Origin of the sequence: Vagococcus luciliae, from assembly GCF_024637875.1 — a bacterium.
GTDB classification, from domain to species: Bacteria; Bacillota; Bacilli; order Lactobacillales; family Vagococcaceae; genus Vagococcus; species Vagococcus luciliae.
Genome location: NZ_CP102451.1, coordinates 1,240,073 through 1,297,743 on the forward strand (window position 1 = coordinate 1,240,073; position 57,671 = coordinate 1,297,743).

General features: G+C 34.3%; 48 protein-coding genes and 2 pseudogenes (1 of these 50 cut by a window edge). 45 read left to right on the forward strand and 5 right to left on the reverse strand.

The features are described from left to right. The 8 genes from G314FT_RS06085 to G314FT_RS06120 all read left to right on the forward strand — a co-directional run. Positions 1-259, forward strand: the end of a protein-coding gene (locus G314FT_RS06085; protein ID WP_257699493.1) for a phosphatidate cytidylyltransferase. The gene continues 530 nt to the left of window position 1, outside the view; the window shows 259 of its 789 coding nt (coding positions 531-789); its start codon lies beyond the left edge, outside the window; it ends in the stop codon at positions 257-259. A 34-nt stretch (positions 260-293) separates the two neighbouring features. Next, positions 294-1,574: an RIP metalloprotease RseP gene (gene rseP / locus G314FT_RS06090; RefSeq protein ID WP_257699495.1), complete on the forward strand. Its 1,281-nt coding sequence runs from the start codon at positions 294-296 to the stop codon at positions 1,572-1,574. Positions 1,575-1,598: 24 nt separating this feature from the next. Further along, positions 1,599-3,299, forward strand: a complete 1,701-nt coding sequence (locus tag G314FT_RS06095) for a proline--tRNA ligase (protein ID WP_257699496.1) — start codon at positions 1,599-1,601, stop codon at positions 3,297-3,299. 78 nt (positions 3,300-3,377) lie between these two features. After that, the gene (locus G314FT_RS06100) at positions 3,378-7,709 is read left to right on the forward strand and encodes a PolC-type DNA polymerase III (RefSeq protein WP_257699498.1); all 4,332 of its coding nucleotides are present in this window, start codon (positions 3,378-3,380) and stop codon (positions 7,707-7,709) included. Positions 7,710-7,729: 20 nt separating this feature from the next. Beyond that, positions 7,730-8,722 carry a UDP-glucose 4-epimerase GalE gene (gene galE / locus G314FT_RS06105; RefSeq protein ID WP_257699499.1) on the forward strand — a complete coding sequence of 331 codons (993 nt, stop codon included), beginning with the start codon at positions 7,730-7,732 and terminating at the stop codon, positions 8,720-8,722. A 91-nt stretch (positions 8,723-8,813) separates the two neighbouring features. Further along, positions 8,814-10,427 (forward strand): type I restriction-modification system subunit M, encoded by a 1,614-nt coding sequence (locus tag G314FT_RS06110; RefSeq protein WP_257699501.1) that lies wholly within the window; start codon positions 8,814-8,816, stop codon positions 10,425-10,427. Then, a complete protein-coding gene (locus G314FT_RS06115; protein ID WP_257699502.1) occupies positions 10,417-11,661 on the forward strand; it encodes a restriction endonuclease subunit S in 1,245 nt (414 codons plus the stop codon). Before G314FT_RS06110 ends, G314FT_RS06115 begins: the two co-directional genes overlap by 11 nt. Positions 11,662-11,750: 89 nt before the next feature. Beyond that, positions 11,751-12,671 (forward strand): site-specific integrase, encoded by a 921-nt coding sequence (locus tag G314FT_RS06120; protein WP_257699503.1) that lies wholly within the window; start codon positions 11,751-11,753, stop codon positions 12,669-12,671. Here the strand turns inward: G314FT_RS06120 and G314FT_RS06125 are convergent. Next, a complete protein-coding gene (locus G314FT_RS06125) occupies positions 12,668-13,180 on the reverse strand; it encodes a restriction endonuclease subunit S (RefSeq protein ID WP_257699505.1) in 513 nt (170 codons plus the stop codon). The two genes, G314FT_RS06120 and G314FT_RS06125, sit on opposite strands and share 4 nt — an antisense overlap. Positions 13,181-13,262: 82 nt before the next feature. Here G314FT_RS06125 and G314FT_RS06130 point away from each other — a divergent pair, with 82 nt between their 5' ends. Beyond that, on the forward strand, positions 13,263-16,328 hold the full coding sequence (locus G314FT_RS06130; protein ID WP_257699507.1) for a type I restriction endonuclease subunit R: 3,066 nt from the start codon (positions 13,263-13,265) through the stop codon (positions 16,326-16,328). A gap of 74 nt (positions 16,329-16,402) precedes the next feature. Here G314FT_RS06130 and G314FT_RS06135 read toward each other — a convergent pair whose 3' ends face one another. Continuing rightward, positions 16,403-17,221: a metallophosphoesterase gene (locus G314FT_RS06135; RefSeq protein ID WP_257699508.1), complete on the reverse strand. Its 819-nt coding sequence runs from the start codon at positions 17,219-17,221 to the stop codon at positions 16,403-16,405. 241 nt (positions 17,222-17,462) lie between these two features. Here G314FT_RS06135 and rimP point away from each other — a divergent pair, with 241 nt between their 5' ends. The 18 genes and pseudogenes from rimP (at position 17,463) to gndA (ending at position 35,424) form a co-directional block, all read left to right on the forward strand. Then, positions 17,463-17,936, forward strand: coding sequence for a ribosome maturation factor RimP (rimP, locus tag G314FT_RS06140; RefSeq protein ID WP_257699509.1), 474 nt, complete (start codon positions 17,463-17,465; stop codon positions 17,934-17,936). 20 nt (positions 17,937-17,956) lie between these two features. Further along, positions 17,957-19,171: a transcription termination factor NusA gene (gene nusA, locus G314FT_RS06145; protein ID WP_257699511.1), complete on the forward strand. Its 1,215-nt coding sequence runs from the start codon at positions 17,957-17,959 to the stop codon at positions 19,169-19,171. Between the two features lie 25 nt (positions 19,172-19,196). Continuing rightward, on the forward strand, positions 19,197-19,496 hold the full coding sequence (gene rnpM, locus G314FT_RS06150; protein WP_117973025.1) for an RNase P modulator RnpM: 300 nt from the start codon (positions 19,197-19,199) through the stop codon (positions 19,494-19,496). Beyond that, positions 19,486-19,791 carry a L7Ae/L30e/S12e/Gadd45 family ribosomal protein gene (locus G314FT_RS06155; protein WP_257702526.1) on the forward strand — a complete coding sequence of 102 codons (306 nt, stop codon included), beginning with the start codon at positions 19,486-19,488 and terminating at the stop codon, positions 19,789-19,791. Before rnpM ends, G314FT_RS06155 begins: the two co-directional genes overlap by 11 nt. A 12-nt stretch (positions 19,792-19,803) precedes the next feature. Next, positions 19,804-19,912, forward strand: a pseudogene (locus G314FT_RS10545) (translation initiation factor IF-2 N-terminal domain-containing protein); the annotation flags it as partial. Positions 19,913-20,154: 242 nt separating this feature from the next. Further along, positions 20,155-22,128: pseudogene (infB, locus tag G314FT_RS06160) on the forward strand (translation initiation factor IF-2); the annotation flags it as partial. A 31-nt stretch (positions 22,129-22,159) separates the two neighbouring features. Continuing rightward, a complete protein-coding gene (gene rbfA, locus G314FT_RS06165; protein ID WP_241699157.1) occupies positions 22,160-22,507 on the forward strand; it encodes a 30S ribosome-binding factor RbfA in 348 nt (115 codons plus the stop codon). Positions 22,508-22,632: 125 nt separating this feature from the next. Continuing rightward, positions 22,633-23,598, forward strand: coding sequence for a Gfo/Idh/MocA family protein (locus G314FT_RS06170; protein ID WP_257699515.1), 966 nt, complete (start codon positions 22,633-22,635; stop codon positions 23,596-23,598). 118 nt (positions 23,599-23,716) lie between these two features. Next, positions 23,717-24,634, forward strand: coding sequence for a tRNA pseudouridine(55) synthase TruB (truB, locus tag G314FT_RS06175; RefSeq protein ID WP_257699516.1), 918 nt, complete (start codon positions 23,717-23,719; stop codon positions 24,632-24,634). A 13-nt stretch (positions 24,635-24,647) separates the two neighbouring features. Beyond that, entirely contained in the window at positions 24,648-25,601 is a 954-nt protein-coding gene (gene ribF, locus G314FT_RS06180) for a riboflavin biosynthesis protein RibF (protein ID WP_257699517.1), read from the forward strand. Continuing rightward, the gene (hemW, locus tag G314FT_RS06185; RefSeq protein ID WP_257699518.1) at positions 25,598-26,734 is read left to right on the forward strand and encodes a radical SAM family heme chaperone HemW; all 1,137 of its coding nucleotides are present in this window, start codon (positions 25,598-25,600) and stop codon (positions 26,732-26,734) included. Before ribF ends, hemW begins: the two co-directional genes overlap by 4 nt. A gap of 289 nt (positions 26,735-27,023) precedes the next feature. Next, entirely contained in the window at positions 27,024-28,070 is a 1,047-nt protein-coding gene (hrcA, locus tag G314FT_RS06190; RefSeq protein ID WP_257699519.1) for a heat-inducible transcriptional repressor HrcA, read from the forward strand. A gap of 16 nt (positions 28,071-28,086) precedes the next feature. Then, entirely contained in the window at positions 28,087-28,659 is a 573-nt protein-coding gene (gene grpE / locus G314FT_RS06195; RefSeq protein WP_257699521.1) for a nucleotide exchange factor GrpE, read from the forward strand. Between the two features lie 48 nt (positions 28,660-28,707). Beyond that, complete coding sequence (dnaK, locus tag G314FT_RS06200) at positions 28,708-30,537, forward strand: molecular chaperone DnaK (protein ID WP_257699522.1); 1,830 nt, start codon at positions 28,708-28,710, stop codon at positions 30,535-30,537. Between the two features lie 143 nt (positions 30,538-30,680). Continuing rightward, the gene (gene dnaJ, locus G314FT_RS06205) at positions 30,681-31,844 is read left to right on the forward strand and encodes a molecular chaperone DnaJ (protein WP_257699523.1); all 1,164 of its coding nucleotides are present in this window, start codon (positions 30,681-30,683) and stop codon (positions 31,842-31,844) included. Positions 31,845-31,969: 125 nt separating this feature from the next. Next, on the forward strand, positions 31,970-32,902 hold the full coding sequence (locus G314FT_RS06210) for a metal ABC transporter substrate-binding protein (protein ID WP_423837529.1): 933 nt from the start codon (positions 31,970-31,972) through the stop codon (positions 32,900-32,902). Between the two features lie 86 nt (positions 32,903-32,988). Then, positions 32,989-33,888 (forward strand): DMT family transporter, encoded by a 900-nt coding sequence (locus tag G314FT_RS06215; RefSeq protein WP_257699525.1) that lies wholly within the window; start codon positions 32,989-32,991, stop codon positions 33,886-33,888. Between the two features lie 108 nt (positions 33,889-33,996). Beyond that, positions 33,997-35,424, forward strand: coding sequence for an NADP-dependent phosphogluconate dehydrogenase (gene gndA / locus G314FT_RS06220; RefSeq protein WP_257699526.1), 1,428 nt, complete (start codon positions 33,997-33,999; stop codon positions 35,422-35,424). Positions 35,425-35,469: 45 nt separating this feature from the next. Here the strand turns inward: gndA and yidA are convergent, their stop codons facing one another. From yidA to G314FT_RS06235, 3 genes are read right to left on the reverse strand one after another with little or no spacing between them, the layout of a single operon-like run. Continuing rightward, complete coding sequence (gene yidA, locus G314FT_RS06225; protein WP_257699528.1) at positions 35,470-36,288, reverse strand: sugar-phosphatase; 819 nt, start codon at positions 36,286-36,288, stop codon at positions 35,470-35,472. A 3-nt stretch (positions 36,289-36,291) separates the two neighbouring features. Then, entirely contained in the window at positions 36,292-37,629 is a 1,338-nt protein-coding gene (locus tag G314FT_RS06230) for an HD domain-containing protein (RefSeq protein WP_257699529.1), read from the reverse strand. Next, positions 37,630-38,484 (reverse strand): lipoate--protein ligase family protein, encoded by an 855-nt coding sequence (locus G314FT_RS06235; protein ID WP_257699530.1) that lies wholly within the window; start codon positions 38,482-38,484, stop codon positions 37,630-37,632. Positions 38,485-38,621: 137 nt separating this feature from the next. Here G314FT_RS06235 and G314FT_RS06240 point away from each other — a divergent pair, with 137 nt between their 5' ends. The 18 genes from G314FT_RS06240 to rplS all read left to right on the forward strand — a co-directional run bounded on the left by G314FT_RS06240 (position 38,622) and on the right by rplS (position 57,438). Further along, complete coding sequence (locus G314FT_RS06240; RefSeq protein WP_257699532.1) at positions 38,622-39,068, forward strand: YwiB family protein; 447 nt, start codon at positions 38,622-38,624, stop codon at positions 39,066-39,068. A gap of 75 nt (positions 39,069-39,143) precedes the next feature. Then, positions 39,144-39,749 (forward strand): DNA-directed RNA polymerase subunit delta, encoded by a 606-nt coding sequence (gene rpoE, locus G314FT_RS06245; protein ID WP_257699533.1) that lies wholly within the window; start codon positions 39,144-39,146, stop codon positions 39,747-39,749. 57 nt (positions 39,750-39,806) lie between these two features. Continuing rightward, the gene (locus G314FT_RS06250; RefSeq protein WP_257699534.1) at positions 39,807-40,148 is read left to right on the forward strand and encodes a DUF1622 domain-containing protein; all 342 of its coding nucleotides are present in this window, start codon (positions 39,807-39,809) and stop codon (positions 40,146-40,148) included. Between the two features lie 103 nt (positions 40,149-40,251). After that, positions 40,252-41,730, forward strand: a complete 1,479-nt coding sequence (locus G314FT_RS06255; RefSeq protein WP_257699535.1) for an aldehyde dehydrogenase family protein — start codon at positions 40,252-40,254, stop codon at positions 41,728-41,730. 146 nt (positions 41,731-41,876) lie between these two features. After that, positions 41,877-42,743 carry a class II fructose-bisphosphate aldolase gene (locus tag G314FT_RS06260; protein WP_257699536.1) on the forward strand — a complete coding sequence of 289 codons (867 nt, stop codon included), beginning with the start codon at positions 41,877-41,879 and terminating at the stop codon, positions 42,741-42,743. Positions 42,744-42,933: 190 nt separating this feature from the next. Beyond that, positions 42,934-44,211, forward strand: a complete 1,278-nt coding sequence (locus tag G314FT_RS06265) for a UDP-N-acetylglucosamine 1-carboxyvinyltransferase (RefSeq protein ID WP_257699538.1) — start codon at positions 42,934-42,936, stop codon at positions 44,209-44,211. 1 nt (position 44,212) lies between these two features. Continuing rightward, positions 44,213-45,484, forward strand: a complete 1,272-nt coding sequence (gene rho / locus G314FT_RS06270) for a transcription termination factor Rho (RefSeq protein ID WP_257699540.1) — start codon at positions 44,213-44,215, stop codon at positions 45,482-45,484. A 90-nt stretch (positions 45,485-45,574) separates the two neighbouring features. Continuing rightward, a complete protein-coding gene (locus G314FT_RS06275) occupies positions 45,575-45,838 on the forward strand; it encodes a type B 50S ribosomal protein L31 (protein ID WP_125956599.1) in 264 nt (87 codons plus the stop codon). A 67-nt stretch (positions 45,839-45,905) separates the two neighbouring features. Continuing rightward, positions 45,906-46,301, forward strand: a complete 396-nt coding sequence (locus G314FT_RS06280; RefSeq protein ID WP_257699544.1) for an NUDIX hydrolase — start codon at positions 45,906-45,908, stop codon at positions 46,299-46,301. 58 nt (positions 46,302-46,359) lie between these two features. Continuing rightward, a complete protein-coding gene (gene nadE / locus G314FT_RS06285) occupies positions 46,360-47,193 on the forward strand; it encodes an ammonia-dependent NAD(+) synthetase (protein ID WP_257699545.1) in 834 nt (277 codons plus the stop codon). Between the two features lie 71 nt (positions 47,194-47,264). Continuing rightward, entirely contained in the window at positions 47,265-49,034 is a 1,770-nt protein-coding gene (locus G314FT_RS06290; protein WP_423837530.1) for an LTA synthase family protein, read from the forward strand. Between the two features lie 242 nt (positions 49,035-49,276). Beyond that, a complete protein-coding gene (locus G314FT_RS06295; protein WP_257699546.1) occupies positions 49,277-51,949 on the forward strand; it encodes a cation-translocating P-type ATPase in 2,673 nt (890 codons plus the stop codon). Positions 51,950-52,127: 178 nt separating this feature from the next. Next, positions 52,128-52,571, forward strand: a complete 444-nt coding sequence (locus G314FT_RS06300) for a hypothetical protein (RefSeq protein ID WP_257699548.1) — start codon at positions 52,128-52,130, stop codon at positions 52,569-52,571. A gap of 130 nt (positions 52,572-52,701) precedes the next feature. Next, complete coding sequence (locus tag G314FT_RS06305) at positions 52,702-55,038, forward strand: HAD-IC family P-type ATPase (protein ID WP_257699550.1); 2,337 nt, start codon at positions 52,702-52,704, stop codon at positions 55,036-55,038. A 96-nt stretch (positions 55,039-55,134) separates the two neighbouring features. Further along, entirely contained in the window at positions 55,135-55,596 is a 462-nt protein-coding gene (locus G314FT_RS06310; protein WP_257699551.1) for a hypothetical protein, read from the forward strand. A 115-nt stretch (positions 55,597-55,711) separates the two neighbouring features. After that, positions 55,712-56,242, forward strand: a complete 531-nt coding sequence (rimM, locus tag G314FT_RS06315; RefSeq protein ID WP_257699553.1) for a ribosome maturation factor RimM — start codon at positions 55,712-55,714, stop codon at positions 56,240-56,242. Next, positions 56,232-56,972 (forward strand): tRNA (guanosine(37)-N1)-methyltransferase TrmD, encoded by a 741-nt coding sequence (gene trmD, locus G314FT_RS06320; RefSeq protein ID WP_257702528.1) that lies wholly within the window; start codon positions 56,232-56,234, stop codon positions 56,970-56,972. Before rimM ends, trmD begins: the two co-directional genes overlap by 11 nt. A gap of 118 nt (positions 56,973-57,090) precedes the next feature. Further along, on the forward strand, positions 57,091-57,438 hold the full coding sequence (gene rplS, locus G314FT_RS06325; protein ID WP_257699555.1) for a 50S ribosomal protein L19: 348 nt from the start codon (positions 57,091-57,093) through the stop codon (positions 57,436-57,438). Positions 57,439-57,671 lie beyond the last annotated feature (233 nt).

Here is a 57,671-nt window from a genome sequence, read left to right on the forward strand (position 1 = left end):
TGGTATTTTATGTGCAGTGGTTGTGTCACTTGTTTTTACTTTAATATGGCCATTAACTTATAATGTGTTTGTGATGCTATTACTAGCTGTCATTTTTTCAGCTGTCGGACAATTGGGTGATTTGGTTGAATCATCTTATAAACGTTACTATGGTGTGAAAGACTCTGGAAATATTTTACCAGGACATGGTGGCATATTAGATCGATTTGATAGCTTATTATTTGTCTTTCCATTGATGCATTTAGTCGGATTATTTTAAATAGATTGATACAATAAGTAGAAAGGATGTTCTGATGAAAACATTTTTAACATTTATTTTTGTGTTTGGTTTGATTGTTCTAGTTCATGAATTTGGTCATTTTATTTTTGCTAAACGTGGTGGCATATTGGTTCGTGAGTTTTCAATTGGAATGGGACCAAAATTATTTTATCATCGTCATAATGGCACAACGTATACTATCCGTTTACTACCAATTGGTGGCTATGTTCGTATGGCAGGAGAAGGTGAGGATGAAGGAGAACTATCTCCTGGAATGCACCTGTCACTTGTTATAGATGAAAATGGTATCGTGACGAAAATCAACCCAACAAAAAAAGTACAATTACCTAATAGTATACCAATTGAATTGATTGCATATGATTTAGAAGATGAATTATTTATTAAAGGATATGAAAATGGGGATGAATCTGAGGAAAAGGTTTTTCCAGTATCTCATGACGCAACGATTATTGAAGAAGATGGTATTGAAACGCAAATTGCACCACGTGATGTACAATTTCAATCAGCTTCTTTAGGTCGTCGAATTATGACAAATTTTGCGGGTCCAATGAATAACTTCATCTTAGCCGCAGTTCTATTTATTCTTGTAGCCTTTATGCAAGGTGGAAAATATGTTGAAGACCCATCAAACACGATTGGTGGTGTTATCCAAAATAGTGTAGCGGATAAAGCAGGCATTAAACCGGGCGATAAAATTATTCAAGTAAATAGTAATGAAACGCCCAAATTTACGGATATTTCAGCAGAAATTTCTTCTAATGCTGGAAAAAAAGTGTCTTTAGTTTTAGAAAATGATAAAAATGAAAAAAGAACGGTTGAAGTAGTGCCGGAAAAAAGCGAACAAAATCCTAGTATTGGACTGATTGGGATTCAGATTAGCAATAAATTCACGCCATTATCATTTTTTGGTAAAATCCAATATGGAGTGACACAAATGGCAGCTAATTCACTCACTATTTTTAAAGCATTGGGTGATTTGATTACTGGATTTAGTATTAATAAACTAGGTGGACCTGTCATGATTTTTAAACTATCTGAATCTGTGTCAAAAAGTGGCATCATTGCTATTTTATCCTTTACAGCGATATTGTCAGTCAACTTAGGAATTATGAACTTAATTCCATTACCAGGTCTTGATGGTGGAAAGTTAATGCTGAATTTATTTGAAGGTGTTCGCGGTAAACCATTAAGTCAAGAAAAAGAAGTGATGATTACTATGGCTGGAGTGGTGATTCTAGTTGTATTAATGGTTGCCGTTACTTGGAATGATATTCAACGATTTTTTATTCAATAATATGATTAGGGGAGTTTAATAATAATGAAACAATCAAAATTTTTTATGCCAACTTTGCGTGAGGTACCAAGTGAAGCCGAGGCAATGAGTCATAAAGTTTTACTTCGTGGGGGATACATTAGACAGGTATCAAGTGGTTATTATATTTATTTACCACTTGCTTATAAAGTGATTCAAAAAATTGAAAACATCATGCGAGAAGAATTTGCTAAAATTAATGCTAATGAGATGCTTTTACCAGCCGTTATACCAGCTGATTTATGGCGAGAAAGTGGTCGTTACGCAACATATGGCGATGCACTAATGACGTTTACTGCAGATGGTGATAAAGAGTATCTTTTAGGACCAACACATGAAGAAACATTTACAGATTTAATTCGTAAAGATGTGAATTCTTATAAAAAATTACCACTTTATCTATACCAAATTCAATCAAAATACCGTGGGGAAAAACGTCCACGTTTTGGTCTACTACGTGGACGCGAATTTATTATGAAAGATGCGTATTCTTTCCATGCCTCAACAGAGAGTTTAGATGAAGGCTTTAATGACTTTGAAGAAGCCTATAAAAAAATATTTGACCGTTGTGGCTTAAACTACCGCATTATCATTGGTGATGGCGGTGCAATGGGAAGTAATGATTCAAAAGAATTTATGGCCATTGCTGAGATTGGTGAAGATACGATTGTTTATTCAAATGAAAGTGATTATGCGGCTAATTTAGAGATGGCGACTAGTTTTTATGCCTCTAAAAAATCTCATGAAACACCACTTGAAATGGAAAAAATTGAAACCCCAGGTGTTGGAACGATTGCAGAATTATCTGACTTTCTATCTATTTCAGAAGATAAAACAGTGAAATCTTTGTTTTATATGGCTGATGGAAACCCTGTGATGATTTTACTTCGCGGTGATCACGAATTAAATGACGTAAAATTAAAAAATTATTTAAACGCTGTTAATTTAGAACCAGCAACAGATGATGAGGTAAAAGAAGTCTTAGGAGTAGAATTTGGTTCTTTAGGTCCTGTAGGATTACCTGATACGGTTGAATTACTAGCTGATTTATATGTACAAGATTTATCTAATACAGTAGTTGGAGCAAATGAAACAGGGTATCATATCAAAAATGTGAATCCAGGTCGTGACTTTGAACCGAAAGAATACCTAGATTTACGATTAGTCAAAGAAGGAGAAATTTCTCCTGATGGTCGTGGGAAATTACAATTTACACGAGGTATTGAGCTAGGACATATCTTTAAACTTGGTACATTTTATTCTGAAAAAATGAAAGCAGAAGTGTTAGATGAAAATGGAAAAGCTATTCCAGTTCAAATGGGGTGTTATGGTATTGGTGTGAGTCGTTTACTTTCAGCTATTACCGAACAAATGTCTGACGAGGATGGCATCAACTGGCCAGCTGAAATTGCGCCATTTGATGTACATATCATCCCAATTAATCCAAAAGATGAGCATCAATGGAACTTAGCCTTAGATATTGAAAAAGAATTAGAAAGCTATGGCTTAGATGTGTTACTAGATGATAGAAAAGAACGTCCAGGAGTGAAATTTAAAGATGCTGACTTAGTTGGTGCCCCATTTAGAATCACTGTTGGTAAAAAAGCAGAAGAAGAAATTATTGAAGTGAAAATCAAGAAAACACAAGACGAGTTAGAAATTCGTCGCGACGAGTTATATGCAACGTTAAATATCTTGAATAAGTAACAATACCTTTAAGGTTCTTAGTCTTATTTACTAAGAACCTTTTTCATGTATAATGTAAAAAGGAAAGTAGGGATGACCATGAGCTTATCACCAGTAGAATTATATGCTCAATTAATAAAACAAATTGCTTTAGATGACCAATTATCCAACTATCCTCTTTTAGAAACAGGTGAAGTGAAAAAAGTCACTGTACATAAAAAAAGTCGACTATGGGAGTTTAATTTAGGGTTTCATCATATTTTACCAATGTCACATTATCAGTTGTTATCTACTCATTTAGAGACTGCTTTTAATGATATTGCGCGTACTTCATTGGTTGTATCGAGTCAAAATAAAGACTTAAATGATGATTTATTAGCAGATTATTGGTATCACGTATTAAAAGCCAATGAAGAGATGACAAATGTTGTTAAAAATTCATTGTTGCAAACACCACCATTTGTTGAAGACCAACAGGTTATTTTATTGGTTGAAAATGAAGGGGTCGAAAAATATTTAAGTCAAAAACATTTAGGACACCTTAGTGAATTATACAAACGCTACGGATTTCCTGAGTTTAAATTTGTTGTTCGAATTGATGATACAAAAGAGTCAGATATTCAGAAAGCTTTTGAACAACGCCAACAAGAACAAGCTGAAGAGTTAATGAAACAAACTGCAGCAGCCATTGAAAAAAATCAACAACAAAAGAAAAAACAAGAAACACTTGAACACGAAGGCCCAATTCAACTTGGAAGAACCATTCCAAGTGATGAGGTGATCACACGTATGGAAGACATCATTGAAGAAGAACGTCGTGTGACTATCGAAGGGTTTGTGTTTGATAAAGAAATTAGAGAATTGCGTTCAGGCAGAAAGTTATTAATTGTCAAAATCACAGATTATTCATCGTCATTTGCTGTGAAGAAATTTTCTAATAATGAAAAAGACGTCGCTATATTTGAAGCAATTAAAACCGGAAGTTGGTTAAGAGCGCGAGGTAGTATCCAGGAAGACACGTTTATGCGTGATTTAGTGATGAATTGTCAAGACTTAGTTGAGGTAAAAAAAGAATTAAGAAAAGATACAGCTCCTGAAGATGAAAAACGTGTTGAGCTTCACGTTCATACAAATATGAGTACTATGGATGCAACGAATAGTGCCACAGATTTAGTGGCTCAAGCAGGAAAATGGGGCATGCCAGGAATCGCCATTACGGATCATAGTGGTGCGCAGGCTTATCCCGATGCTTATTTTGCCGGACAAAAACATGGTGTGAAAGTGTTATTTGGTGTGGAAGCAAACATTGTTGATGATGGTGTACCGATTGCGTACAATCCAGAACATATTAGTTTAACAGATGCCACTTATGTTGTCTTTGACGTTGAAACGACGGGACTATCAGCTGTTTACGATACCATTATCGAGTTAGCAGCAGTTAAAATGCATAAGGGAAATATTATTGATACCTTTGAACAATTTATCGATCCAGGTCATCCGTTATCTCAAACAACAATCCATTTAACAGGGATTACAGATGATATGGTGAAAGGATCAAAATCGGAAAAAGAAGTTTTAACGCTATTTGAAGAGTTCTGCCGTGATAGTATTCTGGTTGCCCACAATGCTAGTTTTGATATGGGATTCTTGAATACTAGTTATGAAAAATACGATATGCCAGAAGCTCCCAATCCAGTCATTGATACGTTGGAATTATCACGACTACTTCATCCTGAATTGAAGTCACATCGTTTAAACCGTTTGACAAAAAAATATAACATCAACTTAGAGCAACATCACCGTGCCATTTACGACTCGGAAGCGACGGGTCACTTGTGTTGGATATTTATCAAAAAAGCACAAGAAGAATATGGCGTGCATTTTCATGATGAGTTTAACCAACACATTGGGGAAGGAGATGCGTACAAACGAGCACGCCCATTTCATGCGACGATACTTGCCCAAACACAGACAGGATTAAAAAACTTGTTTAAGTTAATCTCGATGTCAAATGTCAATTATTTTTACCGTGTGCCACGTATTCCACGCTCTAAATTATCTGAATTACGTGAAGGTCTACTAGTTGGATCGGCATGTAGTAACGGTGAAATTTTCGAAGCGATGATGCAAAAGGGTGTTGAGGAAGCGAAAAAGCGTGCAAAATTTTATGACTATATCGAAGTCATGCCAAAACAAGTTTATGCTCCATTAATCGAGGCAGAGTTAGTAAAAAATGATGAGGATTTAGAAGATATCATGACCAATCTTGTGTCGATTGGAGATGATTTAGGTAAAATAGTTGTGGCAACAGGAAATGTTCACTATTTAAATAAAGAGGACGCCATTTATCGTAAAATTTTAATTAATTCGATGGGTGGAGCCAATCCTCTAAATCGCTATGAGTTACCAGACGTTCATTTTTTGACAACCAATGAAATGTTGGATGCGTTTAGCTTTTTAGGAGAAGAAAAGGCCAAAGAAATCGTGGTAGACAACACACGAAAAATCATGGATATGTGTGAAGACGTTGTGCCTGTCAAACAAGAGTTATATACCCCAAAAATTGAAGGGTCAGAAGATGAAATTACTAAATTAAGTTATGATGAAGCACATCGACTTTATGGAGAAGAGTTGCCTGAGATTGTTGAGAAACGAATTGAAAAAGAGTTAAAAAGTATTAATGGAAATGGGTTCTCCGTTATTTATTTAATCTCTCAAAAATTGGTTCATAAGAGTTTAGAAGATGGATACTTGGTTGGATCTCGTGGTTCAGTTGGTTCAAGTTTTGTCGCAACCATGACAGGTATTACAGAGGTCAACCCACTTCCACCACACTATTTGTGTCCTGAATGTCAGTATTCAGAGTTCTTTGAAGATGGTAGTTATGGGTCAGGGTTCGACTTACCTGAAAAAGATTGTCCTAAATGTGGGGCGAAACTGTCAAAAGATGGTCACGATATTCCATTTGAGACATTCTTAGGATTCCATGGGGATAAAGTACCCGATATTGATTTGAACTTCTCAGGAACTTACCAACCAGAAGCGCATAATTACACGAAAGTGTTGTTTGGGGAAGATTATGTTTTCCGTGCTGGAACAATCGGTACGGTAGCCGATAAAACAGCTTATGGGTTTGTAAAAGGATACGAGCGAGACAATGATTTGAGTTTTCGTGGCGCTGAAATTGACCGTCTAGCAAAAGGCTCAACAGGTGTGAAACGAACCACTGGACAGCATCCGGGGGGGATTATTGTTATTCCTGATTATATGGATGTGTATGACTTTACTCCAATCCAATACCCAGCTGACGATCAAGATTCTGAATGGCGTACGACTCACTTTGATTTCCATTCGATTCATGATAACGTGTTGAAACTTGATATACTGGGACATGATGATCCGACTGTGATTCGTATGTTACAGGATTTATCAGGGATTGATCCAAAAACCATTCCAGCTGATGATCCAGAAGTCATGAAGATTTTCTCTGGACCACAAGTTTTAGGTGTAGAGCCTGATCAAATTTATTCTAAAACGGGTACACTTGGTATACCAGAGTTTGGGACAAAATTTGTTCGTGGTATGTTAGAACAAACAAAGCCAACCACTTTTGCCGAGTTACTACAAATATCTGGACTCTCACATGGTACAGACGTTTGGTTAGGTAATGCGGAAGAATTAATTCGTCAAGGAACCACCACACTGGCTGATGTGATTGGGTGTCGTGATGATATCATGGTGTACTTGATGCATGCAGGTTTAGAAGATGGCTTAGCCTTTAAAATTATGGAAAGCGTCCGTAAAGGAAAAGGGATTCCAGATGAGTGGCAAGCAGAGATGCGTGCAAACAATGTGCCAGAGTGGTACATTGAATCTTGTTTGAAAATCAAGTATATGTTCCCTAAAGCCCATGCCGCAGCATACGTGTTGATGGCATTACGTGTGGCCTATTTTAAAGTTCATCACCCAATTTTTTATTATGCAGCGTATTTCTCAGTTCGTGCTAATGACTTTGATATTGTGGCAATGTCACAAGGGAAAGACGCGGTCAAAGCACGCATGAAAGAAATCACTGATAAGGGAATGGATGCCTCAACAAAAGAGAAAAACTTATTAACAGTGTTGGAGATTGCTAACGAAATGTTAGAGCGAGGCTTTAAATTCCAAATGATTGACTTGTATAAATCAGATGCAGAAAACTTTGTAATTGATGGTGACACATTGATTGCACCATTTCGTTCTGTCCCAAGTTTGGGGTTAAACGTGGCAAAACAAATTGTGGCAGCTCGTGAAGAACAAGACTTTTTATCTAAAGAAGACTTGTCTAATCGAGGAAAAGTATCTAAAACATTGATTGAATATATGACAGACAATGGTGTGTTAAAAGACTTACCAGATGAAAATCAATTATCATTGTTTGATATGTTATAAAAAATAGCAGGAGGATGAAAATGGCAGAAGTGTTAGTACTAGGGGGAGCAGGTTACATCGGCTCTCATGCGGTGAAAAGATTATTGGATAGTGGCAAAGAAGTGATTGTGGTTGATAATTTATTGACTGGACATAAAGAAGCAGTGGACGAACGTGCGACATTTTATGAAGGAGATATTCGTGATAAAGACTTTTTAACAGAAGTCTTTAAGAAAGAAGACATTTCGCAAGTGGTTCATTTTGCCGCAAGTTCACTTGTTGGAGAATCAGTTGAAAATCCACTAAAATATTTTAATAATAATGTTTACGGCATGCAAACGTTACTTGAAGTGATGAATGAATTTGATGTGAAAGAAATTGTCTTTTCTTCAACAGCTGCCACTTATGGTGAACCTGATGTAACACCTATTACGGAAGACACGCTAACGAATCCAACCAACCCTTACGGTGAAAGTAAACTCATGATGGAGAAAATGATGAAATGGTGTGATAACGCATATGGCATTAAATATGTATCATTGCGTTATTTCAATGTGGCAGGTGCAATGCTTGATGCGTCAATCGGTGAAGACCATACCCCTGAAACCCATTTGTTGCCCATCATTTTACAAGTTGCACTAAATCAACGGGAAAAATTAATGATTTTTGGTGATGATTATCCAACGCCAGATGGCACATGCATTCGTGATTATGTACATGTCGTTGACTTAGTTGACGCTCATATCTTAGCATTGAATTATTTATCGAAACATGATGAAAGCCAAATCATTAACCTTGGAAGTAGCAATGGTTTTTCAGTGAAAGAGTTGCTGACTGAAGCCATCAACGTAACTGGAAAAGATATTCCTTCTGAGATTGCACCAAGACGTGCGGGTGATCCGTCAATGTTAGTTGCTTCAAATGAAAAAGCGAAGACTATTTTAGGGTGGAATCCCCAATATACTGATGTGGAAACAATCATATCTAGTGCATGGCAATGGCATCAAAGTCACCCACATGGATACGAAAAATAGTGAGTAAAAGTTAAGCCAAGGACGGTCATCGTTCTTGGCTTTTTTCTATGCTATAATAAGGAAAAAAGATGAACTTATAAGGAGACACACAATGAGTAAGCAAGAATCAAAAACGTTATACCAAGCTTTATGGAATAGTGCGGATATTCTACGTTCTAAAATGGACGCGGCAGATTATAAGGACTATTTATTAGGCTTGGTTTTTTATAAATATTTATCAGATAGAATGTTGTATAGTGCCGCTGATTTGTTGGAACAACCTGCTCACAGTCTAAAAGAAGCTCAAGCAATTTACGAAGAAGCATTTAAAGATGGTGAGTTAAGAGATGATTTGATTTCTGAATTGAAATACATGTATTCCTATGCCTTAGAACCAGGTTTAACGTTTACTTCTTTAGTTGATAAAATACATATGGGACAATTTCAATTAGAAGATTTGGCTCAAGGGTTTAGAAATATTGAGCAAAGTAGTGAGTTGTTTGTTAATTTGTTTGAAGACATTGATTTGTATTCAAAACGTTTGGGAACTACACCACAAAAACAAAATAAAACCATTTCTGAAGTGATGGTGGAGCTTGATTCATTAGATATTGCCCACGAAGGAGATGCGCTTGGAGATGCCTATGAGTATTTGATTGGTCAGTTTGCTTCTGATTCAGGAAAAAAAGCTGGGGAATTTTATACACCACAAGCTGTTTCTACCTTAATGACTCAAATTGTTTTAAGTGGTAAAGAGGATAAACGAGGATTTAGTGTGTATGATGCAGCAATGGGGTCAGGTTCTTTATTATTAAATGTCCAAAAGTTTTCGAATGAACCTGGCACGATCAATTATTTTGGACAGGAATTAAAAACCTCCACCTATAATTTAGCTCGTATGAATATGATTTTACACGGTGTTGATGTGGCAAATCAGCATTTACATAATAGTGACACATTGGATGCGGACTGGCCGACAGAAGAGCCAACGAACTTTGATGCCGTACTAATGAATCCACCGTACAGTGCTAAATGGACAGCAGATAAAGGCTTTTTAGATGATCCAAGATTTGCTCCTTATGGTGTATTAGCCCCTAAATCAAAAGCAGATTTTGCCTTTTTATTACATGGTTATTATCATTTGAAAGACACAGGTGTGATGGCGATTGTATTACCTCATGGTGTGCTATTTCGTGGTGCAGCAGAAGGAAAAATTCGTAAAATATTGTTAGAACATGGTGCAATAGACACAGTGATTGGCTTACCGGCAAATATTTTCTTCAACACAAGCATTCCAACGACTGTCATTGTATTGAAGAAAAATCGTAAAAATCGTGATGTCTTCTTTATTGATGCATCAAAAGATTTTGAAAAAGGAAAAAATCAAAATGTGTTAACCAATGATGCCATAGATAACATCCTTCAAACTTATTTGGCACGTGAAAACGTGGATAAATATGCACAGCTTGCAACATTTGATGAAATTACAGAAAATGATTTTAACTTAAATATCCCACGCTATGTTGATACGTTTGAAGAAGAAGAACCTATCTCACTAAAACATGTCGCGACTGAATTGACCGCTGTTCAAAAAGATATTGCAGAAGCTCATCAAGTACTTGCGACATTTTTAGATGACTTAGTTGCGACAACTGATGATGCAAAAGATGAATTAGATGCCTTTAAATCCATATTGACACGTGGTGGTGATAACCATGACAAGTAATCATCTTGCACCAGTGATTCGTTTTAAAGGTTTTACTGACGCTTGGGAACAGCGTAAGTTGGGGGATATTACTAAAAAAATTGGAAGCGGAAAAACACCTAAAGGAGGAAACTCTACTTATCTAGATGTAGGGATTCCATTAATTCGGTCTCAAAACATTTTTGGTAATAGATTAGATTTTACCGATATTGCTTATATTTCTAAAGATACGGATAATGAAATGAAAAATAGTCGAGTAAACGAGAATGATGTACTCTTAAATATTACTGGAGCGTCTATTGGACGCAGTGCTGTGTATAGAGAGAAATTTACAGCAAATGTTAATCAACATGTATGTATTATTAGACCTGAGAAACACTATTCATCCAATTTTATTCAATTAAATCTAAGTTCATACAAAGGGCAAAAGGAAGTGGAATTAAATCAAGCTGGTGGTGGACGAGAAGGTTTAAATTTTAAACAAATTAGTAAAATGTCTTTTTATTATCCAAATTATAACGAACAAACAAAAATAGGGAACTTTTTCAAACAACTTGATGGTACTATCGCACTTCATCAGCGTGAGTTAGATTTATTGAAAGAACAGAAAAAAGGCTTTTTACAAAAAATGTTCCCTAAAAAAGATGAAGTAGTACCTGAAATTCGTTTTGCAGGATTTACTGACGCTTGGGAACAGCGTAAGGTATCAGATATTACCCTATTTCATAAGCAAGGATATTATACTAAGGAAGAGTATTCAGATACGAAAAAATATTATCTTTTGAGAGGTACAGAATTAACTTCAAATAGCTTAAGGTTAGATGACACTCCTAAAATAAATGCAACTGAAAAAGATTATGAAGATTTTAGAGTTAAAAAAAATGATTTTTTAATTGTTAGAAGTGGTACAGTAGGTACGTATAGCATTATTTATGAAGATATTCCAGCTATATTCGGTTCTTATCTCATAAATTTCAGATTTAATCTTTCTATTGTCACGAATGAATTTTTTGGATATTTTTATCAATCAGAACTGTTTAAAAGTCAGTTGCTAAAGATTGTACAACAATCATCAAACATAAATATTAACGCTGAAAATATAAAATCAACACTAATTATGCTTCCTAGTATTGAAGAACAAACCAAAATCGGTAACTTCTTCAAGCAACTTGACGACACTATCGCACTTCATCAGTGTGAGTTAGAAAAATTACAAGAAATGAAAAAAGCATTCCTACAAAAAATGTTTGTTTAATAAATAGTTAAAAGTAGATATGCGACAAATTTTAAAATTTGTCGTATGTCTACTTTTGTTTTTTTATAAATATTTAAGGAGGAAAGAGAATGAGTAATAGAAAAGGGTTGTTATTTCATGAGTATTTCTTAGAGTGGATAGAGTTATACAAGGTTGGGGCAGTAAGAGAAGTGACTTTATCGAAGTATCAAATGTCTTATACGAGGCTAAAAGAATTAGCACCTGATGTTTTATTAAAAAATATTGATAGGAGAGAGTATCAGCGAATTTTAAATAAATATGCTGAAACACATGAGAAACAGACTACAATGGATTTTCACCATCAGTTAAAAGGGGCGTTACTAGACGCAATGGACGAAAATCTCATTCCAACTAATCCAACTCGTAAAGTGGTCATAAAAGGTAAGATTCCCAGAAAGAAGAAAACAAAATACATTAGTCAGTTTGATTTACAGAAATTATTGGATGAATTATTTTTACCAACATTTTTTAATCATGATTGGTTAATATTATTAATCGCTAAAACTGGATTACGATTTTCAGAAGCATTAGCTGTTACTCCTAGTGATTTTAACTTTGCTTATCAAACACTCTCTATTTCTAAAACTTGGAATTATAAAGAAGTAAATGGTCACTTTCAAGAAACAAAAAATCATTCCTCAAAACGTCATATCCAATTAGATTGGAAAACAACCATGCAATTTGCTCAGATGGTTGAAGGATTACCTAGTCATCATCCTATTTTTATTAATGGACGTGTTTTTAATTCCACAGTTAATCACCGTTTAAAAAGGTTATGTGAAAAAGCAGACGTTCCTGTGATTTCTATCCATGGTTTAAGGCATACACATGCCTCATTATTGTTATTTGCAGGTGTTTCTATTGCCAGTGTAGCAAGACGTTTAGGTCATGCTAATATGACAACAACTCAACAGATTTATTTACATATCATTCAAGAATTAGAAAATCAAGACAACGATAAAATAATGAGATATTTATCCAACTTTTAAACCTTACGCTGATGAAGTGCGATAGTACCATCAAGTTGTTTGAAAAAGTTCCCTATTTTTGTTTGTTCGTTATAATTTGGATAATAAAAAGACATTTTACTAATTTGTTTAAAATTTAAACCTTCTCGTCCACCACCAGCTTGATTTAATTCCACTTCCTTTTGCCCTTTGTATGAACTTAGATTTAATTGAATAAAATTGGATGAATAGTGTTTCTCAGGTCTAATAATACATACATGTTGATTAACATTTGCTGTAAATTTCTCTCTATACACAGCACTGCGTCCAATAGACGCTCCAGTAATATTTAAGAGTACATCATTCTCGTTTACTCGACTATTTTTCATTTCATTATCCGTATCTTTAGAAATATAAGCAATATCGGTAAAATCTAATCTATTACCAAAAATGTTTTGAGACCGAATTAATGGAATCCCTACATCTAGATAAGTAGAGTTTCCTCCTTTAGGTGTTTTTCCGCTTCCAATTTTTTTAGTAATATCCCCCAACTTACGCTGTTCCCAAGCGTGTGTAGAAAGAGGGAAAATGATGTATAATAAAATTACGTAAAAAGAGAGAAAGTGGGAAAAAATGTTGGGTAAGTTTACTTCAGAGTTAGATTTAGAAAAACAATTAATCGAACAGTTAATTTCCGGTGAATCACAATGGACTTATCGACCAGATTTAAAAACAGAAGATGATTTATGGGATAATTTTAAAGATAAATTAGAAATGAATAATTTAGATATACTAGGGGAAACACTTTTAACAGAACAAGAATTTCGCCAAATAAAAAATCAGTTAAGTTTTCCAAATTTTTATGAAGCTGCTAAGTGGTTAGCAGGTGAAAATGGTGTCGCAAAGGTCCAGGTACAGCGTGAAGATGCTAAGTTAGGAACTATTAGGCTACGTGTGTTGAATCGTGAGGATGTCGCAGGTGGCATATCATCTTATGAGGTCATCAATCAATATGTCTCAACTAAAAAAGAATACATGGATAATGATCGACGATTTGATGTCACGTTATTGATTAATGGGTTACCAATGATTCATATTGAATTAAAAAATAAGAATAATGCATATATGGATGCGTTTCGTCAAATTTCAAAATATTTGAAAGAAGGCAAATTTACTGGCATTTTTTCTAGTGTTCAGATGTTTGTGGTCACAAATGGATCAGACACACGTTACATTGCTTCAGCACAAGATACTAAGCTTAATGCCCAATTTTTAACAAAATGGGTGGATGAAGACAACAAAGCAGTGGATAATTATTTAGATTTTTCAAAACATGTGCTGTCTATTCCAATGGCACATAAAATGGTGACACAATATACTGTGATTGATAATGATAAAAAAGCATTGATTTTACTTCGTCCTTATCAAATTCATGCGATTGAAGCAGTTAAGCAAGCGTCTAAGCAATCAAAGTCAGGTTATGTTTGGCACACGACGGGTTCTGGAAAAACTTTGACGTCATATAAAGTAGCTAGAAATTTATTACAAATTTCATCTATTGATAAAACCATATTTATTGTGGATAGAGTGGATTTGGACCAACAAACAACCACGTCATTTACATCATATGCTGAAAATGATGTGATAGATATTGATGAGACTAAAAATGTATCCGAGTTAATTACAAAACTATTATCAGATGAACGCTCGGTGGTAGTGACGACGATACAAAAATTAAATTATGTCATGCGTCGAGTTGAAGAAAATCCAGAAAATAAAAAATATCAAAAACTACGTCGTCTTAAGCTGGCGTTTGTTGTCGATGAATGTCACCGAGCTGTTAGTCCAGAGAAAAAAAGAGAATTAGAAACCTTTTTTATTGAATCTCTTTGGTATGGCTTTACAGGTACTCCTATTTTTGTTGAAAATGCTAAAAAGGTACAAGGCAATCTACCCAGAACAACAAAACAACAATACGGTGAGTGTTTACATGAGTACACTGTAAAAGAAGCAATACATGACAAAGCGGTTTTAGGGTTTCAAGTGGAGTACAAGACCACTTTTTCAGAAGAACAGCTGGATGATATTGTGGAAAGTTCAGATAAAAAATCTGAGTTGGCAATCTATGAGATGAGTTTGATGGAAAAAGAATATTATGTTCCAAATGAAGTGTATTTAGATGAGGCACATATGTTAGAAGTGATAGACTCTATCATTAATAAATCTCGCAAAAAATTAGGGTTTAACTTAGGGGTAGGTCAGACATATGATGCTATTTTAACAACGACGTCTATCTCACAGGCACAAAAATATTATGATTTGATTAAAGAAGTGAAGGCTGGGCAATCTAGTGTGAGTGTGTCAGAGGCAACTAAAAAAGTACTACCAGACTTTCCTAAGGTGGCTATAACATATTCTATTTCTGAAAATGAGGCATCTTCTTCAAGTAATCAAGATAAGATGAAAGAAGCATTGGAAGATTATAATGAAGAGTACGGCACACACTATACGCTTGAAACGATGCGCGCATATAATCGAAATGTTAATGACCGATTGGCACGAAAAAAAGATCAGTATAAAGCACGAAGCGAACAGCTTGATTTAGTGATTGTGGTAGATAGGTTGCTAACAGGATTTGACGCACCTTGTTTATCGACGTTGTTTATTGATAGACCACCGATGAAAGAACATAATTTAATTCAAGCATTCTCACGGACAAATCGTTTATTTGACAAATACAAACGTTACGGTCAAATTGTGACATTTCAAGATCCAGCAACCTTTGAACAAGCGGTGACCAATGCGTTGATTTTATATTCAAATGGTGGAGAAAATGAGGTGTTAGCTCCAACGTGGGAAGAAACGAGAGATCGATTTATTGAGGCAATCGAGGAGTTAAAATTGGTAGAACCAAATCCACATGCAATCGATATTGGGTCATCGAGTATAGTCCAATTAAAAAAATTCGCTAGGTCGTTTCAACAAGTGGATAAATATTATGCTTCATCGCAAGTCTATACAGAATTTTCTGAAGAACAAATGGGCAGTTTATTTCCTATTACGGAAAAAGAGTTTGAAGAGTACACAGGAAAATACAAAAACGCGTTAGAAAAAATTAAAGAATTATCTGATGCCCCTGAAGAAAAAGAAATTGATATTGATATTTTCTATGAGTTAGAGTCAGTTAAAACAGAAAATATTAATTATGATTATATTTTGATGTTGATTCAACGATATGTTCCGGTAGGAGATGATGAGTATGAGCTGATAGGAAGACAAGATGACAAATCAGCCAAAGAAATTGATAAGTACCTAGATGAATTGTCTCAATCTAATCAAAAACTGTCAGCGTTAATCAAAACGTTATGGGAAGATATTCGTCAAAATCCTGAACATTATCGTGATAAAGATATATCTATCTTATTAAATCGTTTAATACAAGATAAAAAGCTAAATGAAACCTCTCAGCTTGCTGAAAAATGGTCAGTTAACGAAGGTGATTTGCGATATGTTGTTAACAACTATAATCCTAAAAAAGAAAAACAAGTTGGTGAACAGGAGTTAAGAGATTCATCAAATTATGAGCAGTATAAAGAATCTAACGATGCCCCTGTCAGTAAGTTAAGATATTGGAAAAGTTTTAAAAAAGAGTTAGTACAAGTTATGGAGGAAGAATTATTACCTCTTGAACGTGATTAAAAAGAAGAGATATGTTGTATGGCACATCATACTAATAAAAAAAGCTTTGGTACATGATGTTCCAAAGCTTTTTTCTATGCCTGTTTAATAGTGGTAAAAATGAGGTGTGGATAGTTATTTAGTCTAATTGGAAATTTACTATTAGCTAGGCCACGACTGACAATAAGATTTGAGTCATTTTTAATGTATAAGCCATTTGTTAGTTTTGGTAACACCCCTTGATCAGGTGATAAAAGACCATCTGTTTTAGGTAAACGCCATTGTCCACCATGAGCATGACCGCTAAAAATAGCGAGAGGGCTATTAAAAGAGTTAATGTATTCATCAAATAGTTCAGGATGATGTGCTAACACTAATGTATCTTGATTAGTATTAATTTTCGCCATATCTTGACCTGAAAGTGAAGTGTGTCGATTACTTAGTCCAACGAGGTTAAATGTATTATTATTGATGGCCAAATTAGTGACATCATTTTCTAAATAAATCGCATCACTGGATTTGATTTTTTGTCTCCATAAAGAATAATTTGGGTTTGTTTCTTCGTGATTGCCATTGATAACATAAGTTTTGTAGCGAGAGGTTAAAGTAGTTAAAAAGTCAAAAAATTCGGTTGTTTCTACAGACTCAGTGCGATCAATTGTGTCACCAGTTAAAAACACGACATCAGGTTGTTCTTTTTCTAATTCGTTGAATAATTGTGTTTGACTAACTCTTAATCTTGGAAATTGTAAATCGGATAAGTGAGCAATTTTTATAGGATCACCATTAACTCGATTACTTGTGATGATGATGGATTCTGTATCTAACTGTCTGTTTTCACGAATCCCTTCAGCAATAATCAGTAGGGGGATAGTTAGGAGTAATCCGGTAACAATTTTTTTTACTTGTGTCATAAAGACGCCTCCTTATTTTAAAAATTATCTTTAGTTAAATTAACAAAAAATAAGAAATATAGAACTAAAATCGAAAAACTTAGAAAAATCTTAACCATATTTTCAAAAAAAAGTTAGTAACATTGAATAGTAGTTGAAAATATGCTAACATATCATTGTGTGATATGAGTGGAAAGAGTGAGCGTGTTGACGCTCACTCTTTTTGATGAATTTCTCGAAAATGTATAGGGAGGCGAAAATATTGGCAAATGTAGTCGAAATAGTCACTGACTTAGTTAATCCAATTTTGGAAGGCTATCAATTTGACTTAGTAGATGTTGAATATGTTAAAGAAGGAAAAAATTGGTTTTTAAGAGTATTTATTGATAAAGATGGCGGTATTGATATCAATGAATGTGCACTAGTCAGTGAGGCGTTAGGTGAAAAACTTGACACAATCGATCCAGATCCGATTCCACAAGCCTATTTCTTAGAGGTGTCTTCACCAGGGGCAGAAAGACCTTTGAAAAAAGAAGAAGATTATGTCAATGCTATTGGAGAGTATGTAAATATCTCTTTTTATCAAGCTATTGAAGGAGAAAAGCAGTATCAAGGTTTCTTAAAAGAAGTAACCCCAGAGACGCTCACCCTATTAGTAAAAATTAAAACGCAAGAAAAAGAAATGACATTTGATAGAAAAAATATTGCCAAAGCGAGATTGGCTATTCAATTTTAAAATGGAGGTTAAGGAAATACATGAACAAGGAAATGTTAGGAGCACTAGATGCTCTTGAACGCGAAAAAGGTATTTCAAAAAGTATCGTAATTGAAGCACTAGAAGCAGCAATGGTTTCAGCGTATAAACGTCACTATGGACAAGCACAAAATGTAGATGTTGAGTTTGATGAGAAAAAGGGGGATGTGCATATTTTTTCTGTTAAAGAAGTAACAGAAGAAGTCATGGATTCTCAATTAGAAGTTAGCTTGAAAGAAGCGTTAAAAATTAATGGTGCTTATGAAATTGGTGATATGATTCGTTTTGAGGTAACACCAAAAGACTTTGGCCGTATTGCAGCACAAACAGCTAAACAAGTTATCTTACAACGTGTACGTGAAGCAGAACGCTCAATTATTTATAATGAATTTAGTGCTTACGAAAATGAAATTATGCAAGGAATTGTGGAACGTCAAGATAATCGCTATATTTATGTTAATTTAGGTAAAATTGAAGCCGTATTATCTAAACAAGATCAAATCCCAAATGAAGTTTATCAACCACACGATCGCATCAAGGTTTATATTTCAAAAGTAGAAAATACATCAAAAGGTCCTCAAGTTTACGTTAGTCGTAGCCATCCAGATTTATTAAAACGGTTATTTGAACAAGAGATACCAGAAGTGTATGATGGTGAAGTAGAGATTATTAGCATTGCAAGAGAAGCTGGAGATAGAGCAAAAGTTGCAGTGACAGCTGCTAACAAAGACATTGATCCAGTTGGAACGTGTGTCGGACCAAAAGGACAACGTGTTCAAGTCATTGTTAATGAATTAAAAGGCGAAAACATGGATATTGTGGAATGGAATGAAGATCCTGCTGTCTTTATCTCTAACGCTTTAAATCCTGCTCAAGTATTAGATGTTATTTTTGAGCCAAATCAACGTGCTTGTACAGTCGTTGTGCCAGATTTCCAATTATCATTAGCTATTGGTAAACGTGGACAAAATGCGAGATTAGCGGCTAAATTAACTGGCTATAAAATTGATATTAAACCTGAATCGGAATGGGAAAAAATAGCTGCAGAAAATGAAGAAGAGTTACTTGAAGAAGTACTTGAAGCAAATGAAGAATTAGTCGTTGAAGATGTATTAGATGAAGCTGTGGAAGAAATATCAGAAGAAACTACATCAGAAGAATCAACAGAGAACGCTACAGAAGAAATTGTCGTAACTGTTGAAGAAGATGAAGAATAATACCACTTTTTGGGAGGCGAAATAGATGAAACAAAGAAAAATTCCAATGCGTAAATGTGTTGTATCAAATGAAATGAAACCCAAAAAAGAAATGATTCGTATTGTTCGTTCTAAAGAAGGCGAGATTTCGATTGATCCAACTGGAAAAATGCCAGGTCGTGGTGCTTATCTATCTATGGAACCAGATGTTGTCCAAAAAAGTTGGGATCAAAAGATTTTAGACAGAGTATTAAACGATACATTAACAGATGACTTCTATCAAGAGTTGCTAGACTATGTGTCACATCAAAAAGCAAGGAGAGAATTATTCGGAAATGGAAAATAAACAACGATTTCTTAATCTCCTAGGTTTAGCAATGAAAGCCGGTAAACTTGTGACTGGTGAAGAAACAACCTTACAGTCAGTGAGAAAAAATACGATAAATTTGGTGATTTTAGCAAGTGACGCAAGTGAAAATACCGAAAAAAAAATGAGAGACAAGTGTCATAGTTATCATACAAAATTGATTTCGCCATGCACCTCAGCCGAACTGAGTTCTGCTATTGGCAAAAATCGTATGATTGTCGGGGTATGTGACACCGGATTTTCTCGAAAGATGTGTGAACTAATGACAGAATAGGACGGTGAGAGAATGAGTAAAAAACGCGTATATGAATTAGCAAAAGAACTTAATGTTCCAAGTAAAGATATCGTAGAAAAAGCTCAGTCCGCAGGTGTTGATGTGAAAAATCATATGAGTACATTAAATGACTCAGATATTGATAAAGTCAAACACCTATTAGCACCTTCAAAAGCTAAGGGACAAGATAATAAAAAATCTGGTCAAGCACCAGCTAAAAAAAATAATCATTCTAACAAAAAGTTAGAAAATAATGATAACAGTAAGGGTAATCGAGTGAATAATCAGAATCAAAACAAACAACAACCAACGAATAAACAAAATAATCACCAAAAATCTTCAGCAAATGGAACAAAAAAACCAGCTGGAAATACATCTAATCAAGCAAATAGAAGCAATAATTCAACAGGTAATAACAATAACCAAAATAAAGGTGGAAACCGTAATAACAATGGTAATCGACCTTATCAAGGAAACCAAAACAATCGCTATAACAAAAATAATAAGCGACGTAACAATAAAAAAGGCAAACAGCAAACATCTAATAAGCCAGCTGTACCACCACGTAAATTTAAAGAATTACCAGAAGTGTTAGTTTACACTGAAGGCATGAATGTAGCAGATATTGCTAAGAAAATTTACCGTGAACCAGCAGAAATTATTAAAAAATTATTCCTTTTAGGTGTGATGGTTAACCAAAACCAAGCCTTAGATAAAGATACAATTGAATTATTAGCAACAGATTACGGTATTGAAGCGGAAGAAAAAGTTCAAGAAGATGTGGCTGATATTGACAAATTCTTTGAAGCAGATGTTGTTGATCCTGATAAATTAGTCAGTCGTCCTCCTGTTGTGACTGTTATGGGACACGTTGACCATGGTAAAACAACCTTATTAGATACATTAAGAAATGCAAAAGTAACATCTGGTGAAGCAGGCGGGATTACACAACATATCGGTGCTTATCAAATTGATATTAATGGCAAACCAATTACATTCTTAGATACACCAGGACATGCGGCGTTTACTAGTATGCGTGCTCGTGGAGCAAGTATCACAGATATTACTATTTTGGTTGTAGCAGCAGATGATGGTGTCATGCCTCAAACAGTTGAAGCCATTAACCATGCTAAAGCAGCAGAAGTCCCAATTATTGTGGCGGTCAATAAAATTGATAAACCAAGTGCCAATCCAGATCGCGTGATGCAAGAATTAAGTGAATATGGCTTGATTCCAGAATCATGGGGTGGAGACACAATTTTTGTTCCAATCTCTGCAAAATTTGGGGATAATATTGAAGAATTATTAGAAATGATTTTACTTGTTTCTGAAGTAGAAGATTTAAAAGCTGATCCAACACAACGTGCCATTGGAACAGTTATTGAAGCTCGCTTAGATAAAAGTAAAGGACCTGTTGTAACATTATTAGTACAACAAGGAACACTACATGTTCAAGACCCAATCGTTGTTGGTAACACCCACGGACGTGTTCGTGTGATGACAAACGATATTGGTCGTCGTGATAAAACAGCTGGACCAGCAACACCAGTTGAAATTACCGGGTTAAATGATGTGCCACAAGCTGGTGACAGATTTGTAACTTTCGAAGACGAAAAAACAGCTCGTGCAGCTGGAGAAGAAAGAGCAAAACGTGCTTTATTAGAACAACGTCAAGTGAGTCAACGTGTGACATTAGATAACTTATTCGAAAGTCTGAAAGATGGCGAAATGAAAGAAGTTAATGTTATTATCAAAGCGGACGTTCAAGGTTCAGCTGAAGCATTAGCCGCAAGTTTAACAAAAATTGATGTAGAAGGCGTTCGCGTGAAAATTGTCCATTCAGCAGTTGGGGCAATTAACGAAAGTGATATTACATTAGCTTCTGCAAGTAATGCGATTATCGTCGGTTTTAATGTTCGTCCAACAGCACAAGCTCGTACACAAGCAGAACAAGAACAAGTCGATATTCGTTTACACAGAATCATCTATAAAGTTATCGAAGAAATTGAAACAGCGATGAAAGGAATGCTTGATCCTGAATTTGTTGAAAAAATTACAGGACAAATGCAAGTTCGTGAAACTTACAATGTGTCTAAAGTTGGGACAATTGCAGGATGTTACGTAACAGAAGGTTTCATTCGTCGTGATTGTGGTATTCGTTTAATTCGTGATGGTATTGTTATCCATGAAGGTAACCTAGCTAGTTTGAAACGATTTAAAGATGATGCAAAAGAAGTAAAAATGGGATTTGAATGTGGTGCCACTCTTGAAAATTACAATGACGTAAAAGTTGATGATGTCATTGAAGGGTTCATCATGGAAGAAGTGAAAAAATAATTCAGCTCATTTATATGAGGAGGATAAGCATATGGCAAATTACCGAGATCGTCGTGTCGCTCAAGAAATATTAAAAGAAGTGAATGATATTTTACATAAAAAAGTGCGTGATCCACGTGTACAAGATGTAAGTATCACTGACGTAAAAGTAACTGGTGATTTACAAGAAGCAACTATTTTTTATAGCTTGTTGAGTGATAAAGCGTCTGATAAGCAAAAAGCTCAAGAAGGATTGGATAAAGCGACAGGATTAGTTCGTCGTGAATTAGGTCATAGATTAAGTATCTATAAAACACCTGAAATTACCTTTGCAAGAGATGAGTCAGTCGAATATGGAAATCATATTGATGAACTATTAAGAGGATTGCATAAAGATTAATTAAAAAAAGACTAGAGGATAATTTATTTCTTCTGGTCTTTTTAATTTTTCATAAAATAGGAATTATTAACGCATAATAATGAAGTATGATAAACTAAGAGTAGATTAATTAGGAGGCGATTCGATTGGTAAAAAATATCGGAATAGTTGGGACAGGTGTGATTGCAACAGAATTTGTAACGCAAGTAGATACGTCAAAATACACGGTCCATTCAGTGTATAATCGTAACCCAAGATCTCTTGAAACGTTTAAAGAAGCCCATCAATTACATAATGGCTACACAGATTATGATGAGTTTTTAAATGATGATACCCTTGAGTGTGTCTATATTGCAACACCAAATCAAACGCATTATGACTATGCCAAAAAAGCAATCGAAAAAGGTAAACATGTATTATGTGAAAAAGTGATGGTATTAAATGCTGACCAAGCACGTGAGTTATTTGAATTAGCGAAAAAGCATCACGTGGTTATACTGGAAGCTGTAACATTGTTCTTCATGCCAATGTATCATGAAGTGAGCCATTTATTAGAACAAAATGTGTTAGGTAAAATTAGCGGGGCGAATATCACATTTGGTAGTTGTAAAGAATATGATGTAAATAATCGATTTTTCTCATTAGAAAAAGGTGGTGGGGCATTATTTGATATTGGACCATATGCCTTATCAGCAGCTGTTTATTTATTAGGGACAGACATTGAGTTAGTTTCTTCTGAGGTTGTCATGGCACCAAGTGGCGTTGATGAGAAATCAGTGACTACATTAAAAACAAAAAATAACGAACTAGCTAGTGTGATGTTATCGTTTAGAGGAAGATTACCAAAACAAATTTTAGTCACAGGTGATGAAGGCTATTTAATGATTAATGATTTTCCAAGAGCCACAACAGCTGAGATCTTTTATAATGATGGAACAACAAAAGTCATTGAAGCAGGCGATGGAAAAGATGTATTTACCTATGAGATGGATATGTTAAATCATTTGGCTAGTGAAAAAGAATTAGAGCATGTTCCTGATTGTCGAGAAGTCAGTCAACGAGTGATTGAGTTGATGGACGCTATGAGACATGAGTGGGGATGGAAATTATAATAGATACCTAAAAGGAGGGCGACCTCCTTTTTTTATGTTTACAATCGCTTTTATCCTAATTAGGTCTTTAAGTATGCTATAATATTGTGGAAATGATGAAAAGAGTAGGAGAAGACAAATGGAAGGAATTATCCCTCTATGGAAACCACGTGGCATGACAAGTCATGATTGTGTGTTCCAGTTAAGAAAAATCTTAAAAACAAAAAAAGTTGGACATAGTGGCACACTTGACCCAGATGTTGATGGCGTATTGCCTATTTGTGTCGGTAAAGCAACAAAAGTTGTTGAGTATTTGCAAGAATCCAATAAACTATATGTTGGGGAAATAACCCTTGGATTTTCAACAGAAACAGAAGATGCAAGTGGGGAAATTGTGGCAAAAAGTCCTATTACCAAGCCTTTAACAGAAAAAGAAATTGATGACGCCATGTTATCTTTAACAGGTGATATTCAACAAATTCCTCCTATGTATTCTGCTGTTAAAGTGAATGGTCGACGATTATATGATTATGCGAGAAAAGGCGAATCAGTTGAGCGTCCAGTCAGACAAACAGTTATTCATCGTTATAAACGCATCAGTCAACCAATCTTTTCAGAAGAAACACAGACACAGTCTTGGAAATTTGAAGTGGATTGTGCAAAAGGAACGTATGTTAGAACACTTGCTGTGGATACAGGAAAAAAATTAGGTTATGAGGCACATATGTCAGATTTAACGAGGTTATCAAGTGGAGGGTTTGACGCGAAAGAAGCCATTACATTAGAAAAAGTCAGAGAGCTTGTAGAGGGTAATCGATTATCAGAAATATTTTATCCGCTTGAGAGAGCTGTCGAGACGTTTCCTAAAAAAATACTAACGTCAGATGAATATCAAGTAATCAAAAATGGCTTGGTGATGCCAGACTCTTTTTTTGCAGAATATGATGATACACAGTTGATTGCATTATTTTATCATCAACAACTTGTTAGTCTATATGGTAAACACCCAAGTAAACCTGGTTTATTTAAACCAATTAAAGTGATTCGAAACGATTAAAGGAGTATATGTTATGCAAATTATTAATATCCATCATCCGTATGATCCATGTGACTTACCTAAGGATGATGTCGTGTTAGCTTTAGGTTTTTTTGACGGCGTTCATAGAGGTCATCAAGAAGTAATCCGAACAGCTAAGACTATAGCAAATGAAAAAGGATTAAAATTGGCTGTGATGACATTTAATCATCATCCTGCAGTTGTTTTCCAAAAAGTAAATTACAAGAAAATGAAATACATTACAACAATTGAGCAGAAAGAAGAAAGAATGAGGCAATTGGGTGTCGATTATTTATATATCATTGAGTTTACGTCTTCTTTTGCCAGTCTTTCGCCACAAGATTTCGTCGATGAATACATGGTAGGATTGCATGCTAAAGTTGTCGTAGCAGGATTTGATTATACCTATGGAAAGAAAGATATTGCCAATATGAGTATCTTACCTACCTATGCAAAAGGTCGATTTGAAGTAGTTGAAGTTGAAAAATTAAGTGAACATGATGAAAAAGTTAGTTCAACAGCTATTCGTGAATGCATGAAGATAGGTGATATGTATGCAGCGAACAAACTATTGGGCTATGCTTACGAAACAACGGGCATTGTAGTACATGGAGATAAACGCGGTCGATTATTAGGGTATCCAACTGCTAATATTAAAGTGCCAACATATTCGTTATTACCTACTGGTGGGGTATATGTTGTGAAGATAAAAGTAGCAAACAAATGGTATATGGGTATGGCGCAAATAGGATACAATATCACATTTGAGAGCAATCGTCCGATGACCATCGAAGTCAATATTCTAGATTTTTTAGATGATATTTACGGTGAACAAGTGAGTGTTGAATGGCTACACTTTTTACGTGGAGAGAAAAAATTTGATAATGTGGATGGACTAATTGCTCAATTAAAACAAGATGAACAAAATACAAGGGATTATTTTGATGCAAGAGGGGGACTAATATGACGTCAGCTTACATACATATTCCTTTTTGTGAACATATCTGTTTTTATTGTGACTTCAATAAAGTATTTATTGAAGGACAACCTGTTGATGAATACATTGAGGCTTTGTTGAAAGAAATCAAGTTAACAAAAGAAGCTTATCCATCAGATACAACTGAAACCATTTATATTGGTGGTGGTACACCAACGTCTTTATCTGCTAAACAGCTCGACCGTCTATTAAGTGGTGTAAAAGAATTATTACCGTTTAATCTAAGTGATGAATTTACTGTAGAGGCTAATCCAGGTGATTTGACAAAGGATAAAATAAACGTTCTTCAAACACATGGGGTCAATCGATTGTCTATGGGAGTTCAAACGTTTGATGATAGGTTATTAAAAAAAATTGGTCGAAAACATTCAGCACAAGATGTATTTGATACTATGTCTCTTTTAGAACGTGCTGATTTTTCGAATGTTAGTATTGATTTAATTTATGCTTTACCAAATCAAACAATGGAAAGTTTTGAAGACACGCTGGATAAAGCTTTGGCACTAGATTTACCTCATTATTCTATGTATTCATTGATTTTAGAAAATAAAACCATGTTTTATAATTGGGCAAGGCAAGGTAGATTGCATTTACCAGGGATTGATGTTGAGGGAGATATGTTTGAGCGAGCTATCGAACGCATGACGTTAGCTGGAAAACATCAGTATGAAGTGAGTAATTTTGCTGAAGTGGGAAAAGAGAGCAAGCATAACTTAGTTTATTGGAATAATGATCATTATTATGGATTGGGCGCAGGAGCAAGTGGTTATTTAGGCAATATTCGTTATAAAAATCATGGGCCTATCCAACATTACTTAGAACCTTTAAGACAAAATAAATTACCTACTATTACAACAGAAAATTTAACGATTAAACATCAAATGGAAGAGGAAATGTTTTTAGGATTACGTAAAAAACAAGGTGTTTCTCTACCTAATTTTGAACAAAAATTTGGTCAAACATTTGAATCAATTTATGGAAGTATTGCTGAGAGGTTAATAGAGGAAGAAATGATTCAAATAAGAGATGGCTTTATTTCGTTAACGGATAAAGGGTTAATTTTAGGAAATGATGTTTTTGAGAAGTTTTTATTAGAAAAATAAGTATGAAACAGTCTAAAGAGAAAAAATTAGGCTGTTTTTTTGTTATTCTCGTTTTTTTGACAAAATAAATTGACATATTCTTGTGATTACTCATTTATAAATTTGTCATAATATAGATAAATCCTTTGTTTATTAAGCTTTGTTAACTGGTATCGTTAAAATTAGCACTCTATAACAAAGAGTGCTAAAAAAGAGAGGCTTTTAGTTGACAAAAAAATTAATCCTTGTTATATTGAATAATGTAGTTAGCACTTAGTATAAATGAGTGCTAATAAGGAAGGTGATTCGCATGTTGAGTATGAGACAAGAACACATCTTACAATTATTAGTTCAGCTCTATACTGAAACAGGACAACCTGTTGGATCGAAGACCTTGATGAATAACGGGATTACAGTTAGTTCAGCAACTATTCGAAATGAGCTGTCAAAATTGGAAGATTTTGGTCTTATTCAAAAAATGCACACGTCTTCTGGTAGAATCCCTTCAATGCAAGGGTATCGTTATTATGTGGATCATTTAATGGATCCTAGTAAGATTAGTTCTACCGATGCTCAACGTATCAAGCGATTGTTTGATCGCAAATTTAATGCCACAAATGAAATCATTGAATGGTCTGCTAATATTTTATCCGAGCTAACAAGTTACACAGCCTTTTCGTTAGGGCCAGAGGTAAAAGAACGTCGATTAACTGGGTTTCAAATTGTTCCATTAAATACGCGACAATTAATGGCGATTATCGTGATTGATCAAGGATATGTTGAAAGTCAAGTGTTCTCAATTCCAAGTTCAGTGTCAACTGAAGATATCGAAAAAATGATTCGAATCATCAATGATCGATTGTTGGGAGAAACACTTTTGACAGTTTACCATAAGCTTCGAACAGAGATTCCATTAGTTCTCCAACGTTATTTTAATAATTCAAGTAATATTTTATTCTTATTCGAAGATGTGTTTAATCAAGCTTTTGATGAACAAATTTATGTGGGTGGAGGGATGAATTTATTAAATTCAGCTGCTATTACAAACCCAAATGAGTTTCAGTCAGTGTATTCCTTAATTAGTGATACAGATAAATTGACTGAGCTTCTTATATCGGATAAAGATGAAAAAATTGATATTAAAATTGGAGACGAACTAAACAATGAATTGTTGCAAAACATGAGTTTAGTAACTGGATCATACGATGTTTTTCAACGAGGCAAAGGATTAGTAGCTGTTTTAGGACCTGCTAGCATGTCTTATTCGAAACTGTTAGGAGTTATGGATGTTTTAACAGATGAGTTATCTAGACATCTAGAAACATATTATCGACATTTGGAAAATAGTGGAGAGTGAAAGGAGACTGACTAAAGTGAAGAAAGACGAATCAGTTGATAAAGTTAACGAGGAAGAAAAAAAAGACGAAGAGTCGACAGTTGAAACAAATGAGGCTGTTGAAACCGAAGAAGTGGTAGAAGAAAACGAAACGGAAGAATCGTTAGAACAAACATTACAAGAAGATTTAGATAAGATGGAAGATCAATTTCTAAGAGCTCAAGCTGAGATTGCTAATATGCGCAATCGACATAAAAAAGAGCGTGAGGAAGCTTCTAGATATCGTGCACAAGAATTAGCAAAAGAGTTATTACCAGCTTTGGATAACTTAGATCGTGCGTTAGCGATTGAGGTAAGTGATGAGCATGGTGAAGCGATGAAAAAAGGAATTGAGATGGTGAGAGAAAGCATGTTACATGCTTTTAAAGAATCTGGTATCGAAGAGATAAAAGCTGAAGGTGAAAAATTTGATCCAAATTTACATCAAGCCGTACAAACAGTTCCCGCTGAAGATGGTCAAGAATCAGATGTGATTGTTCAAGTGTTACAAAAAGGTTATATATTGCATGATCGTATTTTACGACCATCAATGGTTATTGTGACACAATAATATAAATTAACATTTAAATAAATTAATTAGATAAAGGAGATTTTTAATATGAGTAAAATAATTGGTATTGACTTAGGAACAACAAACTCTGCAGTAGCTGTATTAGAAGGCGGAGAAGCAAAAATTATTACTAATCCAGAAGGTAACCGTACAACACCATCTGTTGTATCGTTTAAAAATGGTGAAATCCAAGTTGGTGAAGTAGCAAAACGTCAAGCTGTAACCAACCCAAATACAATTTCTTCAATCAAACGTCATATGGGAGAACCTGGATATAAAGTTGAAGTTGAAGGAAAAACTTATACACCACAAGAAATTTCTGCAATGATTTTACAATACATTAAAGGATTTTCTGAAGATTACTTAGGTGAAAAAGTTGATAAAGCTGTTATTACAGTTCCTGCTTACTTTAATGACGCTCAACGTCAAGCAACAAAAGATGCTGGTAAAATTGCTGGTTTAGAAGTTGAACGTATTGTTAACGAACCAACTGCAGCAGCTTTAGCTTATGGTTTAGATAAAACTGACCGTGATGAAAAAGTTTTAGTATTCGACTTAGGTGGTGGTACATTTGACGTATCTATCCTTGAATTAGGTGATGGTGTCTTTGATGTATTATCAACTGCAGGTGACAACAACTTAGGTGGAGATGACTTTGACGAAAAAATCATCGACTACTTAGTTGAAGAATTTAAAAAAGAAAATGGAATTGACTTATCTAAAGATAAAATGGCAGTACAACGTTTGAAAGATGCAGCTGAAAAAGCGAAAAAAGATTTATCAGGTGTAACAAGCACTCAAATCAGCTTACCATTTATCACTGCTGGTGAAGCTGGACCTCTTCACTTAGAGTTAAACTTAACTCGTGCAAAATTTGATGAATTAACATCTGATTTAGTTGAAAGAACTAAAATTCCAGTTCGTCAAGCAATCAAAGATGCTGGTATTTCAACTTCAGAAATTGATGAAGTTATCTTAGTTGGTGGATCTACTCGTATTCCTGCAGTGGTTGAAGCTGTAAGAAAAGAAACTAAAAAAGAACCTAACAAATCAGTTAACCCTGATGAAGTAGTAGCAATGGGTGCTGCTATCCAAGGTGGGGTAATCACTGGTGATGTTAAAGATGTTGTCTTACTTGATGTTACACCATTGTCATTAGGTATTGAAACAATGGGTGGTGTATTTACTAAATTAATCGACCGTAACACAACAATTCCAACAAGTAAATCACAAGTCTTCTCTACTGCAGCAGACAATCAACCAGCCGTTGATATCCATGTATTACAAGGTGAACGTCCAATGGCAGCTGATAATAAAACATTAGGAAGATTCCAATTAACAGATATTCCTGCAGCTCCACGTGGTGTGCCACAAATCGAAGTATCTTTTGATATCGATAAAAACGGTATTGTTAATGTAAGTGCAAAAGACTTAGGTACTCAAAAAGAACAAACTATTACAATTAAATCATCTTCAGGTTTAACAGATGAAGAAATTGAACGTATGGTAAAAGACGCTGAAGCAAATGCTGAAGCAGATAAAGAACGTAAAGAAGAAGTTGATTTACGCAATGACATCGATGCGTTATTATTCTCAGTTGATAAAACTTTAGGTGAATTAGAGGGTAAAGTTGATGCTGATGAAGTGAAGAAAGCAGAAGATGCTCGTGATGAATTAAAAGCAGCTGTTGAAGCTAATAATATTGAAGATATGAAAGCTAAACGTGATGCATTAAATGAAATCGTACAAGCGTTAACTGTTAAATTATATGAACAAGCAGCAGCACAACAAGCACAAGAAAATCCAGAAGCAGCACAAAGTGGCGCGGATGATGTTGTTGATGCAGACTTTGAAGAAATCAACGACGATGAAAAATAATGTTAACTAGAGAAAAAAGCCAAAGCATTGTGCTTTTGGCTTTTTCTCTTGATTATTTACTATAAAGCATTCTAAAATTGGCTAAATTATGGTATGATTTAAACGAATTTAGAGGTTTTAGAAAAATGGAGGGTTAGTTATATATGGCCAAAAGAGATTATTATGAGGTTTTAGGAGTATCTAAAACAGCAACAGATGATGAAATAAAAAAAGCCTATCGTAAACTATCCAAAAAGTATCATCCAGACATAAATAAAGAACCCGATGCAGAAGATAAGTTTAAAGAAGTATCTGAAGCGTTTGAAGTATTAAGTGATGCACAAAAACGTGCGGCTTATGACCAATATGGCCATGCAAGTACTGATCCAAACTTTGGTGCTGGTGGTTTTGGCGGTGGTGGTTTCCAAGATTTTGGTGGTAGTTTCGGAGGGTTTGAAGATATTTTTGAATCATTCTTTGGCGGTGGAGGACGTTCAAGTAATCCTAATGCGCCAAGACAAGGTTCTGATTTGCAGTACACATTAGATTTAACGTTTAATGAAGCAATTTTTGGGCTTGAAAAAAATATTCGTTATAATCGTGAAGACGAATGTGCGACATGTCATGGAACTGGGGCAAAACCAGGAACTCATCCAGAAAACTGTCCTAAATGTCATGGTTCAGGTGTTATTAATGTTGAAAGACAAACGCCACTTGGACGTATGATGAGCCAACAACCATGTGATGAGTGTCAAGGAACAGGTAAAATCATTAAAGAAAAATGTGAAACATGTCATGGTGCTGGACGTATGATTAAGTCCCATTCTGTTAAAGTAACTGTTCCAGCTGGCGTTGAAGATGGTCAACAAATGCGTTTATCTGGACAAGGGGAGGCTGGTTATAATGGCGGACCTTATGGTGATTTATATGTAGTCTTTAGTGTGGAAGAAAGCCCAATCTTTGAAAGAGATGGTTCTGAAATCTATTATGATCACCATATTACATTTGTTCAAGCAGCGCTAGGAGACGAGATTGAAGTGCCAACTGTTCATGGGCGAGTGAAGTTAAGAATACCAGCAGGAACCCAAACAGGTACAACCTTTAGACTTAAAGGAAAAGGTGCACCGAGATTACGTGGTAATGGAAATGGCGATCAACAAGTAACGGTTCATGTTGATACACCAACTAAAATGAATGAAGAACAAAAGAAACTTCTACGCCAATTTGCTGAATTAAATGGTGAAAAAGCAGTAGTTGAACAAGAAGAAGGCTTTTTTGATAAAATGAAAGATGCCTTTTCTTCAGGTCATAAGAAAAAGAAAAAATAAGTAAGACAAAAAAGTAAAACAGTTTATTTGTTTTACTTTTTTATTTTTACTTGAAATAAATTTAAAAACATGTAATATGTATTGTTAGATAGTAATGTTTACGATTTGAGTGAAAGTGAGGATATATTATGAAACGCATAACGAAAATTATTTTAGGTTTAGCATTAATAGGTGTGTTAGCTGCATGTGGAAAAGAAAGTAAAGAAGAACAAAAAGAGGCGGATACTTTACACATAGTAACATCTTTTTATCCTATGTATGACTTTGCTAAAAAAATTACTGGTGACGAGGCTGATGTTACAGTGCTAACTGAAGCGGGTGTGGAGCCGCATGATTATGAACCGAGTGCAAAAGATTTAGCTAAAATTCAAAATGCAGATGTCTTTATTTATAATTCAAATGAGATGGAAACATGGGTAAGAGATGTTTTAGCTTCTATTGATACTAAAAAAGTGAAAGTTATCGAAGCAAGTCAAGGAATTGATTTGATGGAAGCGACGGAAGAAGAACATGAGGGAGAGGACTCACATAATCATGAATTAGATCCACATGTATGGCTTGATCCAGTTTTAGCTAAAAAAGAAGTAGAAACCATTACGAAAGGTTTAGTTGAAGTGGATACACCTAACAAAGATGTTTATGAAAGACAATCTAAAGATTTTATTAAGGAATTAGATAAATTAAATGATGCTTATGTTGAAGCAACAAAAGACGCAACACAAAAAACATTTGTTACACAACACACAGCTTTTTCTTATTTAGCTAAACAGTATGGTTTGACACAAGTTGCCATTTCTGGTATTTCTCCTGATCAAGAACCAACACCAAAAGAATTAAAAAATATTGAAGATTTAGTCAAAAAGGATGATATTAAAGTAATTTATACTGAAAGTAGTGCTTCTTCAAAAGTTGCCGAAACCATTACTAGCGCAACAGGAGCGACGCTATCAGAGCTTAATCCATTAGAAAGTTTAACAAAAAAAGAAATGGATGGTGGAGAAGATTATTTATCTGTTATGTATACCAATTTAGACCATTTAAAATTAACCATAAAATAAACGTTGGAAACCTAGAATATTTCTAGGTTTTTGTTGTTTTTATAGACCTCTAAGCTGTAGAATAAGGCGGTAAGGGGGTAATATAAATGAAAAAAGGAAATAATAAGCTAAGGGGTATGATATTAGCTATTATGGGAGGAGTATTCTGGGGGATTTCTGGAGTGGTCGCTGAATATTTGATGAGAAATGAAAATATTTCGGCAAGTTGGTTAGTAGGGGTCAAAATGATGGTAGCCGGTTGTTTAATTTTGTTATATCAAATGATAAAGGGTAATAAAAATAGTTTATCACCATTTAAATATAAACATGAAATCATTCAATTAATTATTTTCAGCGTGTTGGGTGTATTAGGATTACAGTATTCTTTTTTTAAAGCCATCCAAGTAAGTAATGCAGCAACTGCTACTATTCTACAATATTTGTCACCAATATTATTGGTGGTTTATTTTATTTTTGAAAAAAGGGAGTTACCAAATAAATTAAGTATTGTGAGTATTCTCATTTCGTTAGTGGGAACCTTTTTATTGGTGACAAAAGGAAACATCAATGAATTAGCAATATCCAGTCAAGGTTTATTTTGGGGGTTATTATCAGCTTTTTTAGGAGCGTTTTATATCATTCAACCCAGAAAATTAATGGCTAAATACGGTACAACGTTAATTATCGGATGGGGAATGCTTATTGGGGGTATTGTATTTCAATTATATCAACCTATCTGGAGAAATATGCCAGAGTTTACTCCAAGGATAGTATTAGGTGTCTTAGTGATTACTATTATTGGTACGGTATTTTCTTATATATGTTTATTAACAAGTACAGAGTACATTCCACCACAATTTTCAAGTTTACTAACATCATTTGAACCATTAAGTTCTGCTGTACTTTCTGTTTTATTTTTAGGATTAGTTTTAACACCTATTGAAATAATAAGTATGTTGCTGATTGTTTTAGCTGTTTTTCTTTTGTCTAGATGTGATATCTCATAAGAAAAGTCATGTCTATTTATATTTTAGGTAAAATAAGCTATAATTATTTACAAGATATAAAAAAGATGAAAAGAATCATTTTTTGAAAAATGAATGGGAGGAAAGTCTATGTCTAAACAACAAATTGGTGTTGTCGGTATGGCAGTCATGGGTAAAAATTTAGCACTAAACATTGAGAGTAGAGGTTATACTGTTTCAGTTTTTAACCGGACATCATCAAAAACAGAGGAAGTTATCAAAGAACATCCTGATAAAAATTTAGTTGCAACTTATTCTATCGAAGAATTTGTTAATTCTCTTGAAACACCAAGACGAATTTTATTAATGGTAAAAGCCGGTAAAGCGACTGATTTAACAATTGAAAGTCTATTACCTTATTTAGATGAAGGTGATGTCTTAATTGACGGAGGTAATACTTACTTTAAAGATACCATCCGTCGTAATGAAGCACTGGCAACATCTGGTATCAATTTTATTGGTACTGGTGTATCTGGTGGTGAAGAAGGAGCGTTAAAAGGACCTTCTATGATGCCAGGTGGACAAAAAGAAGCGTATGAATTAGTAGCCCCAATCTTTGAACAAATTGCAGCAAAAGCAGAAGATGGTGAGCCATGTGTGACGTATATTGGGCCAAATGGCGCAGGTCACTATGTAAAAATGGTGCATAACGGTATTGAGTATGGTGATATGCAATTAATCGCTGAGTCATATGATATTTTAACTCGTGTATTAGGTTTATCTGTTGAGGAAGTAGCAGATATCTTTAAGGATTGGAATACAGGAGAGTTGGATAGCTACTTGATTGAAATAACATCAGATATTCTAACTCGTAAAGATGACTTAGGAACAGGGAAACCAATTGTTGACGTTATCTTAGATGCAGCTGGAAACAAAGGAACAGGTAAATGGACAAGTCAAAACGCGCTTGATTTAGGAACCCCATTACCACTTATTACAGAATCTGTATTTGCTCGTTATATTTCAGCTCTTAAATCAGAACGTGTTGCTGCAAGTAAGATTATTCCTGCGCCACCAGTGAAAGAGTTTACTGGAGATAAAAAAGAATTTATTGAAAAAATTCGCCAAGCTCTCTACTTCAGTAAAATTATGAGTTATGCTCAAGGATTTGCTCAAATGCGTATGGCTAGTGAAGAATATGGTTGGGATTTAAACTATGGTAATATAGCGAAAATCTTTAGAGCAGGATGCATTATCCGTGCCCAATTTTTACAAAAGATTACTGATGCTTATGAACGTAATCCAGAAATCAAAAATCTTATTTTAGATGATTATTTCTTAGATATCACAACAAAATATCAACAATCAGTTCGAGATGTTGTTTCTTTAGCTGTTGAAACAGGTGTACCTGTCCCTACATTCTCATCAGCTATTTCTTACTACGATTCTTATCGTACAAAAGATTTACCCGCAAATATTATTCAAGCACAAAGAGATTATTTTGGTGCTCATACATATGAACGTAAAGATCGTGATGGCGTGTTCCATTATGATTGGTATGGTGAAGAAAATAAATAAGCAAATTAAAAATCCAGTTACTAGAAGACTAGTAACTGGATTTTTTTAGTTATCGTTAAGAACCCATTCATTGATGGCGTAAGCGACACCATCTTCATCATTGGTTTTTGTTATTTTGTTTGCAATGCTTTTTACACTGTCTACAGCATTTCCCATCGCAACCCCAATACCTGCATATTCAATCATAGATAAGTCATTTTCATTGTCACCAATTGCCATGACTTCTTCTTGTTTAATGTTTAGATGCGCAGCCAGTTCTTTGACTGATTCTCCTTTAGTTGCTTTAGGATCTAGTATCTCTAAATAGTAAGGAGCACTTTTAACGATGGCAAAGCGTTCATGAAATTCTTGTGGAATTTTTTTAATTGCTGCATCAAGAATATCTTCATGATCAATCATCATTGCTTTTACAAGTTCGATATCTTTTGTCATGTCATTTACCGGTTTATATTGTAGTGGAATACCTGTGATTACTGCTTCGTTAATGGTATAAGGGCTAATATCAGGATTAGCTGTATACATTGTATCAGCATCTTGTACATGGAAATGAACGCCTAGTTTACGTGATAATAGTTCTAAATCTTGATAGTCATCTAATGACAGTGAATGTCGTAAAATAACTTCTTTTGTTCCAGCATTTTGAATCATGCCACCATTATATGTAATAATAAAACTGTGGTCATTTTCTAATTCAAGTTCTTTTACTAAATCAATGACTCCAATAGTTGGTCTTCCTGTTGTTAAAACAATATCAATCCCACTATCAGAAGCTTTTTTAATTGTTTCCTTCACTTTTGGTGTTAATTTTCTTTCTGAATTGACTAAAGTGCCATCAATATCAATCGTGACCATTTTAATTCCCAAATATTACACGTCCTTTTTAATTATTTCTCCATTTTTTATGGAGTTGTTAAAAGTGTTAATAGAGTCTTCAAATAAAGTATAATTGTCTAATGTAGAGGATGCAAGCATTTCATCAGGGAAATAAAAGCGTTGATCCCCCTTAGTTTCTCCTGCAATTGCTCTAACTAACTCACTAGCACTTGCAAGTTCAATTAGTTCTCCATCAGGGTATATAAGCTCGATTTGTGTTTTATTTTGTGATTTTTCTGGTTTGTAAAAATCATAAGGTAAATCAAAACTTGAATTAATTGCAGTATAATAGGTATGATTAAAACCAACTTTTTCAACTAAATCTTGCAAATCTGGTAACATGATAAAACTCTCATTTGAAAAGGCTGCTGATTTAAATGGAACACGATTTAAAAATCGTTTAGATAAATCATTTAAAATAGCATCATCTGAATGGCTCCATAAATGAAATGCTGTAGTTAATACACCATCATCTAACACAAGATAATCGTTTAAATCAAAATTATGTGCAAGGAAAGGAACTAAAAGAGGCGATGTTTTATTAAAATATGGTTTATTATCATGGTATAAATCTTGAGCTCGTTGTAATAAACGATCTAAAACCATTTCCATTCCTCGAGAGACGGGATGAAAATAAATTTGCATGTACATCTGATAGCGGCTAACAATGTAATCTTCAACAGCATGCATGCCACTTATTTTAAAAACAATCCCACTTTTATGAGGTCTGATGACACGTAAAATACGTGTTAAATCAAATGTACCATATTCTGTTCCAGTAAAATAGGCGTCTCGTAACAAATAATCCATTCTATCTGCATCGATTTGACTAGAAATCAGTTGAACGACTTGTTTATTTGGATAGGTTTTAGCAATCACACTCGCTACCTTTTCAGGGAATTCTTCTGACACTTGTCGTAAAATCTGATTAATTTCTGTTTTATTTGATGTGATGATGTCGACTGTAATTTGTTCATGATTTGTTTTAAAAATCGCTTCAAATGTATGTGAAAAAGGTCCGTGACCTAGATCATGTAATAATGCCGCACATAGTGTAACAAGTCGTTCTGAATCATCCCATCCATACTCCCCGTATTCTCTCGCATCATAATTTCGTTTAAAGTAGTTGCAAATTCTGCGAGTAATTTCGTAGACCCCTAAAGAGTGACCAAAACGAGAATGCTCTGCTGTGTGAAAGGTTAATGATGTTGTTCCAAGTTGCTTGATTCGTCTTAGGCGTTGGAATTCTTTGGCATTAATTAATTCTAAAATAATTGGGTGTTCAACTTTAATATCATGGTGTATAGGATCTCTAAATACTTTTTCAATCAATTAATCCACCTCCTTTAAAATAGTATTAATCCTCTCATTTCGCTGTTCCATTCTTTGATAGCCCTTGTCGTAACTTTCTTTAAATTCATCAGAAGTTAAAAAATGGTTAAATTTGACTTGAGCAGTATCATCAATTGTCCAGTTTTGACTAATAGCTTCAATAATGAGCGTTTGCATTTGTTCAACGTTCAGTTTTTGTTGTAGTAAGTCCGATAAATTTCGCATAGAGTTTGGATCAACTGGAGGGAAAGTCTCTTTTCCAAATTTGTCTTTTAAACCTGCTTGATAAAATTGTTGGACTAGGTTTCCTCTTTTTTCTTGGTTACCATTAACACTGATATAAATCATAATGCTTAAGCCTTTTTTTATTCGACGTTGGGCAATACCGGCAAATTTTTTTTCATTAATACTTAAATCGTATTCACCAGGACAGTAGGAATTTACTACCTCGAAAGAGTCTATAATAACATTGAATGAAGATAGAGCGTTTGAAATGATGGCTTTCATTGTTTCATATCCATGATTAATACTGGTTTGATTAGTAAATTCTTGTGGTAAAATCATTGAAAAGTTTAAAATCCCATCATCAGCTACTACAGCTAAACCGCCAGAATTTCGTACAACAGGATGATAGTGATGAAATCTAACCGAAGAGATGGCATCACTTAAGTCTGCGACACGAGTATCTTGCATTCCTAATATTAGTTGATTTGTCATCGTCCAAAAATGAATGATAGGCATTCCATGTTTACCTGAGTAATCAGCCAAAATATCTGTCACGATAAATGGATCATATTTATTTTCATTTGTTAGATGATGTTGTTCAAACAGAACAATTGATTGTTTTAACGACATATATACAACTCCTTTTTATACTTTCCTTATTATACCGATTCTTTTGTGAAACGGAAAGGATTTAAGAATAATCACAAAGGTTTGACAAAGCTTTTAAAAAAGACCAAAATATATAAAAAAGTAAAGAGGTGGAATGAGTGTCGCAAAGAGAAAAAACACCAATTAATATTTTGGTGAAAACTGAGGTTACACAAGAGCAAGAATTTAAAGAATTTTTAGTAGAAGTCAAAGGTAATATGGTAGTGATTAATGATGTCATCTATTTAAGATACGAAGAATTATTGGAAGGAATTGATAAACCTGTTCCTGTTACAATAAAAATTTTACCAGATGGAACGGTAACATTGATTCGCTCAGGTGATGTTAAAATGAAATTAAATTTTTCCTATGAGGAAAAGCGGGAAACAACGTATGCTACTCCTTATGGTATGATGAGTATTTCAACTATGACTAATCATTTACATATTAGTCTAAAAGATAATCCACAATCAGGTGATTTAACAATTGATTATGATTTATTTGCTGGGGAAGAAAAGTTAGGAACATACCATTTGATGATTAATTTTAGTGGAGAGAATAGATGAAATAAAAATTTTGAATTGCAAAGAAACACTAGTTATTGTATGATAAAGAGTAGACTGTGAAAGGACGTGTGTCAGTTGGAAATTAAAGCTTTTGAAGGCGTAAATAAAAATGAATTGTCGATGATTGAAGTTGCACATGCAATTTTAAATCAACGTGGAGACATTATTGATTTTAGTGATTTAGTAAATGAAATCCAAAACTACTTAGAAAAAGCAGATAGTGAAATTCGTGACATCTTGCCACAATTTTATACAGACTTAAATATTGACGGAAGTTTTATTTCTTTAGGAGATAATCGTTGGGGCTTACGTAGCTGGTATCCAATCGATTCAATTGACGAAGAAGTTTCTGGTGTGGATGACGATGAAGAAGAAACACCACGTCGTAAAAAACGTAAAAAAGTTAATGCGTTTATCGCAATGGATGACGATGCCATTGATTATAATGATGATGATCCAGAAGATTTGGACTTAGTCGATCATGATGAAGATGATGATGAGTTGTATGAAGATGAAGAAGATGAAACAAAAGAAATCAAAGAATACACAACTGATTTATCAGAAATCGGTGCTGACAATGACGTTGATGATGACGTGCCAGAAGGTGTAGAAGAAGATCTAACCATCGTTGAAGAAGATGATTTATACGACAATGATGATGAAGAAGACGAAGAATTATAATAAAAAGAGTGTCATTTGATGCTCTTTTTTGTTTATTATAGAATAGGAGAGATAGCAATGATTAGTGAGGTAGTAGATAAAATAATTTTTGTATTAAATGCTTTTTCAGTGATTATTCTCTTAGTGGGTGTGGCAAAAGCCATCGTTGATTTTACTAAAAATGAATTTGGAAGCGGCACAAGGGAAGAAATATCTTTCAGAAATAATAAAATTAAATTATATTTAGGATCTTATATATTACTAAGTTTGGAAGTGCTTATTGCGTCAGATATTATTGAAACTATTTTAAACCCATCAACACAAGATATTGTTATCTTAGGTGGAATTGTCGTGATCAGAACAGCTATCTCTTATTTTTTAGGAAAAGAAATTGAACAAACACATAATGAGGAAGAGTAGAGATACTCTTTCTTTTTTTATAAGCATAACGCTTGATTTTTAAAATGAAAGCAGATACAATCTTAACTATACCAAATGATAAAAAAATAAAAGGAGAATTGTTATGACAGCTGTTAACGATATATACAAAGAATATAATTTGTTTATTAATGGAGAGTGGACAAAAGGCGCTAAGGGAGAGATGTTAGATACTTTTTCGCCTGTAAATGGAGAAAAAATTGGCTCATTTGTTGATGCCGTTGATGCCGACGTTGATGCTGCCGTTGAAGCAGCACAAAATGCTCTGCCTGAATGGCGCGATTGGTCACTTGTTGATAGAAGTAATTTATTATTAAAAATTGCAGATGTCATTGATGAGAATATGGAGCATTTAGCTTACGTAGAGTCTATCGACAATGGAAAACCAATTCGTGAAACAAAAGCGATTGATGTACCACTTAGTGCCGATCATTTTAGATACTTTGCTGGTGTGATACGTAGTGAAGAAGGATCAGCACAATCACTAGATAAAGACACATTAACTTTAATATTAAGAGAACCAATCGGGGTGGTTGGACAAATTATTCCATGGAATTTTCCAATTCTTATGGCAGCGTGGAAATTAGCTCCAGCTCTAGCTGCTGGAAATACTATCGTCATTCATCCATCATCATCCACTTCTTTAAGCTTATTAGAATTAGTTAGGTTGATTGGTCCAATGTTACCAAAGGGTGTGTTAAATTTAATTACAGGTAAAGGATCTAAATCAGGCGATTATATGTTAAAACATGATGGATTTAATAAACTAGCCTTTACAGGATCAACAGAAGTTGGCTATAAAGTTGCTCGAGCTGCAGCAGATAAATTAATTCCTGCAACCCTTGAATTGGGTGGTAAATCAGCGAATATCTTCTTTGATGATATGCCATTTGAAAAAGCAGTTGAAGGAGCGCAACTTGGTATTTTGTTTAATCAAGGACAAGTATGTTGTGCAGGATCAAGAATTTTCGTTCAAGAAGGAATCTACGATAAATTCGTAGCAGAATTAAAAGAAAAATTTGAAGCCGTAGTCGTTGGGGATGCGTTGGATGAAAATGTCCAAATGGGTGCCCAAGTGAATGAAGGACAAGTAAATAAAATTTTAGAAGCGGTAGAAGTGGGACGTAAAGAAGGTGCAACAATTTTAACAGGTGGAAAACGTCTTGATGGTGACTTAGGAAAAGGATGTTATGTGGCACCAACACTTTTAACTGATGTAACAAATGATATGGAAGTTGCCCAAGAAGAAATTTTTGGTCCTGTGGCTGTTGTGATCAAGTTTAAAACAATTGATGAAGTAATTAAAATGGCAAACGATTCTGAATATGGTTTAGGTGGTGGTGTTTGGACTAAAAATATCAACACAGCTCTTAAAGTGAGTCGAGGAATTGAAACAGGACGTGTATGGGTAAATACATATAATCAAATTCCTGCTGGAGCACCATTTGGTGGATACAAAAAATCTGGTATTGGTCGAGAAACACATAAAGCAATTCTTGATGCGTATAGCCAATTTAAAAATATTTACATCGATACAAAGGAAACTGGGTTTAACCTTTATTAAAAAAGGACTTTAATAAAATTTTCTGAAAATAACGTCAAAGATTGTGATTTGACTAGCAAAAAAAACTAAAGAGTGTTAAAATAATGGTGTTAGTTAAGTATCACCTATATAAAATAGAGTGATAACATAATAGGAGGAATTTAATTATGGCATTAGTATCAGCAACAGAAATGTTAAAAAAAGCTAAAGAGGGCAAATATGCAGTTGGTGCATTCAACACAAACAATTTAGAATGGACTAAAGCTATCCTAAAAGGTGCACAAGAATCTAATTCTCCAGTAATGATTCAAACTTCTATGGGTGCTGCAAAATATATGGGTGGCTACCAAGTATGTTACGATTTAGTTAACGACTTAATTGACTCAATGGGAATTACAGTTCCAGTAGCATTACACTTAGACCATGGTGAATACGAAGATGCATTAAAATGTATCGAAATTGGTTACACATCTGTAATGTTTGATGGTTCTCACTTACCATTTGAAGAAAACTTAGAAAAAGCAAAAGATGTTGTTGCTAAAGCTCATGCTAAAGGTGTTTCTGTAGAGTGTGAAGTTGGATCAATTGGTGGAGAAGAAGATGGTGTTATCGGTTCTGGTGAATTAGCAGATCCAGCTGAATGTAAAGCAATGTCTGAAACAGGAATTGATTTCTTAGCTGCAGGTATTGGTAATATTCATGGTTCTTACCCTGAAAACTGGGCTGGTTTAAGCTTTGATCGTTTAGCTGAAATTGCTGCAGTAATCGACGGTAAACCAATGGTATTACATGGTGGTTCTGGTATTCCATTAGATCAAATCCAAAAAGCAATCTCTTTAGGCGTATCAAAAATTAACGTTAATACTGAATGTCAAGAAGTATTTGCAGCTGCAACACGTAAATACATTGAAGAAGGCAAAGACTTAGAAGGTAAAGGATTTGACCCTCGTAAATTATTAGCTCCAGGTACTACTGCAGTAACTGAGTTAGTTAAAGAACGTATCCAATGGTTTGGATCAAACGGTAAAGCATAATTTTAAAGCTTTAATGAAAAAAGAGTGTCTGACTTTGTCAGTCGCTCTTTTTTTACGTATAAATTTACCAAGTGCTTTTTTTCATTTATATTGTGTGATAGAATACAACTATATTATGCATAACGAAACTTATTTGGCTGCTTATTTTAAGCGGCTTTTTTAAAGACTAAAGTGAGGTCATTAAGACAAAATGAAAAAATTAATTATAAATGGTGGAAAAAAATTAAAAGGCACGGTCACAATTAGTGGTGCTAAAAATAGTGCTGTTGCTTTAATCCCTGCAGCTATTTTAGCTGACACTCCTGTTATTTTAGAAGGAGTACCTGATATTAAGGATGTGCACTCTTTAAAAGAAATTTTAGAAATTATGGGTGTGAAAGTAACTTTTGATAATCATACCATGACAATTGATCCAACCAATATGGTATCCATACCAATGCCAAGTGGAAAAATTAATAGCTTACGTGCCTCATATTATTTTATGGGAGCTTTACTAGGTAAATTTGGTGAAGGTGTTGTTGGTCTTCCAGGTGGCTGTTATTTAGGACCAAGGCCTATCGATTTACATATCAAAGGGTTTGAATCACTTGGAGCTGAAGTAACAACTGAACATGGAGCAACTTACTTAAAATCACCAAATGGATTAGAAGGAACTCGCATATACATGGATATGGTCTCTATTGGAGCAACGATTAATGTCATGTTAGCTGCGGTAAAAGCAAAAGGTCGAACAGTTATTGAAAATGCCGCAAGAGAGCCTGAAATTATTGATGTGGCAACATTATTAAATAACATGGGAGCTAAAATTCGTGGCGCTGGTACGAATGAACTTCGGATTGATGGTGTGACAGAATTAAAAGGATGTCGTCATTCAATTATTCCAGATCGTATCGAAGCAGGGACTTATTTATCAATGGCAGCTGCTCATGGTGATGGTGTTGTAGTCCAAAATGTTATTTATGAGCATTTAGAAAGTTTTATCTCAAAATTAGAAGAAATGGGTGTGCCAATGACTGTTCGTGAAGATAGTATTGAAGTACATCCAGCTAAAAACCTAAAACCAATCAACGTTACAACGGTTCCTTATCCAGGATTTGCTACAGATTTGCAACAGCCTATTACCCCCCTATTATTAAAAGCCAATGGAAAAAGTATTGTGACAGATACTATTTATGAACAGCGAGTCAATCATATTCCAGAATTAGTCCGCATGGGAGCAAACGCAAGTATTGAAGGAAAAATGATCGTATTAAATGGTCAAGATGATTTAGAGCTTGTAGGAGCAGACGTTACGGCGAGTGATTTACGTGCAGGTGCTTGTTTGGTAACTGCTGGTATCATGGCAAGCGGAACAACTCGTATTTCTAATGTGGATAATATTTTACGTGGGTATGATAATATCATTGATAAATTAACAAATCTAGGTGCTGATATCCATATGGAAGAAGGCACGGATAAAGAGGGATAATATGCGTGATTATTTAACAATGGGTGAATTAGAACATAAAACCCTAAAAGAAATTTATGCTTATGCAAAAGATTTTAAGATACCTTATTATAGTCAAATGAATAAAAAAGAATTATCATTGGCTGTCATTCGTGCGCAAGCAGAAAAACAAGGCTTTTTTATGGTAGAAGGTGTATTAGATATTGTATCAAATGATGGATATGGCTTTTTACGACCTATTAACTATACACCAAGTAAAGAAGATATCTATATTTCCTCATCACAAATTAGACGATTTGGATTACGAAACGGGGATAAAGTATCAGGAAAAGCAAGACCACCAAAAGAGAGCGAGCGTTATTATGGATTAATGCACGTTGAAACAGTTAATGGAAGAAATCCAGAAGATGCAAAACAACGCCCACACTTTCCTGCATTAACAGCTCTTTATCCGGATAGTCAAATTGTTTTAGAAACCACTAAAACAGATCTTTCTACACGAATGATAGACTTATTCGCACCGGTTGGTTTTGGCCAGAGAGGTCTAATTGTGGCACCACCAAAAGCTGGGAAAACAAGTGTCATTAAGGAAATTGCGAATGGCATTTCTAAAAATTATCCGGATGTTGAATTGATTGTGTTATTAATAGACGAACGACCTGAAGAAGTAACGGACATTGAAAGAAGTGTTGATGGAGAAGTGGTTTCTTCTACTTTTGATCAAATGCCTGAAAATCATACACGTGTCGTTGAGTTAGTCCTTGACAGAGCATTAAGGTTAGTTGAGGATAAACGTGATGTGGTGATTTTAATGGATAGTATTACGCGTTTGGCAAGAGCATACAACTTAGTTATACCACCAAGTGGACGCACACTCAGTGGGGGGATTGATCCTGCAGCATTTTATAAACCAAAACGTTTCTTTGGAGCTGCACGAAATATTGAAGAAGGCGGCAGCTTAACTATTCTAGCGACCGCTTTAGTTGATACAGGAAGTCGAATGGATGATGTTATCTATGAAGAATTCAAAGGAACAGGTAATATGGAGCTTCATCTATCTAGAGAGTTATCTGAAAGACGAGTATTTCCAGCGATTGATATCAAGCGATCTGGTACAAGACGTGAAGAATTGTTAATGTCACCTGAACATTTGGAAGAGATATGGAAATTACGCCGTCATATGAAAGGTGATTCAATTAACGCAACCAACCAGCTATTAAACTTTTTAAAGAAAACAAAGAATAATACGACATTTTTTGAGTCGTTTAAAGACGTTTCTTTTTTAAAAAAATAAATTGCTAAAATAGTTTGAACATGTTACTATAGTATCGTTATAATAATAACTCTGTTTCAGCAAATGAATCAGGGCAAAGGAGAGAGAAATATGAAACAAGGAATTCATCCAGAATATCATCCAGTAGTATTTATGGACTCACAAACAGGGTTCAAATTCTTATCTGGATCAACTAAAACATCTGAAGAAACTGTTGAATGGGAAGATGGTAACACATACCCAGTCATCCGTGTGGAAATCACATCAGATTCACATCCATTCTATACAGGACGTCAAAAATTTACACAAGCAGACGGCCGTGTGGATCGTTTCAACAAAAAATATGGTCTCAAAGACGAAAACGCTGCAGAATAGTCTTCAGTGTCGAAAAGATTTCTGGTATTTTATCAGGAGTCTTTTTTTTATTGAAAGGATTGGTGAAATGAATTATTCAACAGATAATCAACAATTTAGAATAGTAATATGGATTGAACATAACGATCATTGTTTGGTTACCACCAATAAAGATGGTGACAAACATCTTCTTGAAGTACAACCTGAATTTGCAGAAACAACACTTGAAGCAATTGAAAGATATGGTAAAGATATATTAGATTTATCATTTGAAACAATTGAATATGTCGATATTGTTGAGCAAACGACTCATCAACATTTTGAACAAACCGAAACATTATTTTTATATCGTGCTGTGATAAGTGAACAGGAAGTATTACCTAAATTGACCCAAAGTCAAATTATATTTTGGTTGCCTATTGAAAAAGTAAGACAAAACGTTTCTATTAATTTTTTATCAAAATTTACTAAAGTAAAAAAATGATAGTATGTCATTTGTTTTTTTGTGGTAAAATATGGGTTAAATGTAAGGAGAGATGGATATGACAGAGTTACAACAATTGATTATAAGAAATTTACAAGTTAAGCCACATATAAATGCTAAGGAAGAAATTGCCATACGTGTAGCATTTTTAAAAGACTATATGAAAAAACACCCTTTTTTACATACTTATGTATTAGGGATTAGTGGTGGACAAGACTCCACTCTTGCTGGGAAATTAGCACAATTAGCTATGACTGAATTAAGGGATGAAACAGGAAATAGTGCTTATCAATTTATTGCGGTACGATTACCATATGGTATTCAAAATGATGAGGAAGATGCTAAAAAAGCACTAGAATTTATTCAACCTGATAAATCAGTTGTCGTAAATGTGAAACCAAGCGTGGATGCATTAGTGAATGAGTTGAAAGAGCACTCACAAATCAACATTAATGATTTTAATAAAGGAAATATTAAAGCTCGTCAACGTATGGTGGCTCAATATGCCATTGCTTCTCAAGAAAATGGTGCAGTAATTGGAACGGATCATGCAGCAGAAAATTTGACAGGTTTCTTTACCAAATTTGGTGATGGAGCAGCAGACATTTTACCATTATTTGGTTTAAATAAACGTCAAGGTAGAACATTATTAAAAGAATTAAATGCCGATAAGTCCTTATATGAAAAAATTCCAACGGCTGATTTAGAAGAAAATAAACCGATGATTTCTGATGAGGACGCGCTAGGGGTAACTTATGAAGCAATAGATAACTATTTAGAGGGTAAACAAGTAAGCGATGAAGATAGAAAAACGATTGAAACATGGTATAAAAAAGCGGAGCACAAACGTCATTTACCGATTACATTAGGAGACACATTTTGGAAAGAGTAAAACGACATCAAAAAAAACACTGGGCTAAGCGATTTATCACGCACCCTCTTACAAAAATACTGTTAACCTTAATGATTGTTTATGTTAGTAATTTCTATTTACAATTAAGTCAAAATACTTGGAGCCTGTCTTTAGCATGGAAGTTTGCGATGGAGTGGCATGTTGAAAAATTTTTATTAGGCACGTTAGTTTTGTTACTATTAGATATTTTTTTAATCAGTTTAAGTGGCTCATTTTTGGTAGGAAATATCATTTATATCACGAGTATTGGGTTACTTGGTATTGCTAATAGTCAAAAAATGGCATTGAGGATGGAACCTATCTATCCAGATGATTTGAAAATGATTTTTGAGTTTACGATGATGAAGGATATTGTAGGAACACCCTATTTTATTTTGGCTTTAATACTGATTGGATTAGCTCTATTAGGCCTTTTATATGCCATTTATCGATCAATTCGTCTAACAAAACGTCAACAAATTATTCGCCTTTTTTGTTTTTTAATCTCAGTTAGTGGGTTATTTTATGTAAGCTTATTTAATCAACCAAATAATTTATTGCGAAAAGCGTATAATAAAACAGCGCTCTGGATACCATATAGTCAAAAAATGAATTATTATAACACAGGATTTATGGGTGGCTTTTTATATAACTTAAAAGTTGAAGCAATGGACGAGCCAAAAAATTATTCAAAAGAAGAAATAGATAACATTGTTTCTAAATACAACAAACTAGCAAAAAGTAAAAATGCTACCAAAAAATATCAAGACAAACCCAATGTCGTGTTTGTTATGTCTGAAAGTTTTTCTGATCCAGATAAGTTAGATGGTATTAAACTAAATAAAAGCCCCATTACAGACTTTAGAGAGGTAGCGCGTCAGTCTGTATATTCTGGTGACATGTTGTCTCAAAATTATGGTGGTGGGACAGCGAATATTGAATTTGAAGCGTTGACAGGTATTTCGATGGCATTATTAAACCCACAAATGACGACACCTTACACGATGATGCTTCCAAAGAAAACAGAATTTCCATCTATTGTGTCGAGTTTAGAACAACAAGATTATCAAACAGTTGCCATTCACCCATATAATACATCGATGTATAAACGAAAAGATGTTTACAATGTTTTAGGATTTAATCAGTTTTTAGATGAAAATATGATGACGCATAAAGATAAATTATCCGATAATGGCTATATTTCGGATGAGTCAGCTTTTAATGATGTACTAGATATTATAAAAAACTCTGACAAAGCGTCGTTTGTCCATCTTGTGACAATGCAAACGCATATGCCATATAATAATAAATACACGGATTCACCTTATACTTTGACAAACTCAGCATCTAGCGCTTCGATTGATAATTATGCGTTGGATATTTCATACACATCAAAAGCATTGAAACAATTTATCGATGAAGTCAATAAATTGGATAGGCAAACAATTGTTGTATTCTGGGGTGATCATTTACCGTCAATTTACCCAGACGATATTGTAGAAAAAAATAATCCATTTACAACACATTTAACGGAATATTTGATTTATGATACTTTAAATAAAACGATTCATCACCAAGAAGTGATGAGCCCATTTTATTTTTCCAGCTTGATTACTGATTTTTCATCTGTTGAGCAGACAGGATTCAATGCTATGTTATTGGAGTTACAAAAAATTCTTCCGGCATTTGAAAAGCAAATGTATTATGTTAATGGAAAATGGGAAAAAGAAGTTTCTCTCACTAAAGAAGAAAGAGAGTTATATGAAGCCTACCAAATGATTGTTTATGATTTGGTTTCTGGTGAAAAATATGGTCAACAAATTTTTGATGTTCAATCATAATCATGAATTTTTTAAGAAAATAGTGAATTAATTGTAAGTTAAAAATTTTCATGATATAATCAATTTGAATTATTCATAAGGGAGTAACTGGCAGTTCTACATACTGCGGTAATGCCACCAATCGAAATCACTACGTATTTCTGGTGTTACCTTAAATAGTGAGACTTATGTATGTAGTTAAGCATACATAGGTCTTTTTTTATTTGACTTATGTATAGCGACAAATAAAAGGAGGAAAAGAGATGTCAGAGCAAAAAAAGAAGCAGTTAAATGACGCTTTTTATGTGGAAGATGAAAAGCAAGTGTTAGAAAAACTGCAAACAACAACTCAAGGGTTGAGTACTGCTGAAGCAGAAAAACGCCTTAAGGAGTATGGTCATAATCAATTGGATGAAGGGAAGAAAAAAAGTTTATTTAGTAAATTTTTAGACCAATTCAAAGATTTTATGATTATTATTTTATTAGCAGCAGCTGTCCTTTCATTTTTCATGGGCGATCAAGTTGAGGCTATCATGATTATTGTCGTAGTTTTCATCATGGCAATATTTGGTGTTTTCCAAGAGTCAAAAGCAGAAGAAGCAATTGAAGCGTTAAAAGATATGTCAACACCTAATGCTAATGTTCGTCGTGACAACACAACGAAAACAGTGAAAAGTCCGGATTTAGTTCCTGGTGATATTGTGTTACTTGAAGCAGGTGATGTGATTCCAGCAGATATGCGTTTGATTGAAACAGCGTCATTAAAAATTGAAGAAGCAGCATTAACTGGTGAGTCTGTACCCGTTGAAAAAGAAGCTGTTGTGTTAGAAAAAGAAGATATTGGTATTGGCGATCGAATCAATATGGCTTATATGAATAGTAATGTGACATATGGTCGTGGAGTGGGTGTTGTAACTGGTACAGGTATGAATACAGAAGTTGGTAAGATAGCTAATATGTTAGCGCAAGCTGACGAAACAAATACACCATTAAAAGAAAATCTAAATAAATTAGGTAAAGTTTTATCTATAGCTATTATATTTATCTGTATTGTGATGTTTGGTGTTGGGATGTTACGTGGTGGACATGATTGGATGGATATGCTGTTAACATCTGTTTCATTAGCTGTTGCAGCTATTCCAGAAGGATTACCAGCGATTGTAACGATTATTTTAGCTTTAGGAACACAAAAAATGGCTAAACGTAATGCATTGGTAAGAAAATTACCAGCTGTTGAAACATTAGGTAGTACTGATATTATCTGTTCAGATAAAACTGGTACATTGACGTTAAACCAAATGACAGTTGAGGAAGTCTTTACAAATAATAAATCAATACGTGATTCAAAAGATATCTCTTTAGACAATACCACATTAAAAATTATGACATTTTGTAATGATACAAAAATTTCTGATGATGGCACGCTAATTGGTGATCCAACTGAAACAGCTTTAGTTAAATATGGTGAAGATCGTGGATTTGATATTGCTAGTCAATTAAAATCAGAACCTCGTTTGGCAGAAGTCCCATTTGATTCTGATAGAAAATTGATGTCAACATTTCATAAATTATCAGATGGTCGTTTCTTTGTAGCAGTAAAAGGAGCCCCTGATGAGTTATTAAAACGTTGTACAACTTATGACGTTAATGGTGAAATCAAGTCAATGGATAAATCAGAAGAGGAATTAATTTTAAAAACTAACAAACAATTAGCGACACAAGCGTTACGTGTACTTGCAATGGCTTATAAAATTGTTGATGATATTCCAAGCGAATTAACAAGTGAAAACGTCGAAAAAGACTTAATTTTCTCAGGTTTAGTTGGGATGATTGACCCAGAACGTAAAGAAGCAGCAGAAGCTGTTCGAGTAGCCAAAGAAGCGGGTATTCGACCAATTATGATTACTGGTGACCACAAAGACACAGCAGAAGCTATTGCCGTTCGTCTTGGTATTTTAAAAGAAGGTCAACATGATGCCGTTGTGACAGGTGGGGAATTAAATAATATGTCAGATGAGCAGTTGGCTAATTCGATTGAAAAATACTCTGTTTATGCTAGAGTCTCTCCTGAACATAAAGTACGTATTGTTAAAGCTTGGCAAAAAGATGGAAAAGTAGTTGCGATGACAGGTGATGGTGTCAATGATGCACCAGCACTTAAGACAGCTGACATTGGTATAGGTATGGGAATTACTGGTACCGAAGTTTCTAAAGGGGCAAGTGATATGGTCCTAGCTGATGATAACTTTTCTACTATTATTGTTGCTGTTGAAGAAGGTCGTAAAGTATTCTCAAATATTCAAAAAACTGTTCAATATTTACTTGCTGCAAACTTAGGGGAAGTATTAACCTTATTTATTGCGACAATGCTTGGTTGGGATACGCTTTTACCAGTCCACTTATTATGGATTAATGTTGTAACTGATACATTCCCTGCGATTGCATTAGGATTAGAACCTGCTGAAAAAGGTATTATGAAGTACAAACCACGTGGACGTGATTCTGATTTCTTTTCTGGTGGAGTGATGAGTAGTATTATTTATCAAGGAATTTTAGAAGCAGCTTTAACACTTGGTGTTTACATGTATGCTATTAATAACCCAGTTCATTCAAGTTATGATGCTATTCATGCTGATGCGTTAACTATGGCTTATGCTACACTTGGCTTAATTCAATTAATCCATGCCTTTAACGTAAAATCTGTTCATGAATCATTATTTAAAGTAGGTGCATTTAGAAATAAAATCTTTAACTACGCGATTTTACTTTCATTTGTTTTATTAGCATCTACAATTGTGATACCTGGATTTAATGATTTATTTAAAGTGGCTCATTTAGATGGACATCAATGGTTAGCTGTATTTATTGGATCATTTGCTATTTTACCAATTGTAGAATGTGTCAAATGGGTTCAACGAAAAACGATTTATAAATAGGGTGTTAAAACTATCCAATCTCTTTTGGGTAGTTTTTTTGTTTTTATTGACAAACTAAAGGTATATATATAATATTGAATTAATGTGTTGCGATGTCTAATAGAGTTGTTGTAACTTATCCTTTAAAATTTATTTAAAAAAAGGTAAAATAAACAAGAATGATTGAAAGAGGGGAATTATGTTGAAGAAACCAAATATAGGGCAATACTTACAGGTAATTAATGCCATTGTGACTGAATCTGAAAAAGTGGGAGAAAAAATGAATCCGTCATATGAAATTATTCGTACGGCAATTGATGAGGGAAAATTATCAGATTTAACGGTTGAACAATTAACAGATATTAAGAGCCATTTTTCTGAAGGAACAGAAGAATATAGAGTAATGGAAAACACTTTAAGCCACTTAAAAGCACCTGTTAGAGTTTTAGGGATTCATAAAAAATTGGAAAAAGCATTTAAAGAATATGTTGAAGGCTGTCAAGAAATGATTGATTCGATTGATGCTGAAAATGCTAGAGTTGATAGCGAAGCATTTGATGTGTCAGAGGTTAAACAAGATGCAGCAACTGATGGTATTTCATTCTGTATTCAACGTATTACTCAAATTATTTTGAATAAGTAGTTAAAAAGAGATGAGAAATCGTCTCTTTTTTAAATATATCTAAATAGTGACAAAATTAGTGTAACAAGCAGACAGTTTTTTTAATAAATGGTATTCTTATAGTATAAAAAGGTTTTAGGGGGAGGGTGCGATGTCTAAAAAAGAATCCTATCCAGGTCTTACAGATGAAGAGGTACTAAATAGAATGGCTAGAGGTGAAGTAAATCAAGCCATACCCAAGACAACTCGGACATTTAAACAGATTCTATTTGAGAATAGTTTTACATTATTTAATTTTATCAATTTAGTCATAGCTGGTTTTATTATCTATACTGGAAGTTATAAAAACTTACTGTTTTTGGGTGTGATTGTATCTAATACTTTAGTTGGCGTTTATCAAGAAATCAAAGCGAAAAATAATATTGATCGGCTAAGCTTACTTAGTGAATCAAAAGTAACGGTAATAAGAAATCATCAAACGTTTGATATTCCACAAAATGAGGTTGTCAAAGATGATTTAATCATAGTTAAACGTGGACAACAAATTGTTGTAGATGGAACTATTTTAGATACTGAAGGAATGGAATGTGATGAGTCTCAATTAACTGGTGAATCTGATCCTATCATAAAAACTATTGGGTCTTCTATTTATTCAGGAAGTTATATTGTCAGTGGTAGTGGGTTGATGCAAGCAACACATGTTGGAGAAGATAGTTATAGCTACAAACTTAGTATGGAAGCCAAGCAAACTAAAGGCATTTATAGTGAATTAATCATGTTGATGAATCGTCTAATCCGTTTGCTGACAATGGTGATCATACCAATCGGTGCTATTTTAATGATAACCAGTTTAACAAGTGGAACTCAGTTGAATGAAGCCATTTTAGGCAGTACAGCAGCCATTATGGGGATGATTCCAGAAGGACTTATTTTATTAACAACTGTTGCACTAGCTGTTGGGGTTATCAAATTAAGTCGTAGGCAAGTGTTGGTACAGACAATGGGTGCTATAGAAACATTGGCTAGAGTAGATGTTCTTTGTTTAGATAAAACAGGAACTTTAACAAGTGGACAACTAAAAGTTGTGGAATATGATACAGTTGACACAACTAATTTGACAGATGAAACATTTTCTATTTTAGTTGGTTCAATGATTAAAGGGTTGAATGAAGATAATGCGACTGGACTAGCTTTAATGAGTTATTTTGATCAAAGTGACGAAAATTTATTTAAGCCAGTCAAACAGATACCTTTCTCTTCAGCGAGAAAATGGAGTGCTATTACATTTCAAGAAAACGGTACGTATTTTATGGGAGCCCCTGAGTATTTATTTGAAGGCTTTTCTGAAGATCAAACTGAAAAAATGGGATTGGCTTTTGAAAAAGGATTACGAATTATTGCGGTGGCTAAAAGTAATGGTACTGAGTTATCTCAGGTATTACCAGATCAATTAGAATTATTAGGATTTATTTACCTTGAAGATGAAATTAGACCAGAAGCACCTCAAACGCTTGATTATTTTAAGCAGGAGAAAGTGGACATATGCATTATATCTGGAGACCATCCAGAAACGGTCGCACAGATAGCTAAACGATCTGGCGTATCACATGATGAAGAATCAATTGATATGAGTAAAATATCAGATGAGAAAATTCCAGAAATTGTGAAGACACACCGTATTTTTGGGCGAGTTTCACCAGAACAAAAGAAAAAGCTAGTCATAGCACTTCAGGAAGAAAACCATGTTGTCGGGATGACAGGGGACGGAGTGAATGATATTTTAGCGTTAAAACAAGCTGATTGTAGTATCGTTATGGCAAATGGGAGTGATGCTGCAAAGGGGATTGCTGATTTTGTTTTATTAGATTCTAATTTTGATTCCATGATAGATGTTGTATTAGAGGGCAGACAAGTTATTAACAATATTCAACGAGTGTCTTCTCTGTACTTGACTAAAACAGTCTATTCATTGTTTTTAGCAGCAATTTATATTTTTGTTAGTTCACCATATCCTTTTCAACCCATTCAATTAAGTCCAATTAATGCTTTAACAGTAGGAATACCCTCTTTCTTTTTAGCGCTTAGGCCAAATACGCAGCCAATCAAGGGAGCTTTTTTGAAAAATGTATTTGAACCACCACTAGCTAGTGGGTTAACAGTCGTCATTATGACTTTATTAATTGAGGTGCTCGGAAATATATTAGGATGGTCATATGAGCAAAAATCAACCGTAACAGTGTTATTGACAGGATTTATTGGTTTTATTGTTCTTAGGGAAATAGCCAAGCCCTTAACGAAAAAAATTATAGGACTTTTAAGTGTTTTAATCGTATTGTTTTTATTTATTTTTACATTTTTTGATCACATTTTCTCATTGGCAAGCATATATAACAGTCATTTAGCTCTTGTGTATTTACCATTAATGAGTGTGTCGGTACCGATTTTTTATCTTATTCGAAAAGTCATTCATAAGTTATTAAAAGAGTAAATTAACATAAAATTCACACTTTATTATTAAAAAAGATATATTCACTGTGTAATATAAAATTGTATTGTAGACGTCAGTTTATTATGGGAGGGTAAAATGAAAAAAATAGTTTTAAGTAGTCTGTTGATTAGTAGTGTATTTGTTATCTCTGGTTGCTCGTCTGGAGTGAATACTACAGCAAGTGAAGGACAAACTACTAAAAGAACTGGTGAAATTTCTTCATCAACCTCAACCGTTAGGGAATCTAACCAAAAAAGTCGTCCCATTTTTGAAGGACGATTAACAATGGATCCGATTATTGAAAAAGATACGGTTATTTTATCATTTGAGTCGGTTGATGTAGTATGTGATCCTGATTCTATTCATGATGTTCTTGATTCTAATGGTGTAGTTTTAAATGTGGATAAAAAACTATATGACAAAACTAAAAATAAAGATAAAATGAGATATGGGGTAACAGTCGAATTCACTTTGACTCCGACGCCAGCTTTAACTTTTTCAATACCACCACAAGTTCCTGGAGATTCGATTGAATCAATTAAAGTGTTAGATAAATAAAAATGATTAGAAAGTGTTGGTTAGTTTCTTAGCCAATGCTTTTTAAAATGTTTCGCTTTGACTTAAGCAAAATGTTACAATAATAAAATGAAATATGTGAAATGAGGGAATAAAGGTGGCAGAATATTTAAATGTTGGGAAAATTGTTAATACACAAGGTATTAAAGGGGAAGTTAGAGTAATATCTCAAACAGATTTTCCAGAAAAACGCTATAAAAAAGGGAATATATTATACCTATTTCAAGATGGAAAAGACATGGTTGAGTTAATGATAAAATCTCACAGAAAACATAAAAATTTTGATATTGTTAGTTTTGAGGGTCATCCGAATATTAATGATGTTGAAAAATATCGAGATGGCATTTTAAAAGTTAAAAAAGACGAAGTCGGTCAATTAGAAGAAAATGCCTTTTATTATCACGAAATAATCGGCTGTGAAGTAGTAGATGAAACTGGCGAGTTGTTGGGTACAATTAAAGAAATTTTATCTCCTGGAGCTAATGATGTGTGGGTAGTTAAATCTAAAGAACATGGGAAAAAAGATATTTTATTACCATATATTGAATCCGTTGTTTTAGATGTGAATGTGGATGAACAAAAAGTAACTGTTGATATTCCAGAAGGGTTGATTGATGATGAGAATTGATGTCTTAACTCTTTTTCCAAAAATGTTTGAAGGTCCGCTAACTGAATCTATTTTAGGGAAAGCCATCACTAAAGAGTTGCTTGAGGTTCATGTAAGAAATTTTAGAGAGTTTTCGACAAATAAACATCAACAAGTAGATGATTACCCGTATGGTGGGGGAGCAGGGATGTTGTTGAAAGTTCAACCAATCCATGATGCACTTACTTTCATTGAAACAGACGCAAAAACTAAACCTCGTGTGATTTTACTTGATCCAGCAGGTAAACGATTTAATCAAGAGATGGCGGAAGAATTTTCTAAAGAGGAACACTTGGTTTTTATTTGTGGTCATTATGAAGGCTATGATGAAAGAATCCGTTCTTTAGTAACCGATGAAGTGTCACTTGGTGATTACGTGTTAACAGGTGGTGAGCTTGGCGCAATGGTGATGATTGATGCAACAGTGAGGTTATTACCAGAAGTTTTGGGTAATGATCAGTCAGCCAAAACTGATTCTCATTCAACAGGTCTTTTGGAGCATCCACAATACACACGTCCGGCTAATTATGAAGGAATGGAAGTTCCTCACGTATTAACCAATGGAAATCATAAATTAATTGAAGAATGGCAGTTAAAAGAATCGCTTAGAAGAACCTACTTAAGACGACCTGATATGTTAGAATCGATTGAGTTAACAAAAGAGATGGAAAGATTACTAGAAGAAGTGAAAAAGGAAGAAAAAAGTATTTAGCCTCTTTACTGAAAAGAGTAATTATGCTATTATTATTTAGTGAGTCAAGTGGCTCATCTATTACAACATTCCGCTGTGTAAGACTCATATGAATGTTTAGAATAAGGAGAATGTGGACATGAATCCATTAATAGAAGAAATTACAAAAGAACAATTACGCTCTGATATCCCAGCTTTTAGACCTGGTGACACTGTACGTGTACATGCTAAAGTTGTTGAGGGTACTCGTGAACGTATCCAGTTATTTGAAGGTGTTGTAATCAAACGCCGTGGAGCTGGAATTAGCGAAACTTACACTGTACGTAAAGTATCAAATGGTGTTGGTGTGGAACGTACTTTCCCAATCCATACACCACGTGTTGCTCAAATCGAAGTAATCCGTTATGGTAAAGTTCGTCGTGCGAAACTTTATTACATCCGTGCATTACATGGTAAAGCAGCAAGAATTAAAGAAATCCGTCGTTAATAAGTCATTATTAACTAACAAAGAACTCTATGAAAATAGGGTTCTTTTTTTTTGTTTGAATGCAAGTAGTGATATGAAAGTAATTTTATCAATTAATAAATCTAATAGTAGCTCAATGAGCATTGGTTGTAACGTTTAAAATCAAAATATTGTCATAAATAAATCGCTAAATTTTGTTAATCTATCATTATCCTATAATGATAGTAGTAATTAACTTATGTTATGATATTGAA

Bases quoted from the DNA above. Each gene is read 5' to 3' on its own strand.
- G314FT_RS06235 (WP_257699530.1), bottom strand. From the start codon at position 38,484: ATGTCGTTAAAACAATCAATTGTTCTGTTTGAACAACATCATCTAACA.
- G314FT_RS06115 (WP_257699502.1), top strand. From the start codon at position 10,417: ATGACAAGTAATCATCTTGCACCAGTGATTCGTTTTAAAGGTTTTACT.
- G314FT_RS06215 (WP_257699525.1), top strand. From the start codon at position 32,989: ATGAAAAAAGGAAATAATAAGCTAAGGGGTATGATATTAGCTATTATG.
- G314FT_RS06305 (WP_257699550.1), top strand. From the start codon at position 52,702: ATGTCTAAAAAAGAATCCTATCCAGGTCTTACAGATGAAGAGGTACTA.
- G314FT_RS06110 (WP_257699501.1), top strand. From the start codon at position 8,814: ATGAGTAAGCAAGAATCAAAAACGTTATACCAAGCTTTATGGAATAGT.
- galE (WP_257699499.1), top strand. From the start codon at position 7,730: ATGGCAGAAGTGTTAGTACTAGGGGGAGCAGGTTACATCGGCTCTCAT.
- G314FT_RS06260 (WP_257699536.1), top strand. From the start codon at position 41,877: ATGGCATTAGTATCAGCAACAGAAATGTTAAAAAAAGCTAAAGAGGGC.
- G314FT_RS06100 (WP_257699498.1), top strand. From the start codon at position 3,378: ATGAGCTTATCACCAGTAGAATTATATGCTCAATTAATAAAACAAATT.
- G314FT_RS06295 (WP_257699546.1), top strand. From the start codon at position 49,277: ATGTCAGAGCAAAAAAAGAAGCAGTTAAATGACGCTTTTTATGTGGAA.
- ribF (WP_257699517.1), top strand. From the start codon at position 24,648: ATGCAAATTATTAATATCCATCATCCGTATGATCCATGTGACTTACCT.
- rbfA (WP_241699157.1), top strand. From the start codon at position 22,160: ATGGCAAATTACCGAGATCGTCGTGTCGCTCAAGAAATATTAAAAGAA.
- rho (WP_257699540.1), top strand. From the start codon at position 44,213: ATGCGTGATTATTTAACAATGGGTGAATTAGAACATAAAACCCTAAAA.
- rseP (WP_257699495.1), top strand. From the start codon at position 294: ATGAAAACATTTTTAACATTTATTTTTGTGTTTGGTTTGATTGTTCTA.
- G314FT_RS06130 (WP_257699507.1), top strand. From the start codon at position 13,263: ATGTTGGGTAAGTTTACTTCAGAGTTAGATTTAGAAAAACAATTAATC.
- gndA (WP_257699526.1), top strand. From the start codon at position 33,997: ATGTCTAAACAACAAATTGGTGTTGTCGGTATGGCAGTCATGGGTAAA.
- G314FT_RS06265 (WP_257699538.1), top strand. From the start codon at position 42,934: ATGAAAAAATTAATTATAAATGGTGGAAAAAAATTAAAAGGCACGGTC.
- G314FT_RS06155 (WP_257702526.1), top strand. From the start codon at position 19,486: ATGGAAAATAAACAACGATTTCTTAATCTCCTAGGTTTAGCAATGAAA.
- G314FT_RS06310 (WP_257699551.1), top strand. From the start codon at position 55,135: ATGAAAAAAATAGTTTTAAGTAGTCTGTTGATTAGTAGTGTATTTGTT.
- G314FT_RS06250 (WP_257699534.1), top strand. From the start codon at position 39,807: ATGATTAGTGAGGTAGTAGATAAAATAATTTTTGTATTAAATGCTTTT.
- G314FT_RS06135 (WP_257699508.1), bottom strand. From the start codon at position 17,221: ATGACACAAGTAAAAAAAATTGTTACCGGATTACTCCTAACTATCCCC.
- rplS (WP_257699555.1), top strand. From the start codon at position 57,091: ATGAATCCATTAATAGAAGAAATTACAAAAGAACAATTACGCTCTGAT.
- G314FT_RS06275 (WP_125956599.1), top strand. From the start codon at position 45,575: ATGAAACAAGGAATTCATCCAGAATATCATCCAGTAGTATTTATGGAC.
- dnaK (WP_257699522.1), top strand. From the start codon at position 28,708: ATGAGTAAAATAATTGGTATTGACTTAGGAACAACAAACTCTGCAGTA.
- hrcA (WP_257699519.1), top strand. From the start codon at position 27,024: ATGTTGAGTATGAGACAAGAACACATCTTACAATTATTAGTTCAGCTC.
- trmD (WP_257702528.1), top strand. From the start codon at position 56,232: ATGAGAATTGATGTCTTAACTCTTTTTCCAAAAATGTTTGAAGGTCCG.
- nusA (WP_257699511.1), top strand. From the start codon at position 17,957: ATGAACAAGGAAATGTTAGGAGCACTAGATGCTCTTGAACGCGAAAAA.
- G314FT_RS06120 (WP_257699503.1), top strand. From the start codon at position 11,751: ATGAGTAATAGAAAAGGGTTGTTATTTCATGAGTATTTCTTAGAGTGG.
- rnpM (WP_117973025.1), top strand. From the start codon at position 19,197: ATGAAACAAAGAAAAATTCCAATGCGTAAATGTGTTGTATCAAATGAA.
- hemW (WP_257699518.1), top strand. From the start codon at position 25,598: ATGACGTCAGCTTACATACATATTCCTTTTTGTGAACATATCTGTTTT.
- dnaJ (WP_257699523.1), top strand. From the start codon at position 30,681: ATGGCCAAAAGAGATTATTATGAGGTTTTAGGAGTATCTAAAACAGCA.
- G314FT_RS06300 (WP_257699548.1), top strand. From the start codon at position 52,128: ATGTTGAAGAAACCAAATATAGGGCAATACTTACAGGTAATTAATGCC.
- G314FT_RS06290 (WP_423837530.1), top strand. From the start codon at position 47,265: ATGATTGTTTATGTTAGTAATTTCTATTTACAATTAAGTCAAAATACT.
- nadE (WP_257699545.1), top strand. From the start codon at position 46,360: ATGACAGAGTTACAACAATTGATTATAAGAAATTTACAAGTTAAGCCA.
- G314FT_RS06280 (WP_257699544.1), top strand. From the start codon at position 45,906: ATGAATTATTCAACAGATAATCAACAATTTAGAATAGTAATATGGATT.
- G314FT_RS06095 (WP_257699496.1), top strand. From the start codon at position 1,599: ATGAAACAATCAAAATTTTTTATGCCAACTTTGCGTGAGGTACCAAGT.
- G314FT_RS06255 (WP_257699535.1), top strand. From the start codon at position 40,252: ATGACAGCTGTTAACGATATATACAAAGAATATAATTTGTTTATTAAT.
- truB (WP_257699516.1), top strand. From the start codon at position 23,717: ATGGAAGGAATTATCCCTCTATGGAAACCACGTGGCATGACAAGTCAT.